At 42.0% G+C, this 57,671-nt stretch carries 54 protein-coding genes and 1 other annotated feature (2 of these 55 running past the window's edge); of the genes, 3 read left to right on the top strand and 51 right to left on the bottom strand.

All coding sequences use genetic code 11. The annotated features are described in order from the left end of the window. The 39 genes from NIE32_RS00805 to NIE32_RS00615 all read right to left on the bottom strand — a co-directional run. On the bottom strand, nucleotides 1-647 hold the beginning of the coding sequence (locus tag NIE32_RS00805; protein WP_253052026.1) for an Rqc2 family fibronectin-binding protein. Its footprint begins 1,078 nt before the window's first position; the window shows 647 of its 1,725 coding nt (coding positions 1-647); the start codon lies at nucleotides 645-647; its stop codon lies beyond the left edge, outside the window. A gap of 365 nt (nucleotides 648-1,012) precedes the next feature. Further along, entirely contained in the window at nucleotides 1,013-1,654 is a 642-nt protein-coding gene (gene pyrE / locus NIE32_RS00800; RefSeq protein WP_253052024.1) for an orotate phosphoribosyltransferase, read from the bottom strand. Further along, the gene (pyrF, locus tag NIE32_RS00795) at nucleotides 1,636-2,364 is read right to left on the bottom strand and encodes an orotidine-5'-phosphate decarboxylase (RefSeq protein ID WP_253052022.1); all 729 of its coding nucleotides are present in this window, start codon (nucleotides 2,362-2,364) and stop codon (nucleotides 1,636-1,638) included. The genes pyrE and pyrF overlap by 19 nt, the downstream gene beginning before the upstream one ends. Continuing rightward, complete coding sequence (locus NIE32_RS00790) at nucleotides 2,357-3,268, bottom strand: dihydroorotate dehydrogenase (protein WP_253052020.1); 912 nt, start codon at nucleotides 3,266-3,268, stop codon at nucleotides 2,357-2,359. Before NIE32_RS00790 ends, pyrF begins: the two co-directional genes overlap by 8 nt. After that, nucleotides 3,262-4,044 carry a dihydroorotate dehydrogenase electron transfer subunit gene (locus tag NIE32_RS00785; protein WP_253052018.1) on the bottom strand — a complete coding sequence of 261 codons (783 nt, stop codon included), beginning with the start codon at nucleotides 4,042-4,044 and terminating at the stop codon, nucleotides 3,262-3,264. Before NIE32_RS00785 ends, NIE32_RS00790 begins: the two co-directional genes overlap by 7 nt. Then, entirely contained in the window at nucleotides 4,041-7,283 is a 3,243-nt protein-coding gene (gene carB, locus NIE32_RS00780; RefSeq protein WP_253052016.1) for a carbamoyl-phosphate synthase large subunit, read from the bottom strand. The genes NIE32_RS00785 and carB overlap by 4 nt, the downstream gene beginning before the upstream one ends. Beyond that, nucleotides 7,276-8,367, bottom strand: a complete 1,092-nt coding sequence (gene carA / locus NIE32_RS00775) for a glutamine-hydrolyzing carbamoyl-phosphate synthase small subunit (protein WP_253052014.1) — start codon at nucleotides 8,365-8,367, stop codon at nucleotides 7,276-7,278. Before carA ends, carB begins: the two co-directional genes overlap by 8 nt. Nucleotides 8,368-8,422: 55 nt before the next feature. Next, complete coding sequence (locus NIE32_RS00770; protein WP_253052012.1) at nucleotides 8,423-9,325, bottom strand: aspartate carbamoyltransferase catalytic subunit; 903 nt, start codon at nucleotides 9,323-9,325, stop codon at nucleotides 8,423-8,425. A 194-nt stretch (nucleotides 9,326-9,519) separates the two neighbouring features. Continuing rightward, the gene (gene pyrR, locus NIE32_RS00765; protein WP_290443381.1) at nucleotides 9,520-10,059 is read right to left on the bottom strand and encodes a bifunctional pyr operon transcriptional regulator/uracil phosphoribosyltransferase PyrR; all 540 of its coding nucleotides are present in this window, start codon (nucleotides 10,057-10,059) and stop codon (nucleotides 9,520-9,522) included. A 430-nt stretch (nucleotides 10,060-10,489) separates the two neighbouring features. Further along, nucleotides 10,490-11,410: an RluA family pseudouridine synthase gene (locus NIE32_RS00760; RefSeq protein WP_290443367.1), complete on the bottom strand. Its 921-nt coding sequence runs from the start codon at nucleotides 11,408-11,410 to the stop codon at nucleotides 10,490-10,492. Beyond that, entirely contained in the window at nucleotides 11,411-11,866 is a 456-nt protein-coding gene (gene lspA / locus NIE32_RS00755) for a signal peptidase II (protein ID WP_253052010.1), read from the bottom strand. It abuts the gene before it with no gap. A 274-nt stretch (nucleotides 11,867-12,140) separates the two neighbouring features. Next, the gene (locus NIE32_RS00750) at nucleotides 12,141-12,827 is read right to left on the bottom strand and encodes a TraR/DksA C4-type zinc finger protein (protein WP_253052008.1); all 687 of its coding nucleotides are present in this window, start codon (nucleotides 12,825-12,827) and stop codon (nucleotides 12,141-12,143) included. Between the two features lie 118 nt (nucleotides 12,828-12,945). After that, on the bottom strand, nucleotides 12,946-15,717 hold the full coding sequence (gene ileS, locus NIE32_RS00745; RefSeq protein ID WP_253052006.1) for an isoleucine--tRNA ligase: 2,772 nt from the start codon (nucleotides 15,715-15,717) through the stop codon (nucleotides 12,946-12,948). A 155-nt stretch (nucleotides 15,718-15,872) separates the two neighbouring features. Further along, nucleotides 15,873-16,100, bottom strand: a binding site (T-box leader). A gap of 119 nt (nucleotides 16,101-16,219) precedes the next feature. Continuing rightward, nucleotides 16,220-16,735: a DivIVA domain-containing protein gene (locus tag NIE32_RS00740; RefSeq protein ID WP_253052005.1), complete on the bottom strand. Its 516-nt coding sequence runs from the start codon at nucleotides 16,733-16,735 to the stop codon at nucleotides 16,220-16,222. Between the two features lie 36 nt (nucleotides 16,736-16,771). Beyond that, on the bottom strand, nucleotides 16,772-17,545 hold the full coding sequence (locus tag NIE32_RS00735) for a YlmH family RNA-binding protein (RefSeq protein WP_253052003.1): 774 nt from the start codon (nucleotides 17,543-17,545) through the stop codon (nucleotides 16,772-16,774). A 15-nt stretch (nucleotides 17,546-17,560) separates the two neighbouring features. Next, complete coding sequence (locus NIE32_RS00730; RefSeq protein WP_253052001.1) at nucleotides 17,561-17,824, bottom strand: YggT family protein; 264 nt, start codon at nucleotides 17,822-17,824, stop codon at nucleotides 17,561-17,563. 19 nt (nucleotides 17,825-17,843) lie between these two features. Continuing rightward, complete coding sequence (locus NIE32_RS00725; protein ID WP_253052000.1) at nucleotides 17,844-18,269, bottom strand: cell division protein SepF; 426 nt, start codon at nucleotides 18,267-18,269, stop codon at nucleotides 17,844-17,846. Nucleotides 18,270-18,284: 15 nt separating this feature from the next. Beyond that, nucleotides 18,285-18,965, bottom strand: coding sequence for a YggS family pyridoxal phosphate-dependent enzyme (locus NIE32_RS00720; RefSeq protein ID WP_253051999.1), 681 nt, complete (start codon nucleotides 18,963-18,965; stop codon nucleotides 18,285-18,287). A gap of 16 nt (nucleotides 18,966-18,981) precedes the next feature. Next, on the bottom strand, nucleotides 18,982-19,800 hold the full coding sequence (gene pgeF, locus NIE32_RS00715) for a peptidoglycan editing factor PgeF (protein ID WP_253051997.1): 819 nt from the start codon (nucleotides 19,798-19,800) through the stop codon (nucleotides 18,982-18,984). A gap of 282 nt (nucleotides 19,801-20,082) precedes the next feature. Next, on the bottom strand, nucleotides 20,083-20,349 hold the full coding sequence (locus NIE32_RS00710; protein WP_253051995.1) for a YlmC/YmxH family sporulation protein: 267 nt from the start codon (nucleotides 20,347-20,349) through the stop codon (nucleotides 20,083-20,085). 373 nt (nucleotides 20,350-20,722) lie between these two features. After that, the gene (sigG, locus tag NIE32_RS00705) at nucleotides 20,723-21,502 is read right to left on the bottom strand and encodes an RNA polymerase sporulation sigma factor SigG (RefSeq protein WP_253051993.1); all 780 of its coding nucleotides are present in this window, start codon (nucleotides 21,500-21,502) and stop codon (nucleotides 20,723-20,725) included. A 164-nt stretch (nucleotides 21,503-21,666) separates the two neighbouring features. Next, nucleotides 21,667-22,377: an RNA polymerase sporulation sigma factor SigE gene (gene sigE / locus NIE32_RS00700; RefSeq protein WP_253051991.1), complete on the bottom strand. Its 711-nt coding sequence runs from the start codon at nucleotides 22,375-22,377 to the stop codon at nucleotides 21,667-21,669. 28 nt (nucleotides 22,378-22,405) lie between these two features. Continuing rightward, the gene (gene spoIIGA, locus NIE32_RS00695) at nucleotides 22,406-23,329 is read right to left on the bottom strand and encodes a sigma-E processing peptidase SpoIIGA (protein ID WP_253051989.1); all 924 of its coding nucleotides are present in this window, start codon (nucleotides 23,327-23,329) and stop codon (nucleotides 22,406-22,408) included. Between the two features lie 766 nt (nucleotides 23,330-24,095). Beyond that, nucleotides 24,096-25,265, bottom strand: coding sequence for a cell division protein FtsZ (gene ftsZ, locus NIE32_RS00690; RefSeq protein ID WP_253051987.1), 1,170 nt, complete (start codon nucleotides 25,263-25,265; stop codon nucleotides 24,096-24,098). A 37-nt stretch (nucleotides 25,266-25,302) separates the two neighbouring features. Further along, nucleotides 25,303-26,589: a cell division protein FtsA gene (gene ftsA, locus NIE32_RS00685; RefSeq protein WP_253051985.1), complete on the bottom strand. Its 1,287-nt coding sequence runs from the start codon at nucleotides 26,587-26,589 to the stop codon at nucleotides 25,303-25,305. Between the two features lie 406 nt (nucleotides 26,590-26,995). After that, on the bottom strand, nucleotides 26,996-27,775 hold the full coding sequence (locus NIE32_RS00680; protein ID WP_253051983.1) for a cell division protein FtsQ/DivIB: 780 nt from the start codon (nucleotides 27,773-27,775) through the stop codon (nucleotides 26,996-26,998). 225 nt (nucleotides 27,776-28,000) lie between these two features. Continuing rightward, the gene (gene spoVE / locus NIE32_RS00675; RefSeq protein ID WP_253051981.1) at nucleotides 28,001-29,098 is read right to left on the bottom strand and encodes a stage V sporulation protein E; all 1,098 of its coding nucleotides are present in this window, start codon (nucleotides 29,096-29,098) and stop codon (nucleotides 28,001-28,003) included. A gap of 63 nt (nucleotides 29,099-29,161) precedes the next feature. Beyond that, nucleotides 29,162-30,526: a UDP-N-acetylmuramoyl-L-alanine--D-glutamate ligase gene (gene murD / locus NIE32_RS00670; protein WP_253051979.1), complete on the bottom strand. Its 1,365-nt coding sequence runs from the start codon at nucleotides 30,524-30,526 to the stop codon at nucleotides 29,162-29,164. Further along, nucleotides 30,523-31,500, bottom strand: a complete 978-nt coding sequence (gene mraY, locus NIE32_RS00665; protein WP_253051977.1) for a phospho-N-acetylmuramoyl-pentapeptide-transferase — start codon at nucleotides 31,498-31,500, stop codon at nucleotides 30,523-30,525. Before mraY ends, murD begins: the two co-directional genes overlap by 4 nt. Nucleotides 31,501-31,581: 81 nt before the next feature. Beyond that, complete coding sequence (locus tag NIE32_RS00660) at nucleotides 31,582-32,955, bottom strand: UDP-N-acetylmuramoyl-tripeptide--D-alanyl-D-alanine ligase (protein WP_253051975.1); 1,374 nt, start codon at nucleotides 32,953-32,955, stop codon at nucleotides 31,582-31,584. A gap of 40 nt (nucleotides 32,956-32,995) precedes the next feature. Then, the gene (locus NIE32_RS00655; RefSeq protein ID WP_253051973.1) at nucleotides 32,996-34,465 is read right to left on the bottom strand and encodes a UDP-N-acetylmuramoyl-L-alanyl-D-glutamate--2,6-diaminopimelate ligase; all 1,470 of its coding nucleotides are present in this window, start codon (nucleotides 34,463-34,465) and stop codon (nucleotides 32,996-32,998) included. 257 nt (nucleotides 34,466-34,722) lie between these two features. Continuing rightward, the gene (locus NIE32_RS00650) at nucleotides 34,723-36,663 is read right to left on the bottom strand and encodes a stage V sporulation protein D (RefSeq protein ID WP_253051972.1); all 1,941 of its coding nucleotides are present in this window, start codon (nucleotides 36,661-36,663) and stop codon (nucleotides 34,723-34,725) included. 96 nt (nucleotides 36,664-36,759) lie between these two features. Continuing rightward, nucleotides 36,760-38,949, bottom strand: coding sequence for a penicillin-binding protein (locus NIE32_RS00645; protein ID WP_253051970.1), 2,190 nt, complete (start codon nucleotides 38,947-38,949; stop codon nucleotides 36,760-36,762). Nucleotides 38,950-38,963: 14 nt separating this feature from the next. Further along, on the bottom strand, nucleotides 38,964-39,320 hold the full coding sequence (gene ftsL, locus NIE32_RS00640; RefSeq protein WP_253051968.1) for a cell division protein FtsL: 357 nt from the start codon (nucleotides 39,318-39,320) through the stop codon (nucleotides 38,964-38,966). Next, a complete protein-coding gene (gene rsmH, locus NIE32_RS00635) occupies nucleotides 39,317-40,273 on the bottom strand; it encodes a 16S rRNA (cytosine(1402)-N(4))-methyltransferase RsmH (RefSeq protein ID WP_253052299.1) in 957 nt (318 codons plus the stop codon). The genes ftsL and rsmH overlap by 4 nt, the downstream gene beginning before the upstream one ends. A gap of 44 nt (nucleotides 40,274-40,317) precedes the next feature. Continuing rightward, nucleotides 40,318-40,749: a division/cell wall cluster transcriptional repressor MraZ gene (gene mraZ, locus NIE32_RS00630; protein ID WP_253051967.1), complete on the bottom strand. Its 432-nt coding sequence runs from the start codon at nucleotides 40,747-40,749 to the stop codon at nucleotides 40,318-40,320. Nucleotides 40,750-41,092: 343 nt separating this feature from the next. Beyond that, nucleotides 41,093-41,653 (bottom strand): hypothetical protein, encoded by a 561-nt coding sequence (locus NIE32_RS00625; RefSeq protein ID WP_253051965.1) that lies wholly within the window; start codon nucleotides 41,651-41,653, stop codon nucleotides 41,093-41,095. 361 nt (nucleotides 41,654-42,014) lie between these two features. Continuing rightward, nucleotides 42,015-42,188 carry a 50S ribosomal protein L32 gene (rpmF, locus tag NIE32_RS00620; RefSeq protein ID WP_010026240.1) on the bottom strand — a complete coding sequence of 58 codons (174 nt, stop codon included), beginning with the start codon at nucleotides 42,186-42,188 and terminating at the stop codon, nucleotides 42,015-42,017. A 24-nt stretch (nucleotides 42,189-42,212) separates the two neighbouring features. Next, nucleotides 42,213-42,728, bottom strand: coding sequence for a YceD family protein (locus NIE32_RS00615; protein ID WP_253051964.1), 516 nt, complete (start codon nucleotides 42,726-42,728; stop codon nucleotides 42,213-42,215). A gap of 182 nt (nucleotides 42,729-42,910) precedes the next feature. Between NIE32_RS00615 and NIE32_RS00610 the strand changes: the two genes are divergently transcribed. Next, nucleotides 42,911-44,164: a nucleotidyltransferase gene (locus NIE32_RS00610; protein WP_253051962.1), complete on the top strand. Its 1,254-nt coding sequence runs from the start codon at nucleotides 42,911-42,913 to the stop codon at nucleotides 44,162-44,164. A 30-nt stretch (nucleotides 44,165-44,194) separates the two neighbouring features. Here the strand turns inward: NIE32_RS00610 and NIE32_RS00605 are convergent, their stop codons facing one another. Next, nucleotides 44,195-45,217, bottom strand: coding sequence for a SepM family pheromone-processing serine protease (locus NIE32_RS00605; protein ID WP_253051961.1), 1,023 nt, complete (start codon nucleotides 45,215-45,217; stop codon nucleotides 44,195-44,197). 255 nt (nucleotides 45,218-45,472) lie between these two features. Here NIE32_RS00605 and ylbJ point away from each other — a divergent pair, with 255 nt between their 5' ends. Then, the gene (ylbJ, locus tag NIE32_RS00600) at nucleotides 45,473-46,675 is read left to right on the top strand and encodes a sporulation integral membrane protein YlbJ (protein WP_253051959.1); all 1,203 of its coding nucleotides are present in this window, start codon (nucleotides 45,473-45,475) and stop codon (nucleotides 46,673-46,675) included. A 7-nt stretch (nucleotides 46,676-46,682) separates the two neighbouring features. Here ylbJ and coaD read toward each other — a convergent pair whose 3' ends face one another. The 10 genes from coaD to cyoE form a co-directional block, all read right to left on the bottom strand. Further along, on the bottom strand, nucleotides 46,683-47,168 hold the full coding sequence (coaD, locus tag NIE32_RS00595) for a pantetheine-phosphate adenylyltransferase (RefSeq protein WP_253051957.1): 486 nt from the start codon (nucleotides 47,166-47,168) through the stop codon (nucleotides 46,683-46,685). Then, nucleotides 47,158-47,766: a 16S rRNA (guanine(966)-N(2))-methyltransferase RsmD gene (gene rsmD / locus NIE32_RS00590; protein ID WP_354326807.1), complete on the bottom strand. Its 609-nt coding sequence runs from the start codon at nucleotides 47,764-47,766 to the stop codon at nucleotides 47,158-47,160. The genes coaD and rsmD overlap by 11 nt, the downstream gene beginning before the upstream one ends. A gap of 391 nt (nucleotides 47,767-48,157) precedes the next feature. Then, the gene (locus tag NIE32_RS00585) at nucleotides 48,158-48,430 is read right to left on the bottom strand and encodes a YlbG family protein (RefSeq protein ID WP_253051953.1); all 273 of its coding nucleotides are present in this window, start codon (nucleotides 48,428-48,430) and stop codon (nucleotides 48,158-48,160) included. 67 nt (nucleotides 48,431-48,497) lie between these two features. Next, entirely contained in the window at nucleotides 48,498-48,941 is a 444-nt protein-coding gene (locus NIE32_RS00580; protein WP_253051951.1) for a YlbF/YmcA family competence regulator, read from the bottom strand. A 120-nt stretch (nucleotides 48,942-49,061) separates the two neighbouring features. Beyond that, on the bottom strand, nucleotides 49,062-49,313 hold the full coding sequence (locus NIE32_RS00575; protein WP_253051949.1) for a YlbE-like family protein: 252 nt from the start codon (nucleotides 49,311-49,313) through the stop codon (nucleotides 49,062-49,064). Nucleotides 49,314-49,318: 5 nt separating this feature from the next. Further along, nucleotides 49,319-49,783 carry a YlbD family protein gene (gene ylbD / locus NIE32_RS00570; RefSeq protein WP_253051947.1) on the bottom strand — a complete coding sequence of 155 codons (465 nt, stop codon included), beginning with the start codon at nucleotides 49,781-49,783 and terminating at the stop codon, nucleotides 49,319-49,321. Between the two features lie 99 nt (nucleotides 49,784-49,882). Beyond that, entirely contained in the window at nucleotides 49,883-50,926 is a 1,044-nt protein-coding gene (locus NIE32_RS00565) for a CAP domain-containing protein (protein WP_253051945.1), read from the bottom strand. 105 nt (nucleotides 50,927-51,031) lie between these two features. Beyond that, nucleotides 51,032-51,580: a hypothetical protein gene (locus NIE32_RS00560; RefSeq protein WP_253051943.1), complete on the bottom strand. Its 549-nt coding sequence runs from the start codon at nucleotides 51,578-51,580 to the stop codon at nucleotides 51,032-51,034. Nucleotides 51,581-51,637: 57 nt separating this feature from the next. Then, complete coding sequence (locus NIE32_RS00555) at nucleotides 51,638-52,177, bottom strand: GNAT family N-acetyltransferase (protein WP_253051941.1); 540 nt, start codon at nucleotides 52,175-52,177, stop codon at nucleotides 51,638-51,640. A 208-nt stretch (nucleotides 52,178-52,385) separates the two neighbouring features. Then, the gene (cyoE, locus tag NIE32_RS00550; protein WP_253051939.1) at nucleotides 52,386-53,312 is read right to left on the bottom strand and encodes a heme o synthase; all 927 of its coding nucleotides are present in this window, start codon (nucleotides 53,310-53,312) and stop codon (nucleotides 52,386-52,388) included. Between the two features lie 326 nt (nucleotides 53,313-53,638). Here cyoE and NIE32_RS00545 point away from each other — a divergent pair, with 326 nt between their 5' ends. Beyond that, a complete protein-coding gene (locus NIE32_RS00545; RefSeq protein ID WP_253051937.1) occupies nucleotides 53,639-54,556 on the top strand; it encodes a COX15/CtaA family protein in 918 nt (305 codons plus the stop codon). A gap of 250 nt (nucleotides 54,557-54,806) precedes the next feature. On the opposite strand, the gene pyc is transcribed toward NIE32_RS00545, so the two are convergent. Continuing rightward, nucleotides 54,807-57,671: the 3' portion of a pyruvate carboxylase gene (gene pyc, locus NIE32_RS00540; RefSeq protein WP_253051935.1), read on the bottom strand. Its footprint extends 579 nt past the window's final position; only the last 2,865 of its 3,444 coding nucleotides appear in the window; the start codon falls outside the window, past its right edge; it ends in the stop codon at nucleotides 54,807-54,809.

Raw genomic sequence — 57,671 nt, 5'->3', positions numbered from 1 at the left:
AGTCCGGCACGATGCAGAATTTCAGCACCGATTTGTGGTGAAAAACCACTAACCACACCAACAATCTGTCGATCAATTCGACCTGAATTCCATTCAATGCGCCGAATTAAGTCTTGAGCAGTCATTTCCAAGACATTCAGTTTTCCCTGATCAGGTGGTGAAACATACGTTTCACCCGGGAGCACTGTCCGGTACCTGTTAACTGCAGGCGTCAGATGCTTCATGCTATCGATGATTCGTCCACTTGCTTTATCCGTCAAAATCACATTACTATGTCGTCCCATCAGCTCAATGATCAACTGTTTCTCAGTCAGATCTCCAAGTTCATTTCGTGAACGAAAGTCAATGTGGACAATGCGTTCAAATCCAACTTGTTCAATTCTATCGATAACGCTTCCTTCAAGATGTTTGCGCAACAGCATGCAAAACATAGGCGGTTCTTGAGGGTTACCTTCTGATTGCTCCGTTAGATGAAGCCGAGCAAATGCAGCATTTATTGAAACCAACAATTTTCCTCGTGCACTGCGCGAACGAAGATGAAAAACAAGATCCGTTGGTGTTGGCTGATATATTTTTGCAACCCGTCCGCCGACAAAGTCTTGCAAACTTTGAACAGCGGCATGGGTGACAATGCCGTCATAAGACATTGCACATCCCTCACTTCCAAAAAAAGCGGGCATATGCTGCTCGCTTTTTCAACTTCCGATTAAATACCGAGTTCTATTGTCTCACTCGTTGAAGCCCTGCGTCAAGAAGAAGCCGACTCAGATTAGCAGAATACACTGTATAGGCGAAGCAGCATTCATTTCCATAGATGAATTGACCACTAATTCATCCATTTAATCATCGTCTCATTATTGAATGGGTAATACGTACGCCATTGGTTATAAATACTTAACGGTTGCTGATCCGCAAGAACACGTAAATTTCGTTGATCTATTTTTTTATTAATGAAAAAGAATCCCTATAAGGGATCCTCATCAATTGGTTATTCTATTCTTCCATTTCCTGTTTACTGTTGAATCTGCCATGCATCAGACGTTGGATCAGCATACCATTTTTTTAGCTGTTGGCGTTGTGCATGATTAATGGTGCCCTTCTCCACTGCCAAATGGATGAGCGTTTCGAAATTTGTTAGTGTATGAAGCGACACTTTCGCTTCAGCAAAATTTGTATCCGCCTTAGGGAGTTGATATGTAAATATAGCTGCGACACCAAGAATTTCTGCTCCTACCGCCTCAACAGCATGTACAGCAGTCAATACGCTGCCACCGGTTGAAATCAGATCATCAATCACAACAACTTTCTGGCCTGGTTTAATAATCCCTTCTATTTGCTTCTTCCGTCCGTGAGACTTAGCTGATGAGCGAATATAAGCCATGGGTAGGCCCATTGCTTCAGCGATTAAGGCTGCATGAGGTATACCTGCCGTTGCCGTACCCGCGATAACCTCAGCCTCCGGATAATTCTTTTGAATTAATGTAACAAATGCATTAACCACATCTTTACGTACTTCAGGATAAGCGAGAATTAAACGATTGTCGCAATATACTGGGGATTTAATTCCTGATGCCCAAGTAAAAGGATCTTCAGGACTAAGGACAACCGCATTGATTTGTAATAAATGGTTTGCAATTAATTTTTCGTTTTCCATGATTCATTCCTCCAATCCTCAAGTACACGCTGAAAAGCATTCTCCGGATCTGCTGCCGCTGTGATGCTGCGTCCAACGACAATATAGTCACTGCCTAAGTTGCGTGCCTTTGCTGGTGTAGCTACCCTCTTTTGATCTCCGACTGCATCATTGTTTAAACGAATTCCCGGTGTTACAGCCAGAAAGTCTGGCGATGTACGCGCTTTTATGCTTGCAGCCTCCCAAGCCGAACAAACAACACCATCAAGGCCAGAAGAATAGGCAAGAGAAGCATAGCTACTGATTACATTATTAATGGGTTGTTTGATAAGCAACTCATTTTCAAGCATCTTCTGGTCCGTGCTCGTGAGCTGTGTGACCGCGAGACAAATAGGTTTTGCGGCAATTGCACCTTCACCTAAACCTTCAACAGCGGCACGCATCATCTCTGAGCCGCCTGCAGCATGGACATTAATCATATCAGCCCCAAGCTTTGCTAAACCTTTCATTGCACGGTTTACTGTATGAGGGATGTCATGAAGCTTCAGGTCTAGGAAAACGGAAAAGCCATTTGCTTTCAAGTAGCGGACAATGTCTGCACCTTCCTGCATATACAGTTCCATACCTACCTTGACATATGAGCCAGGTACATTCACATTCTTTAATAAACGGATCATCTCCTCTTTCGAAGAGACATCCAGTGCAATAATGATCTTTTGTTCATCAGACATGCTTCCAGCTCCTTCCGATCAGTTCATTAATATCGGAAATACCCATTGCTTTAAGCTTTTTCGGTAATTCCTTTATAATTTTCGGACAAATAAACGGATCAACGAAATTCGCTGTACCCACCGCAACAGCACTCGCACCTGCCAAGAAATATTCGATCACATCATCCGCATTTTGAATTCCGCCCATGCCAATGATCGGAATCGAAACTTTTTGACTTACTTCATAAATCATCCGAATTGCAACCGGTTTGATAGCTGGACCGCTCAGTCCACCGGTAAGATTTGAAAGTACAGGTCTTTGTGTTTTCAAATCAATACGCATGCCAAGCAGCGTATTAATCATTGAAAGGCCATCAGCACCTGCTTCTTCAACCGCCTTTGCCATAGCTACAATATCCGTAACATTTGGTGAAAGTTTGACGTACACCGGTTTCTTAGAAACAGATTTAACCTTGCGCGTGAGTTCGGCAGCGACTTCCGGAACTGTACCGAAGGCAATTCCACCATGCTTCACATTTGGGCAGGAAATATTCAATTCGAGTGCGTGGACAACCGTTTGTTCAGAAATTTTTTCTGCAGTCTTGATATAGTCTTCCATCTCACTCCCAGCGATATTGGCAATCACAGGAACATCAAGTTTCTCAAATCTTGGGAGTTCTTGACGAATAATTTTATCTACGCCAGGGTTCTGCAAACCAATTGCATTGAGCATACCTGCCGCTGTTTCTGCAACGCGCGGAGTTGGATTACCAAAACGTGGCTCAAGTGTTGCTGCTTTAATGATCACTGCTCCTAGTTCGTTCAAATCATACAGATCACCGTATTCAGCACCAAATGCGAAGCATCCGGAAGCCGGCATTACGGGATTCTTCAGATTTAAGCCAGGAAGATGAACGTCTAGCATAATTCAACCTCCCTCGCCTTGAACACCGGACCATCCGAACATACGCGTCTGTAGCCCTTACTGTCGTTAGGATCCGTAGTATGTGCGACACAAGCCATACACGCACCGATGCCGCATCCCATCCGCTGCTCTAATGATAGATAAAGTGGTTTTTCCGTAATCTGATTCTCTAAAGCCCTTAGCATGGGTAGAGGTCCGCAAGCATAAGCGATATCAAAATCCAACTGGCCGAGAACATCGGTGACTCTCCCCTTCAATCCGCAGGTACCATCCTCAGTCATGATAAATGTCTGCCCTAATTCTTCGAAGGCTTGCTGATAGAAGACGTCTTTTGCGGATCGGAAACCAAGAATATGCGTGACCTTGATCTCTCGTTCTTTCAATGCTTGAGAAAGACCATAAAGTGGGGGAACACCGACCCCACCACCAATAATCAGTGCATGACCTCCTCTTGCAGCTTCCATTACCGGAAACCCATGACCGAGGGGACCGAGAACGTCAACGGATTGACCAACTGCTGTTTTCGATAATAGACCAGTGCCGAGACCACCGCCTCGATAAATCAGCGTCATTGTTTTCTCGGATGTATTTGCCGAACTGATACTGATCGGCCGCCTTAATAAAGGTGCAATGGAATGAGATGCTCCATCGACAAGTATATGAACAAATTGACCGGGTTCTGTAATTTCACAAACCAGTTCACCTTGAAGCTTCATTTCAAAAATTTGATCGGCAATTTCTCCGTGTTTAATGACTTGCATTGACTCTTGTCTCATCGGCTTACACCCGCTTCAAGATTTGCAACCTTCCGATCAATCGAGCGATCATCCATCTGAGGCATGCACTCCGTTTGAAATGCAAGAGATTCAAGAACTGTGAGCAACGCTTCCGTTGTATCTAATGATGTGAGGCAGACTACACCATTCTCTACGGACTCACGCCGGATTCTGAATCCATCACGTGCGGGACGCTGTCCCTTTGTTAGCGTGTTGACAACAAATTGTGCACCACCGTGTCGGATGACATCAAGTAGATTTGGTGTGCTTCCTCCAATTTTATTTACGACTGTAACTGGTATGTTGCGCTCCGCGATCATCGCAGCTGTTCCTTCCGTAGCCAGAATGTTATAGCCGATATCATAGAATCTTTTCACGAGTGCAAGTGCTTCTTCTTTATCCTTGTCTGCAATAGTGAAGAGTACTGATCCATGTGCAGGAATTGTCATTCCGCTAGCAAGTAGGCCTTTATATAAAGCCTTTTCCAAAGTCACATCTTGTCCCATAACTTCACCGGTTGACTTCATCTCCGGTCCGAGTGTGACATCGACTCGACGCAGCTTCGCAAAGGAGAATACTGGAACTTTGACATACACACCGCGATTCGGTTCCGGATGGATACCGGTCTCATAACCAAGCTTCTCCAACTTCTCACCAAGAATCAGCTGTGTTGCAACTTTAGCCATCGGTACTCCCGTGATTTTGCTGAGGAACGGAACGGTTCTGCTGGCACGAGGATTCACTTCAATGACATAGACATGCTGTTGATGGATGACGAACTGAATGTTCAGCATGCCGACGACGTGAAGACCGCGAGCAATTTTTATCGCTGTATCGACAACTTCCTGCTTTACTTGATCACTAAGTGTTTGTGTCGGATAGACAGCAATGGAATCACCAGAGTGGACTCCTGAGCGTTCAATATGTTCCATAATACCTGGGATGTACACATTTTCCCCATCTGAAAGTGCATCCAGTTCAATTTCAGTGCCGACGAGATATCGGTCCACCAATACGGGGTGGTCCGGATTGATCAAAACGGCGTGATCCATATAATGTTTGAGTGATGCTTCATTATAGACAATCTCCATTGCGCGTCCTCCGAGTACATACGAAGGGCGAACGAGAACAGGATAATCCAATTTATTTGCGATTTTTACCGCTTCCTCAGTTGAGAATGCTGTGTCACCCGCCGGATGATCAACATGAAGTTTGAGCAAGAGTTGTTCGAAGCGATCACGATCCTCTGCTTGATCCATCGCATCCAAAGTTGTACCGAGAATGTTCACTCCATGAGCTGCAAGACCTGAAGCAAGATTAATGGCTGTCTGTCCACCAAACTGTACGACAACACCTTTCGGTTTCTCAAGATCGATAACATGCATCACATCTTCGAGCGTTAGCGGCTCAACATACAATTTATCAGAGACACTAAAGTCCGTCGATACTGTTTCCGGATTGTTATTAATCATAATTGCTTCGTAGCCCTGATTCTTAATTGCCCAGACTGCATGAACTGTGGCATAGTCAAATTCGACGCCTTGACCAATTCGAATCGGTCCTGAGCCGAGAACAATGACACTTTCTCGTTTGGAAACAACCGATTCATTTTCATCTTCATAACTGCTGTAATAATAAGGTGTTTCCGATTCAAATTCTCCTGCACACGTATCAACCATCTTATAAACCGGATGAATCCCGCGTTCTTTACGCCATGCTGTAACTTCTGTTTCCGTACTGTTCCAGCATTGGGCAATCTTCCAATCGGAAAAGCCATGTTTTTTCGCATTCATCAGCACCTGTTCATCTTTCGGTGCTGCTTCAAGTGCTTTTTCGATCGCAACAATATTCGCGATTTTAGTAAGGAAGAAACGATCAATTTGTGTGCACGACCAGATGTCTTCAATGCTTGCGCCTCTTCTAAGCGTTTCTGCAATCAGAAATAGTCTTCGGTCGTCTTTCTTCTTAATAATATTGAAGAGGTCTTCCATACTCATCTCTGCTGTTTCTTTCAGTTCGAGGTGTAAGGTTCCATTTTCAAGAGATCGGACAGCTTTTAGAATCGACTCTTCAAAGTTGCGTCCGATTGCCAATACTTCACCGGTTGCTTTCATCTGAGTGCCGAGTGTTCGCTTCGCATCATCGAATTTATCAAATGGCCAACGCGGGATTTTCGTAACCACATAGTCCAACGTTGGTTCAAAGCTTGCGTAGGTCGTTCCGGTTACGGCATTCTTTATTTCGTCCAAATGGTAGCCGACTGCAATCTTCGCAGCAACCTTTGCGATTGGGTAACCTGTTGCTTTTGACGCAAGTGCCGAGGACCGGCTGACACGTGGATTTACCTCGATAATGTAATAACGATCACTATGAGGATCTTGAGCAAGCTGAACGTTACAGCCGCCTTCAATTTTTAGCGCACGAACAATTTTTAACGAGACGCTGCGTAGATGCTGCAAATCACGATCACTCAATGTTTGGCAAGGTGCCGTAACAATTGAATCACCCGTGTGGATACCAACCGGATCGATATTTTCCATGTGACAAACCGCAATCGCACCATCATTCGCATCACGCATGACTTCAAATTCAATTTCCTTGAAACCAGCGATACTTTTTTCAATAAGAACTTGGTGTACTGGGCTTAATTTCAAGCCATTCTCAGCAATCGTATCCAATTCTTCTGCTGTTGAGGCAATGCCTCCCCCTGTCCCACCTAATGTAAAAGCAGGGCGGATGATTACGGGCAAATGAACGTTGTCTACAAAGTTACGTGCCGCTTCTAGCGTGGTTACGATCTCACTCGGCGGAACTGGTTCACCCAATTCAATCATCAAATCACGAAATTTTTCGCGGTCTTCTGCTTTTTCAATGCTATCAAGGTTGGTTCCTAGAAATTGCACATTTAGTTCATCAAGAATTCCTGTATGATGCAACTGAACAGCAAGGTTCAATCCTGTTTGTCCACCCAGTGTTGCGAGAAGTCCATCCGGATGTTCTTTACGAATAATCTTGCTGACAAATTCGACAGTCAGTGGCTCGATGTAGACACGATCAGCAATATCCGTATCCGTCATAATCGTTGCAGGGTTTGAATTCACAAGGACAACTTCATAGCCTTCTTCTCTTAGTGATTGGCAAGCTTGTGTGCCGGAATAATCAAATTCTGCAGCCTGTCCAATAATAATTGGTCCAGATCCGATGACCAAAATCTTATTAATATCTGTTCTCTTAGGCAAGCTGTGCACCTTCCTTTTTGTTTGTTTCAATCATGCTGAGGAATTCATCAAACAAATCCTGGCTGTCATCCGGTCCTGGTGATGCTTCCGGGTGATACTGAACACTGAATGCCGGATATTTCGTATGACGGAGACCTTCAATCGTTCCATCGTTTATCGCTATATGAGTGACTTCGAGGTCTGTCCCTTTAAGTGACTCTTTTTCAACCGTAAATCCATGGTTTTGGGAAGTAATCACAAATTTACCGGAGCGCAGATTTTTTACTGGATGATTCACGCCGCGGTGACCAAAGCGCATTTTCACTGTATTCGCCCCTGCAGCAAGCGCGAACAATTGATGACCGAGACAAATGCCGAAAACCGGGATTTTTCCGAGTATATCTCGTACCATCTCTACAGCCTCAGGAACTTCTTTTGGATCACCAGGTCCATTGCTGAGCAACACACCATCTGGATGAAGTTTGGCGATATCTTCTGCTGTTGTCTGATAAGGGACAATAACGACATCTAAATTTCGCTTAATGCACTCGCGAAGAATCCCTTGTTTTGCACCAAAATCGACCAGAACGACCCGAGGACCAGAACCAGGAGTCACATAAACAGATTTCGTCGAAACACGACTGATCTGATCGGTTGGTAACGGCCATTTTTTTAGTTCTTCTGCAACTTCATTTGGATCCGCATCTGCTGAGACAATTTTTCCTCTGAGCGTGCCATATTCTCGAATAATTTTTGTTAGTTTGCGCGTGTCGATCCCTTCAATGCCAGGAACATCATACTCTTCCAGCCATTCACTGATTGTCTTATCTTTCTGCCAGTGAGAAGGCTTTTTTGCGATTTCTTTTACGATTAATCCGGAAATACTTGGCTGTCCGGATTCATTATCTGAACGGTTGATTCCATAGTTTCCAATGAGTGGGTACGTCATCGTCACAATTTGCCCACAATATGATGGATCGGTAATCAATTCCTGATAACCGGTCATCCCTGTGTTAAAAACAACTTCACCTTTCATATCCGAGTTGCTACCAAAGCCTTCACCAATGAAGGATGCGCCATTTTCTAAAACAAGCTGTCTTTTCAATCGATTGCCACTCCTTTTTTTAATGCGGTTTATTTTCTCTTTATGATCAAATGTATTATCCGATCGCGTGCACGGGTAGTGAATCAAGTGCCCACTCCAATGCAGCCATTCTTGCGATAACACCATTCTTAATTTGTTTGAAATAGCGAGAACGCGGACACTCAACGAGTGCATTATCCAGCTCAACACCACGATTAATTGGTCCGGGGTGCATAATAATGCTATCCGGTTTCATTCGATAGGCACGTTCAATAGTCAAACCGTAGCGTTCGTGGTAAGCTTGCTTAGTCATTTTCATCGATTGTTCATGACGTTCATGTTGAATGCGAAGCATGATCACAGCATCAGCGGTTTCAATGGCTTCCTCAACAGGTACATAGGTTCCAGGTAAATCTCTATTTTGCCACTCTTCTGGACCAGAAAGTAAGACGCGGCAACCTAAGCGTGTGAACACTTCAGCATCAGATTTTGCAACCCTGCTATATCTTAGGTCACCGATAATGGCAACCGTTAATCCTGAAAACTTCTCGAACTCTTGGCGGATGGTCAGTAGATCCAGCAAAGCCTGTGTCGGATGATCCCCGCACCCGTCCCCTGCATTAAGTACCGAAATACCAACATTACCGAGTTCTCTATAGTAGCCGGTATCCTGATGGCGAACCACAACAGCTTTTGTACCAAGTGCTTCCATCGTTTTCACCGTATCGTAAAGTGTTTCGCCTTTTTGTGCACTCGATGTTTTGCTGCTAAAGTTCAATATTTGATAACCCAATCTCTTTTCTGCTGTTTCAAAACTGAAGCGAGTACGTGTACTTGGTTCGTAAAAAAGATTGGCAACCAGTGTATGATTGGGTTGGAACCAGCCTTCATCACTTAACTCATGGAGTTGATCTGCACGATCTAAAATATGATTGATTTCCGTTATCGAAAGTTTATTTAAGCTAAGCAGATTCGCCATCACATAATCCCCCTCTTGTTTTAATGTGTGCTTTCTTTCACCTGAGCTTGCATTTTTACACCATCGACCATTAAAAAAACCTCTTCGTCAGAATCTGACAAAGAGGTTGTGTAAAAAACCGTTTTGCGCTCAATCACTCTTTATCAGTCTCACAGGACTGCCTTTAAAAGGTGTTCTACGTTTCGCTTCTATTATTAACTTTTCGATTGGATCATCACTGTATCGGTTCCATCTACTTCACTTAGTTGGACTGCGATCTCTTCTTCTCTTGATGTTGGCACGTTTTTCCCAATGTAATCAGGGCGAATCGGCAATTCTCGATGTCCTCGGTCAATCAGCACTGCTAACTGGATTCTTTGCGGCCTGCCTCGGTCCATCAGGGCATCCATTGCTGCTCGGATCGTTCTCCCAGTATAGAGCACATCATCAACAAGAATCACCGTTTTCGATTCAATCGATATAGGCAGGATGCTATCAATTTGATCCGCATCATTTTTCTTCTGTTTCAAGTCGTCTCTGTACAAAGTAATATCGAGCTCACCAACAGCGACTTCCTTATTTTCAATCGCCTTGATTCGCATCGCCAACCGATTTGCTAAATAAATACCTCGAGTCTTGATCCCGACGAGAACAACTTCATCAACACCTTCGTTACGCTCAATAACTTCATGCGCAAGTCGCGTCAATGCTCGCCCGATCGCTTTTTCATCCATAATTTCTTTGACATCCAACAATCGTTCACCCGCCCATTGGCTACGGTCATTATTAAGTAAACTCTTGCTGCGGGCATAAAAAAAATCCTGCCGTTTAGAGCAAGAGACCGTAGTGCTGTCAATAACCATTGACAATCATCACCCTTCTTAGTCTCTCTGGACTAAATTTAAAGGAAGCATTTAGTTTTAACTACAGATAGTATGCCAAACATGGACAGAATTGTCAATGGTTAGATGGTATTAAGGAAAACCGCCCAGTCCTTGACTTTGCATCAATTTTCTCCGATTGTTCGCTTACCGCGGGCGCAACGCGAACCTCCTCGAAAGACAAATGCTTGTGGGGTATCCGCTGGCACCTAATCACTCAAGCGTCGCGCGCATTCGGTCACATAACACTGCTTCGTCAAAAATCATATTCTTTCTTTACCTGTAAAAAATTTTTTTGCACGGTTCAATCCCATTCATGGTTTCTCAATCGTATGAGCAACTGGTTCATATCCTCTGGAAGTGGTGCGTGAAAAAGCATGAATTGATTGGTTTCAGGATGTACAAACCCCAGTTCAGCAGCATGTAATGCCTGACCATGAATTGGGAGCGTTTTACGCGGCCCATATTTCGGATCACCCGCCAACGGATGACCAATATACGCCATATGCACCCTGATCTGATGTGTCCGGCCTGTCTCTAATCGGCATGAGACATAAGTATACTTTGAGAAACGTTCAATAACTTTGAAATGCGTCACCGCATGTTTACTGTTTTTATCCGTCACCATCATTTTTTTCCGATCTTTATCCGACCGGCCGATCGGTGCATCAATGGTCCCCTCATCATGAGGCAAACATCCGTGAACAAGAGCAAGATATTCCCGTTTCGTTGTTTTGTCTTTTAACTGGGCAGCCAAAGATCGGTGTGCTGTATCCGTTTTTGCGACCATTAACAACCCTGAAGTTTCTTTATCGATCCGATGAACAATTCCAGGTCGCATTACCCCGTTAATTCCCGATAAATCATGACAATGCCCAAGCAGCGCATTGACTAAGGTGCCGCTCATGTTTCCAGGTGCCGGATGAACGACCATCCCTCTTGGCTTGTTCACAACAATTACTGAGTGATCCTCATAGACAATATCAAGTGGAATATCTTCCGGTTCGACATTAAGAGGTTCTGGTTCCGGCAAGTGTATCGTGACTTCATCATCAGTCTTCATGCGATAACTTGTCTTTACTGCTGAACCATTCACTAAGATGCATTTATCCTTAATTAGTTGCTGCAATCGAGATCTTGACTCTCCGGGAATTTCACGGCTCATCCAAGCGTCAACCCTCGTTCCTTCGTCCCTAACATCGACATATTTTACGTGATCTGACATTTACTGCTCCTTCTTTCCATCAAGGAACAGATACATGATCAGCAAGATTACGCCAATACATAGCGAAGAATCCGCGATATTAAACACCGGGAAACTATAATGAATGATATAAACATGGATAAAGTCGACAACTTCACCACGTAACATTCGATCCAAAAAATTTCCGAGTGTTCCGCCGATAATCAGTCCCAGCGAAGTCCCTAGAAGTGGCTGCTTTCGACCGATCTTCTGCATGTAATAAACAACGGCCACCAAAACAATAATGGTTATTATAAAGAAGAAAATAAATTGACCTTCCAATATACTCCAAGCCGCTCCATTATTACGAATTGACGTCAAATAAAATAATCCGGGAATAATCGCTATACTCTGTCCAAGAGCCATATTTTGTACGATCATCCACTTGGAAATTTGATCAATAAGAAGAACAAGGCCTGCAAGTGCATAATAAATCATCTACAAATTCCTCCAAAAATTCATAAGGAACGATGCATACTGGTGACATAAACCAGCTCGGTCATCCCCATTTATTCTTAAATTTTAGCATAATTCTTCCAAAAGAGATATGTGTAAAGCGATCCCGGTAGCTCATAAAAGGCTGCAGAGTCTTCCCTGACTCGCTGATCCCGCAACAGTCGCTCACCTACGCGCCTTAATTCATTACGCACCTTATAAAAAAATGTCCCAAAGTCCATGACTTTTGAGACAACATCCAAACACTATCTACAGATTAATTTTCATTAGGATCGGTGTATTCATCCTCATATCTAGAAGACCAATGATCGTAATGATGATTTTTTAGCACTTGAATTTCATCGTCACCTGAGAAGCCCCCAATTCCCGTTGCTGCAAAAGCTTCAAGTTCTTCAACAAACCCCATGCCCTCTTCATCATCGCTATAAGGAGCATCTTCATAGATGCCTTCTTGATCGTTATATTGTGATACCAAATCATATGCATTTTGTTCATCGAACCCATTACTTTCAAAATTAGTAAATCCACTTTCTTCCATATCAAGTATGACTGATTCCTCCACCGGACGCACCTTATGATGATGATCTATTTCAGAATGAGCAACCGTTGTTCTTGCTGTTGGTAGAGCCTTGAGTCGCGCACGAGGTATTTTCTCACCGGTTTTCTCATCATACCCATAGGTTCCCTCATGAATCTTTTTTAACGCATGATTAATTTCTTTTAATTCTTTTTGCTCCATTTTATGAAAAGCGAGGTCTTTTTCACGTTCATAGAGCTGTGTTGCCGATTCAGCCGGATGGTTATCATACGTTGAAAGTTCTCCTGAAGCAAAATCTGTAATCGATCCTAACTCACTCGCTGTTTCCATATCACTTATTAATTTATGTTCGAGTTCCAGCTTGCGTTTCATGAGCTGCTTTTTTATTTTGTTGTAACCAAACATGAATAATAAAACCCCCTTTCTCTCGCACACATTCTTAGTGTGAGGAAAAGGAGGTTTTTTAGACCACGTAATTTTTGCTCAGAATGGGAAACATTCACTTGCTCTTAAATCGTTTCCTTTAATCGAGTTGCATATCCGCATAATCATGACGGACGGTGTCTGCACAATGAGCACAGAGTGTCGGATGTTCAGCATCTGTACCAACCGTTGGAAGGATTGCCCAACAACGTTCACATTTTTCACCTTCTGCTTTGTTCACCTTAACAGCAAGTTGCCCATAACGATCCGCATCTGCTGGTGCAAGACTGTTGTCTTCGAGAGTCACATGCGAAACAATGAACAGTTTATCCAAATCCGATGTGTTCTTTAGGAATGCTGTTTCGTCAGTCACGTAAAGCGTAACCGAAGCTTCAAGTGAACCACCAATCAACTTATCAACACGCGCTTTTTCCAACGATTTCAAGACATCATCACGAACAGCCAGCAATGCTTTCCAATTTTCTTCGATTTGATCGGCATTGGCAATCGATTCGCGTTCAGGCATCTCTGTTAATTGCACGTAAGCCGAAACCTGATCTGATTCAGGAATGAATTGCCAGATTTCTTCAGCTGTGTGGGGGATGATTGGTGAGAGAATCTTCGTCATTGCACATACGGTCTTATAAAGAACTGTTTGTGCTGATCGACGTACCAATGAATCCTTTGGCTGAACATATAAGGCATCTTTGGCAATATCCATATAGAATGCGCTCAGATCTAGCGAGCAATAATTTTGCAGTGCTTTGTACACATTCAAAAATTGATAGCCTTCAAAACCTTCCATGCAGGTATCAATAAAATGGTTTAATTTTACGAGCATATATTTTTCGAGTCCAGGCATATCCTCAGTTGGAACAACATTTTCTCCAGTGAAGTCCTGAAGGTTGCCAAGCATAAAGCGGACAGTATTCCGAATCTTGCGGTACACCTCTGCGACCTGACCAAGAATTTCGTTGGATACTCTTGCATCAGCCTGATAATCAACAGATGCTACCCATAGGCGGATAATATCTGCACCATATTGTTGCATCACTTTCATTGGATCAATGACGTTGCCGACTGATTTACTCATCTTTAAGCCTTTGCCATCAAGGGTAAAACCATGGCTTAGTACTTGTTTGTATGGGGCATGGCCGGTCACAGCAACAGCGGTAGCAAGTGAAGAATTAAACCAGCCACGATATTGGTCTGATCCTTCGAGATACAGATCTGCCGGGCGGCGTAATCCATCACGTGTCGTCAATACCCCTTGATGTGATGAGCCTGAATCAAACCAAACATCCATGATATCTGTTTCCTTCTTAAAGATGCCATTTGGACTATGCTCCGAAGTAAATCCTTCTGGAAGTAAATCTTTTGCATCCCATTGAAACCAGATATTTGACCCGTGTTCACGGAACAAATCGGAAACACGTTTGATCGTTTCATCTGTGATGATTGGTTCGCCGTCTTCACCATAGAATACTGGAATCGGCACGCCCCAGGCACGCTGACGAGAGATACACCAATCTTCACGATCTTTAATCATATTTGTCATACGCACGTCACCCCATGTCGGAATCCAGCGTACTTCATGAATCGCGTTCAGGATGTCCTCACGATACGCCTTGATCGAGGCGAACCATTGTTTCGTTGCTCTCCAAATCACGGGTTTCTTCGTACGCCAGTCATGCGGATACGAGTGTGTAAACGTTCCGACCTTAAGCAGTGCATGAACTTCTTTTAATTTTTCGAGAACCGGTTCATTAGCCTTTTCGTAGAACAGCCCTTCAAATCCTGGTGCTTCTTCAGTCATGCAGCCACGGTCATCAACCGGACATAGGATATCTAGTCCGTATTTTTTACCTACATAGAAGTCATCAGCACCAAAACCTGGAGCTGTATGCACGCACCCTGTACCAGCATCCAATGTTACGTGATCACCAAGAATCATTACTGAAGGACGATCATAGAAAGGATGACGGCAAACGACATATTCCAAGGATTTTCCGGCAACAGTACGGAGTACCTGCGGGTTTTCCCATTCGAATTTTTTAGTTAAAGATTCAACCAAATCTGTAGCAACGACAAACTTGCGATCGTTCACCTGAACAACACTGTAGTCAAATTTTGGATTGACAGCAATCGCTAGGTTTGATGGCATTGTCCATGGTGTGGTCGTCCAGATCACCACTTCTTCATCATTATTTAATACACCTTTCCCGTCTGTTACATGAAAAGCGACAAAAATTGAATAAGACTTAACATCTTTATATTCGATTTCTGCCTCAGCCAATGCTGATTCCGAGGATGGAGACCAGTAGACCGTCTTTTTATCCTTATAGATGTACCCTTTCTTTGCCATTTCACCAAAAACTTTGATTTGCTCTGCTTCGAACTCTTTATGAAGAGTCAGATACGGATGATCCCAATCGCCTCGAACGCCAAGTCGTTTAAATTGTTCTTTCTGCCTTTCTACTTGACCCAATGCATATTCTTTACATTTTTCGCGAAGATCAGCAACCGACATTTTCTTTCGGTCTATACCCTGTTTGGCAAGCTGTTGTTCAATTGGGAGACCATGTGTATCCCAACCCGGAACGTAAGGTGCTTGATATCCACTCATCGATTTATAGCGCACAATCATATCTTTTAACACTTTATTTTCCGCATGACCGATATGAATATTTCCATTCGCATAAGGAGGACCATCGTGAAGAATGAAGGTTGGTTTTCCCTCATTTACTTTCAATGACTGTTCATAAACATGATCATCCGCCCACTGTTTTTGCATCAATGGTTCTTTTGTCGGAAGACCGCCACGCATTTTGAATTTTGTTTTGGGCATCAATAATGTCTTCTTGTAATCCATTGCCAAACGCCTCCATTTTTCTCTGTTCACAAAAAATATTAGAAAACTCGGTTTCGCCAAACTTATGAGCACAGCCAAAACCTTCGTTGTTCTGACACACCATCCGTATTGGTGAACTTTACTCATTTCTCACCAATAAAAAAGTCCTTCCATCCCAAAGGGACGGAAGGACCGCGGTACCACCCTAATAGCAGAAAACTCTGCCACTCATTATCTTCTTAACGCGAATAAACGTTGGAAATTAATTGGCCAACGGGTTTTCATGGCCTTTCATATCCAAACTCAAGGGTGATGTTCATCGTTACTGTCCGCGCTAGGCTTTCACCAATCCCCAGCTCGCTGAGTGACCTTGCAACGACTACTCTCCCTGTCACAGTGTTTCAATTATATAAAAATGTGTGCTTCTTGATAAAAATGAAAAAATTGCTGTACACATCTTACGAAAAGACGCATATCGGTGTACATTGATGTATGCACAGTATATGCAAATAATAACTCTGCGTCAAGCTTGTGTGTTCGCCAGACTGTCATCAGACCCATTTTCTACTGTTTCCGTATCAGGCGTCATACTCTTCCAATCATCGCTCTTCAACAATTCAAGCTGTGCTTCAATAAGCATTTGGAAACGTGTCCGATAAACGTTAGCTTCTTTTTTCAATTCTTCGATATTTAATGTTACTTTCCGTGATTTTTCGAGTGCTTCATTAATGATTCGATCTGCATTTTTCTTTGCTTCCATAACGATTAATTTTGCTTCTTTATTTGCATTCTGTTTCACATCTTCAGCCGTTTCCTGTGCGACAAGAATACTCTTATTTAATGTCGTTTCAATGTTTGAAAAATGACTAAGTTTTTCATTTGAATTCTTAATCTGCTGTTCAAGATCTTTTTTTTCACGGATCAGAGTCTCATAATCCTTGATAATTTGATCTAAAAAATCGTTGACCTCATCTTCATCATACCCGCGAAAACCTCGGGAGAAAGCTTTATTATGAATATCCAAGGGTGTAAGTGACAACCCGTTCACCTCCAAGTCATTATACAAACAATTCGTTTATTTTAGTGTACCATATTGAACACGTATTTTGTTCTTTTTTGTCAACCCACCTGCAGATATTATTCTGCTCCGACCAAAGCCACGCAACGAGATGCAGTCACCTTCACCGATAGCATAATCTCTTTTTTCGATCATTTCCCAGTTAACTTTTGCAAGGCCCTTAGAAATAGCTTCAGATGCTTTTGCACGGGGCAATCGATAAATTTCTGATAATACAGTATCCAGTCTGAGTGAGGAAACCGTACCTTCATGCATTTGCCATTCATCATCACTATGTAGTAATGCCTCATGATCAATCGGTACACAGTTGACCTTCATTCTGCCGACTGATGTCAAATGAAGCATAAAATAAGACTCAAGTTCCTTTGAACAAATAAATTGTGCACGAGAACCATCGATCAACAAATCACCGATCTTATTGCGTGAAATCCCGGTTCCAATTAATGCACCAAGTAATTGAGGGTGAGAAACGGATCCGAATTTCGCCGGATAGCGTACTTCCATATAAGCAAGGTCAAAAGGATTCTCTCCCGATTCACTGTAAGGGGGAAGTAATTGGGCACGTGTTCGTTCTGCCTGATTATAACCACCAAACACCGAAAGTTGGATGGCGTCTTCACTGCCAATCACTGACTTCAAGATTGTTTGCTGACGGGGGTCAAGAAAATCAGTGAGTTTTGGTACATAATGATCAAGCACCTGATCTTTTAGATCAAGAAAATGATCGATAAGTGGACGTTCATCCGGACGAAAATGTTCATAGATTGACATGTTTAGTCCTTATTCTCACGCAAACAAATAAGCGATATAATAGATTCCCCGCGTCGCCAGCTGCAGTACAAAGAAGGCAACAATTGGTGAAAGATCAATCACGCCGCCAATCGGTGGAATAATTCGTCGAAATGGCGATAAAAAGGGCTCACATACCCTTGCGAATAATTGTCCAATCGATGATGCCTGCAAACTCGGGAGCCAAGACATCAAGATGTAGATAATTAATATCCATGAGTACACTTGAATTATTTGTGCTAAATAATAGGCAATAACCAACAGATTCACCTCATTGAAATTATTCTTCTGGCCAGTTACTAATCATCCCTGAAATATCAACCTGCTCAGGGGCAAAAAGAAATGTATTTTTTCCTATTTTGCGTATTTGTGCATTTAGCGCAAAGGCAGTACCGCCGATGAAATCAAGGATTCTTTGTCCCTGTTCTTTACTCGTCCCTTGAAGACTGCAAATAATTGTTTGTTTATTCTTGAGATAGCCGACAATTTCCTCAACTTCTTCAAAGCGTTTTGGCTCGACAAGGACCATCTTATTTTGCTGGTGAATATTTTGAATGGCAACAATTCTGCCGTTCTTCTCCAGTTTCCGTGTCTCCTGAACCGGTTTCCGTTCTGCAACTTCTTGATCTGTTGAACGAAGTTCGTCTGGGCTGTCCACTGTTTCCTCAAGATCAAAGAATCTTTTAAATGTGCCTTTCAGACCCATGATTCCTTTCTCCTTTCATTCATTGCCAACAAGAGACGTACCTATTCTTACAAACGTTGCGCCTTCTTCAACAGCAATCTCATAATCGTGTGACATCCCCATTGATAATTCTGTACAAGGAGCATAAGGGATATGACGCTCACGAATGCGATCACGCAATATTCTTAGTCGATGAAAAACCTGGCGAATAACATCGGTGTCTTCGGTATTAGGCGCCATAGTCATCAGGCCGACCACACGAAGATGTTCAAATCCAGCAAGTGCATCAATAAATTTATCCAAGTCGGCTTCGGTAATGCCATGTTTTGATTCTTCACCTGAGATATTCATTTCGACAAAACAATTTAATTGTCCTTCAGGTATTCGCTTATTCAGCTCTGTTGCTAATTTTATTCTGTCAAGCGCATGAAAAAAATCAACTTTTCCTACAATATCTTTCACTTTTCGTGTTTGGAGTGTCCCGATTAAATGCCAAGTTACTTTTGGGTCCTGTATCAGGCTCTGTTTTTCAAGCAAACCTTCTTTTCGATTCTCCGCCAGATGAAGAATACCGCAGTCAACTGCCTCTTGTGCACGCGCATTGCTTACATATTTCGTGACGGCTATGATTGTTACCTCATCTGGGCGTCGCCCTGAACGTGCACATGCACGTTCAATCTTTGTCTGAATGTGTTGAAGATTCTCCTTAACTTCCATGATTCATTTAACTCCTTTACTTCATACCAATATAGCCCATCATTCGACCAGTCTTACCTTGATCCTGTCTGAAAGAAAAAAATAGATCCGGATGATCAAACGTACGGTATCGGGTTACTTGAATTTGCTTTTCGGGTACGCCACCTGCAATAAGAATATTCTTATTCAACATTTGCAAATTTAACAAATAGTGACCATCGCCTACATCTTTAACTGATTGTTTCCACAAGGATTGATCCAACTTGCTGACTTCATTAATGACTTTTTGATCCACTTCGTAATCACTCGCTCCAATGGACGGACCAATCACGACATGTAGGGACTCAGGCGAAAGAGCCAGTTCTTGTTTGACTTTCTCAACCATTCGAACCGCACCGCCAGCTACTGTTCCTCGCCAGCCTGCGTGCATAATCGCAATCACGTCGGGGTTCGATGCCCAATAATAGATGGGCACGCAGTCAGCAAAACATAGAGCGAGAAATAATCCGGGCTCAGTAGTGAACAATCCATCAACGCCTTTTATTGTGGTTTCAAGGCTCTGACTGCCTGCACCTGCGTGTTCTTTTGTTACACGGGCAATGTTCGTCCCATGCACTTGTTCCGCACAAATCCAGTGGTCTAACGGAAAACTTGTTTGATCCGCGATTCTCTGACGATTTTCCAGAACATGCTCCGGATCATCCCCAACATGAAGACCCAGATTCATTGATGAGAATGGAGCCGTGCTCGTACCTCCATTTCTCATCGTAAAACCTGAGCAGATCTCATGAGCAGACGTTTTCAGGGCGTTCATCATTAACAATGAACCGTTACGAAATGAAAAAGGCTCATCCATTTTTTTCACCTCTCATGAAAAAAGGACCGTATCATTTTCTTTTTATTTTACCATATTCATCAAACGATCGCTTAACTCTTTATTCTTCGTATGTTAGCTTTTTCTCTGTTAGTGCGCGTTTGCCGCGGGTGATCCATGAGCCTTCTCAAACATATGAGTAATCTGCGGGGCTTCACTTGGCCCTGCGATCATCAGGGACGATCCTGCAGGTGTCTCGCTCCAAGCTCTTCTCAAACCGTTAGATCTTTTCGCACATGAACCTCCGAGAAACTTTTACTCCTACTATTCTTCACTTTTTATCGTCGAATGATGATCAGAATAAAAACGAACGAGAATCACATCTGCGCCAATACGTACAATATTATTCCAAGGAACAACAATATCGTTCTCCTTTCCAAATAAACCCATAATCTTTCCTGATCCAGGAATAATTAAATTGTCAATTTTCCCTGAGGATAGATTCACGTCCAAATCACCTATATGACCTAATCGTTTACCATTTTCAACATTGACGACTTCCTTTGTTTGAAAATCAGATATTCTTGGCATAGATAACCCTCCTCTGCATTGTCCCTAATATATATGGGGATTGAACAGTATTGAGAAGTAGAAAATCCAATTGTTCATTGCCTAGGAAATAGTTCAATCGTACCTAGGGTTATACTTTCTTATTCGTTAAGAAAAACCGGGCAAAAAAACACCCGGTCCTTATTTGTATTCATTTCCTTCAATTACTCGCTTGCCGCGGGCGATCCTTGAGTCTCCTCGGTGAACCCATTTGTCTGGGGGGCTCACTTGGCTCGCAATCAACAGGAACGCTCCTTAGACATCTTGCATCTTTGCTCCATTTTTACGCAAAAATTTATCTTTCTTTTCTTTCAAAAAAAAAAAAAAAAACGCTTGCTAAGCAAGCGTTAAACTTTTAAGGGCCAATTTCTTGATTCATTTCTTTGATTGCCATCTTCTCCAACCTTGAGACTTGAGCTTGTGAAATACCAATTTCCTGCGCAACTTCCATTTGTGTTTTCCCATAGAAAAAACGCATGGCGACGATACGTTTCTCGCGCTCATGAAGTTTGCTCATCGCTTCTTTTAATGCAATGTTATCCACCCATTCTCTGTCCTTGTGCTTGTCATCGCTGATCTGATCCATAATAAAAATAGGATCACCCCCATCACTGTATATGGGTTCAAATAGGGAAACCGGATCCTGAATGGCATCCATTGCGAAGACAACATCTTCAACAGGTAAATCAAGGATCTTTGCAAGCTCTGCTGTTGTTGGTTCAGTTGAATGCTTCGCTATGTAGCGCTCTTTTGCCTGAAGTGCTTTGTAAGCCATATCTCTCAGTGATCGGGAAACGCGGATCGGATTATTGTCCCTTAAATAGCGACGTATTTCACCAATAATCATAGGAACCGCATAAGTTGAAAAACGAACATTCTGACTGAGATCAAAATTATCGATGGATTTCATTAAACCAATACAACCAACTTGAAATAAATCATCGACAGACTCGCCTCGATGATTAAAGCGCTGGATAACACTTAAAACCAATCGCAGGTTTCCGTTCACCAACTTTTCTCTGGCTTCGATCTTGCCTGACTGTAGTTCAGTAAATAGCCGTCGCATTTCTACGTTAGTCAGGACCGGTAGTTTTGATGTGTCCACTCCGCAGATTTCCACTTTGTGCCGTGCCATACGGATGACCTCCCATTGTCGAAAACTTGCGTTAGCGGGCTTATGAAAAAGATGCATTTCCTTCAAAACAGCATCTCTTTTTAACCACTGCTATATGGTCAAGTATCTCCGTAGGAAACCATTTTATGCACACCAAAATGATGGCCGAAATGGAAAACATTCAATTACGCCATTTTACTGAATTCTTTCTTTAATCGTTTGATAATCCTTTTCTCCAACCGTGATATATAAGATTGAGAAATGCCCAATTCATCAGCAACATCTTTTTGCGTTTTCTCTTTTCCACCTGCTAATCCGAATCGAAGCGTCATAATTTCCTTCTCACGATCATTCAACATCAACATCGCCTTTTTCAATAAAGTTCGTTCGACTTTGCGTTCCATATTCTTAGTCGTCACATCATTTTCTGTACCCAAAACATCAGACAAGAGTAATTCATTTCCATCCCAGTCCACGTTCAGCGGTTCATCTAACGAAACCTCAGATCGTGTCCTACTGTTTCTCCTCAAGTACATCAAGATCTCGTTTTCAATACAACGTGAAGCATATGTTGCGAGCTTAATATTCTTCTCAGGGTTAAACGTATTTACCGCTTTTATCAGACCAATTGTTCCAATGCTTATCAAATCTTCAATATTAATTCGTGTATTATCAAACTTACGAGCAATGTATACAACCAGTCTTAAATTGCGCTCAATGAGTGTTGCACGGACGTGTTGATCACCTGTCGGAAGCTTTTTCATTAATTCGGCTTCTTCCTCCTTCGACAATGGCGAAGGTAATCCGTCACTTCCACCGATATAGTAAATTTCTTCTGGTTTCACGCCAAGTTTAATCAGAATCCAATGCCAAACGTTTAAAAAAATCTTCTTCATTCTTGGATAACCTCCTTTATTTAGATGATCACGAAGCGGTCTCAATTTTTTTCCCATGGAGCAGCATGTCCGGGTGCAAGATGCAATTGAAGTCTCCTGATGAACTAAGTTCATGGTCAACAAACACAACATAGGCTTTCTTACATTCAATTTGCGATCCTTCAACAAAAATCAGGATTCGATCCGGACGAATTGCAAGCGTCATACAATGTGTTCCATCCACGGCTCTGTACGGGATCCATGCCACACGTTTCTGCCAAGTGCTTGGAAGTTCATCGATGATCAGCGAACTGGGCACACCGTTCTCAACGTGAACCAAAGCTTCCGGGATCTTGTCTTGACAAAGTTCAGCATTGAGAAACATTACCGGCGCTCCGGTGAGAGGCTCTGATAATTTGTTTCCGCTATCAATAATTGCTTTTGCATCAATGGTGACATCAAAAAGTTGAACAGTTACCCCTGCTAATGTAGATTGTTGCCATTTTCGTGTTGCCGTTTGATCCAATCGTTTTTTTGAGAAATACCACAAAATTGGAAATCCAGCGAGTACTGTCAACCAACTGATTGGATCACCAAAATTCATTGTGTTTAAAAAGTGGCTGTCTGCATAAAATGAAGCGTCCTGGAAGAAATAGTGAACTGCGAATAATCCTCCGCCAATTGCAAAAGCAGTGAAATAGAAAGCAGCTAGGTTTTGTAAGAAAACCGAAAGCTTTCGAAAACCGAATGTGACGAAAATGATCACGGCGGAATAGATCAACTTTCCAAGTGGGTGATCGACAAGGAATGCTGCAGGTGTGAAGAGCAGGAGAACAACGGCGGAAGCTACCAATGCTCCCAACCAAAGTCGAATTCGACTGGTGTGACGTTTTAGCATGATTGCAGTTAATTTTAACAAACAGGCATCAATCAACAGATTCAGTACCCAAACAGCATCCAAATAGACGACCACCGTCTCACCTTCCTTGCATGTTTAGGATAAGTATACGGGCCATGGAAGTGAAAGTCTGTCGCACTGTGGGAGGATTTTCAGTGTTATTTTGGCTGCTTTTGTCACATTACCTGAGAGGGTTTTGTTGCAAACTATTGATTCTTCGCACGAACTCAATGTTTTTCAAAATATTAGAAAACTTGGCGAAGCCGAGCTTTTGCGACGGATGAGCCTTAGTTGCACTTATACTTGTTTCCTCTAATCTTTGTTCTTTTATTTAATATTTAACGAGTATTAGAAAACTTGGCGAAACCGAGCTTTTGCGATGGATGAGCTTTAGTTGCACTTATAAGTATTGCGCTTTGATTGTTCGCTTGCCGCGGGCGCACCGCGAGCCTCCTCGAACAAACAAGTATCTGCGGGGTCTCTCTGGCACGCTCATCCCGCTGGCGTCTCACATCTTCGCTCCATTTTTCACCAAAAGCTTGGACTCACTTTTTGAAAAAAAAACTGCCCTGTCCTTATCTTGTATTAAGCGCTTTGATTGTTCGCTTGCCGCGGGCGCACCGCGAGCCTCCTCGAAAAGCAAGTATCTGTGGGGTCTCTCTGGCACGCTCATCCCGCTGGCGTCTCACATTTTCGCTCCATTTTCACGAAAATACTAGTTGATTTTTTTTCAATAAAAAAAGTCCGGAAACAGGACAAAACTCCTGATTCCGGAACATTTTTTTAAGGTTATGATAGGGAGAAAAATTTATGCACGTAGTTTCATTAAAGAAAGAATGGATTAATCATTTTTTCTTCTTCGATTACGCAGAAAAGTTGGTATATCCAGTGTATCCTCGTCATCAACAATACTGTGTGATCTGCGTGATGTCTGAGGAATCGGTGTCACTGTTTCCTCACGATGGTGTTCACGTGATTTCACAGAATTTATCGATTCAGTAGATTGTCTGCGACGCATAATAAGATCCTGATCCGGCGCAGCATTTTCCGCTTTACCTTTTTCTTCAAACCCAGTAGCAATCACGGTCACGACAATTTCATCTTCCAACTCTTCTCTTATAACGGATCCGAAGATCATATTTACCTCTTCATCCGCTGCGGTTGCGACAATATCTGCAGCTTCATTTACTTCATATAGGCTCAGATTTGTCCCTCCGGTAATGTTCATCAGGACACCTTTTGCACCATCAATTGATTTTTCAAGCAACGGGCTTGAGATTGCTTTTTTTGCTGCCTCTGCAGCACGATTTTCTCCAGAAGCAACACCAATTGCCATCAGTGCTGAACCGCCTTCTGTCATTATCGTTTTCACATCTGCAAAATCAAGGTTAATTAACCCTGGGACAGAAATTAGGTCGGAGATGCCTTGAACACCTTGGCGAAGAACATTGTCTGCTTCACGGAATGCATCAAGCATCGGTGTGTTTTTATCAACAATTTCAAGCAAGCGATCATTTGGAATGACAATAAGCGTATCCACTTTTTCTTTCAAATTTGCGATTCCACTTTGTGCTTGTTTCGCACGTTTTCTACCTTCAAAAGTGAATGGACGCGTCACTACCCCTACGGTTAGTGCACCAACCTCTTTTGCGATCTCAGCAATAACAGGGGCTGCGCCTGTGCCCGTTCCGCCACCCATTCCAGCAGTAACGAAGACCATATCTGCGCCTTTAAGAATTTCTTCGACTTGATCGTGACTTTCTTCAGCAGCTTTCTTCCCAACTTCCGGATTTGCCCCTGCTCCCAATCCACGAGTCAACTTTTCACCAAGCTGGAGCTTTACATCAGCTTTTGAAAGTTTCAGTGCCTGTGCATCAGTATTGGCACAAACAAATTCTACACCTTGGATTCCACTCTCAATCATTCGGTTGACTGCATTATTACCTCCGCCGCCGACGCCAATAACTTTGATCTTGGCTAGAGGTTCCATGTCCATATCGTGATCATACATTGTTCATTTCCTCCCATTTAATCATTCCGCCACCCGATTAATCGAAGAACAGATTAAACCAATTCTTAACCTTTGCAGAAACACCTTCGTGAGTTTTCGGGCTCTGTTTTGATTTTTTCTGTTTATGCTGTTTCTGTACAGCTTCATAATGTTCTTGTTCAGGAGCGATGGAAACTGCGACTTCTTTTCCTTGTACCTTCACATTGTAGTATGCAAACTGAATCAACCCAATGCAAGCAGTATACTTTGGCTCACGAACACCGATATAATCCGGAGCTGCGATGCGAACATTAGAATCTAAATGATGTGCTGCAAGTTCTACGACACCTGGCATTGCAGTGACTCCACCTGTAAGCACGTATCCTCCCGGCAAATCATATATGCCAATGCGTTGTAATTCTCCGTGAATAATCTCAAACATTTCTTCCATGCGTGCCTGAATGATTTCGGCAAGATCTTCCTGATTCATTGTCTGCTTCTGAGCACTGCCAATCTGCGATACAGAGAATGTATCTTCATCTGATGCCACATTGAGATAAGCAACGCCATGCTTTACTTTCAGCTGTTCAGCTTCATCAAGTGGTATTCGTTGAATAATTGAAATATCTTTCGTAATATGATTTCCACCAATTGGCAATTCAAATGTCGACACGAGTGAACCCTGATCAAATACTGCCACACTTGTTGATCCACCGCCAATATCAACTAATGCTACGCCTAAATTTTTCTCATCTTCGGACAAAGCAACTGATCCTAAAGCAAGGGGTTGGAGGCAAACGTCCGAAATCGACAGACCAGCACGTTCAACACATCGCAGCAGATTGTGAAGCAATGTTTTCGAGCCCGTGATCAACGTTCCTTCCATTTCTAGCCGTACGCCAATCATTCCTCTCGGATCATGAATTTCATCGACACCATCAACAATGAATTGTTCTGGTATTACATCAATAATTTCTCGCTCAGGAGGGATCGACATCACTTGTGCTGCATCAATGACTCTGGCAATATCTTCATTACCAATTTCATGAGTTTCACTAGAGACTGCCACAACACCATGACAACGTCTAAGTTGGATGTGGTTGCCAGAAATACCAACAATCACACTTTTAATCGCAATACCGACCATACGCTCAGCCTGTTGTACTGCCTCGCTGATTGAGCGTACCGTTGCATCGATATCAACGATTGAACCTTTTTTAATTCCACGGGAAACGGCTTCGCCAACACCAACAACGTTAAGTCGATCTCCCGTCATTTCGCCAATGACAGTTTTTATACTGGACGTGCCTATGTCCAAGCTGACAAATACATCCTCACTATTCATTTTGTGGCACCCCCTTTATCTTGATAATCTTTGATGACTTCTCTATTGAGGGATGTTAGGATCGAACGATTGCTTATTAAATATCTAAGATACTTTTTAAGTTTCATTATTTTCAACCCAACTCTTTCTCTGTTCCAATTGATAGAAACACACCTAATGATTGTATTCTACAAAATGGAGCATTTCCCTTTTAAAAATTTCAATCCTATAAGAACTGATCTTACTTCATTATTACATCGGCAAAATTTCCAATAAATGAATAGACAAATTGACCTATTCAAAAAAAATGTCGAGAGTAACCGTGTTGTAAGCTATGTATCTAAATAATAGTCTACACCAAGTTGAATCACTAGAAAAGATTAAAATTACTAGATCTTAAAGAAGTGAGGCGAAAACAGAGCAACGATTAATTACCCTTTACTTGATCTGAAGTTTGTCCGGACTTGTCTGGAATAAAATAAATGCCGACACTCAGATGGATCGTACCATGTTTTCCTTTAGGAAGGTTTGCCGCAACTTCAGGATAGAGGTTGATGTTTTGCGCAAACGTACGTGTACTGGCGACTACCTTATTTCCATCATTCATATATAGTACAAGATCATCACCACTCCCTGAGTGCCCTATGTAGTGAATATCTGAGATATTATGCTTCATTTGTTTGGAAATTGTCCCGAGTCCTTCTGCTACTTTCTTCAAGGCAGCAGACTTCGAGAAACCAAAGAGTACAGGCGCATCAACAGGCATTTTCCCATCCCGAAGCTTTTTCATCATGGTGCCATTCTGCAGGATTGGATAGTAATTTCCATTTTTCCAAAGATATGCTTTGCGCGAATATTCTTTTATTCTGATCGTTACTTCGTTCGGGAAGCTTTTCTCAATCAAAACAGATTGCACCGTTGGCAAACGTTCGATTTTTTGCTGTACAGCATTCTTTCTAATGTCCCATATATGAGTGTTATTCGTAATGCCGCTTGCTTTTATGACTTTCTCACTGCTCACAATCTGTTCACCCGAAACCGTAATGGTGTGTACCTTGCTTAGTGGTGACTGGAAATAAACAACCACAAAAATCAGAAGAAAAAAGATACACGCATAAAAAACAAAACGTCGATTTGCTTTTTGTTTTCGTTCCTGCTTCAATTGAGGCAGGCGATCTTCAAGAGCAATGACTTTCTTCCTGTCCATGCCGTAATCCTCCTCTTGCAGTATTTTTCACCCAAATAATATATGTACGTTTATGAAGTCAGGCATTTCAAAAACTGTAACGGATACCTGTACAAAAGCTCTTCAAAAGCCTTTCAAAAAGGGTTTCACTTCACCAATCTACTCTATTGTATTATTTTTCTAAAAAACAGCAAACCCTGTTTAACAAACAGGGTTTGCAAAAGAGACTAATTAAGCCTTTAACAATTAATGAACGGATTTGCTGACATTTAAGAGGATACCGATCGACACAAGCATTAAGGTCAAGGAAGATCCTCCATAGCTCAGAAATGGTAATGTGATACCAGTCACCGGGATTAAACCGGTCACAACAGCGATATTAATCATTATTTGAATGGCGATCATACCTGTGATCCCAACAGCAAGCAACGTACCGAAAAGATCGGGTGCTTTTATCGCGACTAATATGCCACGCCAGAGTAACAGGCAGAAAAGGATCAACACAAACGATGCACCAATGAATCCTAATTCTTCTGAAACAATTGAGAAAATAAAATCCGTTTGTGGTTCCGGAAGATATTGATATTTTTGTCTGCTCTGTCCTAAACCAAAACCGAGTAATCCGCCTGGTCCGATGGCAAGTAGAGATTGGATTATTTGAAATCCACTTCCTCTAGGATCCTGCCAAGGGTCAACAAAAGAAGTTAGACGCTTCAATCGATATGGCGCAGACAAAATTAATCCAACGACACCAATAACCCCAATAGATCCCATCACTGCAAAGTGCTTAATACGTGCGCCTGCGATAAAAATCATAATTACGCATGTCAGTACAAGCACCATCCCTGTTCCAAGATCCGGCTGAAGCATGATTAATCCAAAGGCAAGAAGAACAGGGAGAAACGATGGAATCAATCCTTTTCTAAATGAAGGCAACAGGGATTGATGTTCAGACAAATAACTTGCCAAAAAGAGTATAAGTGCCACCTTCATAAATTCGGAAGGCTGGATGGAAAAGGCACCGACTCCTAACCAGCTACTTGCACCGCCACGTGTTAAACCAACGCCAGGTATGAGCACGAGCACGAGCAACAGATAACACCCGACCAAAGCAATTTTCGCCCAAGCCTTCCAGAAATGATAATCAATACGCATCACTGCAAACATGAGACCAATACCTACAACTGCGAAGAGAAGTTGCCGCTTCAGAAAGTATAGGGAATCACCAAACCGATTGGCAGCTAAAACCGCACTCGCACTATATACCATCATGAGCCCGATTGAAAGTAATAGAAAAGTAACAACGAGCAAAAAAAGATCAGGTGAGCGACGATCCGTATACATAACCAACACTCCGTTCAGATTGAGACCTGTTTCGCCGGAGAATTGGTTTAGCCGGCCTGTCCCTTATCTAAACTTATTCACTTCTTCAATAAAAATGTCACCGCGTTGTTCAAAAGATTTATATTGATCCCAACTTGCACACGCCGGGGAAAGTAAAATTACATCCCCTGGTTTGGATAGAGCAAAGGCTTCTGGTACGGCCTCTTCCACATTCGCTACTTCTTTAATCACCGGAATAGCCGCTTTCTGACACGCATCCAACAATTTCTTTTGTGTTTGTCCAAAAAGAAGCACCGCTTTTATTGGAGCCTTTTTCAAATCCGGGATCAAAGCATCAAAGGTATTTCCACGGTCAAGTCCACCTGCGAGGAGAACAATCGATTTTCCTGGAAAAGCATGCAAAGCTTTTGAAGTGGCAATAATGTTCGTTGCTTTTGAATCGTTATACACCGTTCGCCCTTGAATGATATCCACATATTCTAGACGATGACGAACTCCTTTGAAGGAACGCAACACATCCGCAATGTACTTCGCTGGAACGCCGTACACCCCGGCAGCAGCCACGGCTGCTAATGCATTCATTAAATTATGTTCTCCGGGTAGACCCATTTCCTCACATTTCAGGATCGGTTCATCTCTGTAATAAATCGTCCCATCTGCGACATACGCTCCGTTCTCAACCCGGCCTTTCAATGAAAAAGGCACTTTTGTTGCATTCGATTGGTCCGCAATAAATCGAAGGACACGTTCACTGTCCGCATTAAATACAAGCGCATCTTCGGATGTCTGATTTTTTGTAATGCGTGCTTTGGCTGCTGCGTATTTTTCAACCGTGCCATGGTAGTCCAAATGATGGTCGAAAATATTCAAGACAACTGCTACATGCGGATGGAACTGTCTTGTACCTAGCAATTGGAAGCTCGATAGTTCTGCAACAATTACATTTTGATTTGTTGCTTTTTGAACTACAGATGTTAGTGCCGTACCAATGTTACCGGCAACAATTGGCTTGAAATTCGAGCCTTTCATCATTTCGCCAATTAACATTGTCGTTGTCGTTTTCCCATTAGAACCGGTTATACCGATAAATGGAGCTTCCGATAAACGACCGGCGATTTCAACTTCCGTAACAACCGGTACGCCAATTTCCTCAGCTTTAACAATGAGCGGATTTGTATACGGAATGCCTGGATTCTTGATCATTAACGCAACGCTTTGATCGATTAAGTCTAGTGGATGCCCACCGTCAACCACATGCACACCACTCGCTTTGAGATCCTTAGCATGTTCATTGGTACTTAAATCTCCACGGTCATTTACTGTTACGATTGCGCCCATACTCTGTAGTAGTTTTGCAGCAGCATAACCGCTCTTTCCCAATCCAAGTACAAGTACCTTCTTATTTTTATAATCATTAAGTAATTTCAACCTACGATCCCTACCTTTAGATATATTCCAAGAACAGCAAGAATCAGACCGACGATCCAGAATACAGTAACAACTTTCCACTCTGACCAGCCGGACAATTCAAAATGATGATGAATCGGACTCATTTTAAAGACGCGTCGACCTGTCGTCTTAAAAGAGATTACTTGGATAATCACGGATAGAGTTTCTAGTGCAAAGACACCGCCGATAATCGCAAGTAGGATCTCAGAATTTGTAAGAATCGCCATGCCTGCAAGACCGCCACCAATCGCCAGCGACCCAGTATCCCCCATAAATACTCGAGCAGGATGTGCATTAAAAATAAGAAAACCGAGTAACCCGCCAAGCATTACGGTCGCAAACACCGCAACGCCAAGATTCATAGAGACCCAAGCAATAACTGCATAAGCAGCAAATGCAATGGCCGCGAGTCCGGACAGCAGTCCATCCATCCCATCCGTAAGATTTGTGGCATTTGGAACGCCAATAAGAAGAAAAATAACAAACAACGGATAGAACCAATGCATGTTTACCATAAAATCCGTTCCGGGAAAAGAAAGATAGGTTGAATAATCATAGCGTGTCATGATGAATAAGAAAACAATTGAAATGATGAGCTGAGCCGCCATTTTTTGTTTCGAGGTCAAACCCATATTTCGTTTCATCGATATTTTGATGAAATCATCAAGTAAACCGATAAGTCCAAAGCCTAACGTGACAAAGAGAAGCATGTAGGTGTCCTGGGTGGTCATATGGTATTTCAACGCCATAACAAGAATACCGACAATTAGACCAAAGAGGAAAATGACGCCTCCCATTGTCGGAGTTCCCGCTTTTTTTTGATGACTTTTCGGACCTTCTTCCCGAATGTATTGTCCAAAGTGTAATCGACGCAAAAGTGGTATGAAAAAAGGTGCAACTACAAGTGTAACTAAAAAAGAAATGGCTAAACCAAATAATAATGTCAATGTCATAAATCCTTTCGCTCCTTTAATTGCGAGGCCAAAATAACTAATCTTAATGACTTTCCACGTACGGTATGACTTAATTTACGATTACTTTACAACAAATTTACTCGATAATTTTTCCAATTCAAGTAACCTTGATGCTTTGAACAACATTACCGTTTGATCATTAAGTAATGAAGCAAGGTAGGGCTCCGCTTCATTTTTTGTAGCGAATGAACGCACTTCTATTTTTTGATCGTCGCCTTTTTCTCGTATCCCATCAGCAATCCAAGCTCCTTTGCTGCCAATGGTGACGAGATGGGTAAGCGGTGCGTTCAGAACATCCGCTACACTTTTGTGCAAGTCTTCTTCGTTGCTTCCGAGTTCATACATGTCCCCAAGTACCGCAACACGTCTGTTAAATCCTGGTAAAGTCTTTAATGTTTCCAATGAAGCTTTCATGGATGTTGGACTGGCATTATAGCAATCATTGATTAATACGGATCCGTGAATCCCGCTAACCTTTTCAAAACGTAATTTGGTCAATTTCAATTGTTCCAAGCCTTCTCGAATTCTTTCCATATCCATGCCCAAGATTCGAGCGGCCGTTACACTAAGCACCGCGTTTTTCACATTATGCCTGCCGAGCACAGGAACGTGATAGTGTTCCTCTTGCTTATTTAATGAGAATTGGCTTCCTGATACGGACTCAACGACGTCAGTAATACGCCAATTGTTCTGATTACCAAAACCACAGCGCACAATCTGAAAAGCGTATGTTTGAATATTTGAAAGAAGCGGTTCATCGCCATCTAAAATCAATGTTCCTCTTTTCTTCAGTCCATTGACAATTTCGAGTTTCGCTTTTGCAATTCCTTCTCGACTGCCCAGATACTCAATATGAGATTCACCAATATTCGTGATTATTGCAATATCCGGTTTAACCATTTGACTAAGAGAAGTCAGTTCACCGAAATGATTCATTCCCATTTCCACAACAAGCACTTCAGTGTCCTGTGGCATAGACAGTACCGTAATTGGAACACCAAGATGATTGTTGTAGTTTCCTTGAGTCTTATACGTTTTGAATGATTGATGAAGAATGCCGTATAACATATCTTTCGTTGTTGTTTTTCCATTTGATCCAGTTACAGCGATAATTTTAGGACAAATTTGATTCAGATAACTTTTTGCCATGCTTTGCAGAGCAGAGAGCGAGTCTCGCACAAAAAATAATGGAAAATCTTCTGGGAGATCCTCCGGAACGGGTTCTCTCTCCATCCAGATTGCCGCAACGGCGCCGTGCTCAATTGCTTGATTCAAGAATTGGTGCCCATTAAAATGATCACCAACTAGAGGTACAAAAAGACCTTTCTCTACGGGCTTGCGACTGTCCGTCATAATGTTCAGCCGGTTGATGTGTGCAGAATTGCCGATCATTTGAATAGCCTGGCCTCTGACTATATCTACTCCGATACTCATTTATTGTTCTCCCTCAATTGGTACAGCGAAAGCTGTCCGTTTATTTGTTTATTCGCGCGACAATCGCTGTACGTGCCTCTTCACGGTCATCAAAGTGATGCTTCGTCGAACCGATAATCTGATAATCTTCATGTCCCTTACCGGCAATCAGCACGATATCGCCACGCTCAGCGTGTTCCATTGCATAACGGATCGCTTCACGGCGGTCTGTAATTTTCACATAAGAGCGTCCTGTTACTCCGGCTTCCATTTCCGCGAGAATTTCTTCAGGGTCCTCCGTACGTGGATTATCAGAAGTCAAAATTGCCAAATCACTCTCATCAACCGCTATCTTGGCCATAATCGGTCGCTTTCCTCGTTCACGATCGCCACCGCATCCGACAAGAGCAATAATGCGTTTCTTTGCAAATTCCTTTATCGTGCTCAATGCATTCTCCAGGCTGTCCGGAGTGTGCGAATAGTCAACGATTACCGTAAAATCTTGACCGGCCACGACGGGTTCAAAACGTCCCGCAACACCATTGATTTGTTCAACCGTGTGAATCATATCTTCTACTTTGATTCCGCTAAGTGAACATGCAGCCAATGCTGCCAATACATTGTAGACACTGAATTTACCGATTAATTTCATAGCGACCGGGTAGCTTTTGCCTTTGATTTCCAAACGGAATGTTGTTCCTGTTGGTGTAATTTTAATCGCTGTCGCACGATAATCTGCGAGGGAATTAATTCCATAAGTGATCACATGTGCCGCAGTCATATGTTTATATACCTCAGATGCGGGATCATCATTATTCAAAACTGCCGCTTTAATTTGCCCGCTCCTATAACTATTTCCAAGCTGCGAAAAAAGAAGGCTTTTCGCATACATATAGTCTTTCATCGTTCCATGTAAGTCAAGATGATCTTCTGTCAAATTGGTAAAAATACCGACATTAATATCACAGCCATGAACCCTTCCGTCATACAGTGCATTCGATGAAGTTTCCATGACCACAGAAGTTGCACCTTGTGCTTTCATCTCAGCCAAATTTTTATGGATGAGATGCACTTCAGGGGTTGTATTTTGTACGGGAATCCGTTCATCTTTATAACGCATACCCATAGTTCCGATTAATCCGGTATTAATGCCTGCGGCTTCCTGAATCGATTGTACGAGATAAGTGATGGTTGTTTTTCCGTTTGTACCGGTCACGCCTATCAAATGAAGCGCCTGGCTCGGATGACCGTAAAAGTGATCGGAGATCATCGCCAATGCGCGATGCGTATCACCAACATAGATGACAGGAATCGACACATCAACTTTATCCTGTGCGACTAAAGCAGCTGCACCACAAGCCTCCGCTTGAGCAGCAAAGCGATGACCGTCCACATGATGCCCTTTAATACAGAAAAACAAAGATCCCGGCTTTACCTTCCGCGAATCAATAATAATTTCGCTGATATCCGGATTTCCCTCTCCTACTTGTTGAAAATCAACGAGAGCCTCTAGGCAATCCGCAAGTTTCATTTCTTGACACGTCCTTCATCTTCGTAATAGTGAACCCCATGCATCGCCAATGATCATCGCAAGTTATCTATTTAATCGTCAAATAAATAATCTACGTACATTTTGCTCATTAGGTGACGCAGAGTTGACATTCTTGAACACAAGAGCAAAGAAAAAAGATACCAGATGGGAAAATACATCTGGAAAATTTTCTAATTCTTTATGTATACCCAGGGGTCTACTTAGAGACACCTGACCCCTTGCGTCCATTGCTTATTTTAATCGTCTGCTTTCTTTTTGTCACCTAAGTATATCATTATTGTTGAACCTTGTTTGACCTTAATTCCCGGCTTTGGCGATTGCATCGTTACAATATCCCCTTTACCTTCAGACTTGAGTTTTAGGTCAAAGAGCGCATTTCTCAAATCATTCTTATCCATGCCTCTTAAATCCGGTATCTTTATCAATGGTTGATCAGGCCAACGGAGCTCTTTTTCCAATCCGCCGGTTTGTTTTTTAATCCCCATCGCACTAAGACTATCCCCAATAATCCGTCCGGCGATCGGAGCGGATACGGTACCACCGAATTGTAAAACACCTTTTGGATTATCAACTGCAACGTAGACAACAATTTTCGGATTGTTTGCGGGAGCAAAACCCATAAACGATACAATATAATTATTGCTCATGTATCGACCCGTTTTGGGATCTACCTTTTGAGCCGTTCCAGTCTTGCCTCCGATCCTATACCCTTGTACATAGGCATTTCGACCGGTTCCTTGTGCAACCACACTTTCAAGCGCACTTCGGACCTCTTTTGAAGTTTGTTCCGATATGACGCGTCTCTTCATGACCGGCTCAACACGATTTATCGTCTTTCCAGTATCTGTATCGATCCAAGCTTTTGCTAATTGAGGCTGGTAGAGATAGCCCCCATTAACTGCTGCTGAAACAGCTGCAATCTGTTGAATTGGGGTAACTGAAACGCCTTGCCCGAACGCAGTTGTTGCAGCTTCAAGCGGACCAATCTTATCTGCGTTAAAAAGGATGCCCTTAGCCTCTCCTTGAAGATCAATTCCGGTCTTCTCGCCAAATCCAAATTTATGAATGTAAGAAAAAAGTTTATCTTTTCCTACCCTTTCACCAAGCGCGACAAAACCGGGATTACATGAATTCTGAACCACTTGAAGAAATGTTTCCTCCCCATGTCCTCCTCTTTTCCAGCAATGTAAATTCGCTCCGGATACTTCAACAGATCCTGAATCAAAGAAGTGATCCTTATTTAAGTTCACAGCCTTTTCCTGAAGTGCCGCTGCTAAGGTGATAACCTTAAATGTTGAACCCGGCTCATAAGTTTTCCAAATCGGCAGATTATGATTATAGACATCTGGAGATACTTTTTTATAGTTTTCGGGATTAAAGTCCGGTTTCGAGGACATCCCTAGTATTGCCCCTGTATTGGGATCCATAGCAATCGCCATTGCGCTGTCCGGATGATACTGAGCAACCGTATTATTCAACTCACGTTCGATAATCGATTGAACGCGCGAGTCAATGGTAAGTTGTAGACTAGAACCACTAGTCGGAGGGATATACTGATCTTTTAGGCTTGACATTCGATTGCCATGAACATCAGAGAAAAAGGCGACATGACCATTCTTACCTTTTAGCCCATCATTATAATAGGATTCCAAACCGGTGAGTCCCTGATTGTCAATTCCAGCAAAACCTAAAACATGTGCTAAGTAGTTTCCTTTAGGGTAATCACGTTTGAAGTCTTCTGCAACAAAGACACCCGGTAGACCAAGTGCTTTAACTTGAGAGGCTTTTTCATTCGAAATTTTTCTACCCTCAGGTGTAATACGAACGATTGATTCACTCTTTGTTACTTTTTCATAAGCTCTTTTTGGACTCATATTGAGCACCGATGCGAGTTTCTCCGCTGTTTCTTTTTTATCTTTTACCTGCCGAGGAACAACTAGAATTGAAGGACTGCTCACATTTGTGGCAAGAATCTTCCCACGGCTATCCAGGATTTTTCCACGTTCGGCCTCATAAGGTATTCTACGGCTCCACAAATCAAGTGCGATCTTGGTTAATTGATTATTCTCAAAGAGTTGCACATAAGCGAGTCTAACGATAAAGACTGCGAAAACAAATAATCCTACAGATAAGAAGAACAGCAGCCGCCTCTTTACCGTAACTTTTGATACACGCACAATAAGCCCCCTCTCATCTTTCCTTGTCCTACCCATATGAACAGTCAAGGAAAAATAGAACGAGCTCTCGTGTAGTTCTCAATTAAGAATTGTACATTATGGATTACTTGGTTGTTTTACAACGGATGATCCATCTGTACTAGAATTAGTCTTCTCAGATTGCAATTGAACAGTGAGCACACTCCCCGATTTAATCGGGGTTCCGCGCGCTGGTTTTTGGGTAACGACAAATCCGTCTCCCTTAGTCACTAACTTCAAATCTTCCATATCTGCCAGTTTCATGAGATCTGCAAGAGACCATCCTGTAAGGTCGGGTATTTTTTTTGTCCCATCCCCGGATAAGATAACTTTACTACCCGAATACAAAATTTCCCCTGGATAAGGCATCTGTTTTCTGATCGTTCCCGAACCAAGAGTAATTGGAACAACACCTTGACTTGTTAGGGTCTGTGCCGCCTCCGCCATATCATCGCCAATATATGAGTTAAATTTGATAGATGGGAGCTGTTTCTTCTCGCCAGATTCACTCGTTTTCTTATCGACTTGCAAATATTGCAAGGCACTCGTCATGACAGGGCGAACAATATCAACAACAGGTTCAGATCCTAGATCAGTAGGTTTCAAGTGCGGCTGTTTGACGGCAACATAAACAATTAGTTTCGGATCCTTCTCAGGTGCCATCCCGAGAAATGAGTACACATAATTGTTCTTTCCGAGCAGATATTGACCGTTCTGAGAGATTTGAGCTGTACCTGTTTTGCCGATTACATCATAACCCGGCAGGTCATAGTCAAGACCCGTTGCACCTGCTCCGTTAACTACGTTTTTATTCGTTACGACTTTGCGCATAAGTGCTCGTGTCTGTTCTGCTGCAGCTGCAGAAACCGGATGACCCGCGACTTTGGGATGGTGTTGCATAATAATCTTTTTTGTTTCAGGGTTAATGATTTTATCGACGACATAGGGCTGCATCATTTTGCCGTTATTTCCTATGGCTGTCGCTGCTTGGACAATCTGTATCGCTGTAAACGCTGAACCCTGTCCAAATGAAGCTTCAAGTTTATCAAGTTTCCATTGCCAGTTCACAAGACTTGAACGTTCCCCAGGAAGGTCTATCCCTGTCTTCTGCATAAAACCGAATTTCCGGTAATAATCGTATAATTTATTTACCCCTAAATATTTGTCTGTTAGAACAGACATACCAACATTTGACGAAAGTTCAAAGCCTTGATTGAAACTAATTGTCCCCCAACCTTGACGGTTCCAATCATGAATCGTTCCCCCGGCCGTTTTGTACTCACCGGAGGCATAGGTGTTGGATCCCTTATAAACGCCTGCATCCATTGCTGAGGCAACTGTAAAAGTCTTCATTACGGAACCCGGTTCGTATGGTTCAGATATTGCGGCATTACTAAAGTTCTTAATATCGCGTTTATTGGGGTTAAAACCGGGTAACGTTGACATCGCAAGAATTTTACCCGTCTTTGGGTCTGCTGCGATCCCGATCATACTCTCCGGTTTATATTCATTATCTACTCTTGTCATCGCTTGTTCCAGTACCGTCTGGATGCGCGAATTCAGTGTCAAATAGACGTCTTTTCCAGGTGACGATTTTTTTATCTTCTCTCGTTCATCAGGAATAGGCACCCCAGACAGGCTACGGTAATAGCGGATCGAACCATCTTTCTCCGTAAGATAATTATCCAAAGATTGTTCAATACCAAAAACACCTTTTTGCTGATTATTCACCGGATTTATTTGAGTAAACCCTAAGGTATACGCAGCACTTGATTGATCTGGGTAATAACGTTTCGATTCGGTCAAATAGCCAATACCAGGCAATTTTAGACGATCAATTTCTTTTTTCTTGGCGGAGCTTAACATTTTGCCTTTGGTGCCAAATTCGACCTGATAGGCTTTTCGATTGAGAATCGATAAAACATCCGATACCTTCATCCCAAGAATCGGTGCCAATTCTTCAGCCGTTTTTTGCTTATCTTTCACATAGTTGTCGCTGCTCTTATTTAGAATTGCATACAGTGTGTATGCGGGAACATCTTCTGCAAGGATTCGCCCATTATCCGAGTATATGGTGCCCCGTTTCTCGTCAACGATTTTATATTGAGACCATTGGCTTTTTCCAATACGTATTAAATGATGTCCGTCAATTTCTTTACCCTGCGCAATATAGACGAAACGTCCGATAATGACAAAAAAAGCCAGCATAAAAATACCGCCGACTAGACCTGCCCAAAAACTTATTAATCTTCTTTTTCTTTGAAACATGGGGGAAAACCACCTTAAGGAAGTACCTTGATATTTTCAATATCCAGCTTCAGACCAAGTTCTTTCTCTGCAAATTGAACAATCCGTTCAGGAGAGCTTAGGCTGTCAGAATCAGCTTTTAATTGTTGCGTTATCTTCGATTGATCTTCAATCTTAGATTGCAGAGAAGCAATCTCTTGTGAAGCCATGTATAGTCTTGCTTGATTGGCAACGATACAAAAGGATAGAATAAATAAGACCGTAGCTGCCATTGCCCATAAACTTTTTTCACCTTTTGTAATGCGCCGGGTGATGACAATCTGTTCTTCCTGGCGTCTTGGTTCTACATACTCCTGTCTTTGCACCTTGATTGCTTGCTGACTCTGATTCACTGCTCCTCATCCTCCTTAATTTCCCTTACTTTCTCAGCAATTCTAAGTTTGGCCGATCGAGAACGGTTATTTGTCGCCAATTCTTCCGTTGACGGAACAATTGGTTTACGACTGATTTTTTTCAATACCGGTTGGTATGCTTCAGGAATAACCGGAAGGCCCGGTGGTAATTCAGGTGGCTCACTATATTTTTTAAAAAATTGTTTGCATAACTTGTCTTCAAGGGATTGAAATGTGATGACGGCAACGCGTCCACCAATAGTCAGCATTCGGAGTGATTGACTGAGCGCTTCATCGAAACTTCCCAGTTCGTCATTAACGGCAATACGCAATGCTTGAAAAACACGTTTTGCAGGATGTCCACCTGTTCTACGCGCAGGTGCTGGTATTGCGTCTTTTATTAGTTCTGAAAGTTCCTCGGTCGTCTCGATCATGTGATCTTCTCGAAGCAATTCAATTTTTCTTGCGATTGCTTTTGAGAACTTTTCCTCACCATACATGAAAAATATACGTGCGAGACGTTCAAAGGGCCACTGATTGACGATGGTAGCTGCTGTCAATTCTTGACGGCGATCCATACGCATATCAAGCGGGCCGTTATGCTGATAACTGAATCCTCGATCCGCGTGATCAAATTGTGGTGATGACACGCCAAGGTCGAAGAGAATACCGTCAACCTTATTCACGCCCCGTGTATGGAGTTCATGTTCCAAATGACGAAAATTTGACTTGATAAAGGTTATCTTGTCAGAGAAGTGATGTAAACGATGTGATGCAGCCTCAAGTGCTTCATCATCTTGATCGAAAGCATACAAATGTCCATGATTAAGTTGTTCAGCAATCCGTTCACTATGCCCGCCGCCACCAAGTGTACAGTCTACATAGATTCCGTCAGGGTTAAGATTAAGTCCCATAATTGCTTCATTCTTCAATACTGTAATATGCTCAAACATCATACCGACTCCCGTCTCGAAGAACGATTTGCATCATCCGTTAATTAGAGGTCAAGATCAAGCAAGCTCTCCGAGATGTCATTAAATGATTCTTCAGATTGTGCAAAATATTGACTCCAGGCCTCTTGATCCCATATTTCGAGGCGTGTGGAAACTCCGATAACCACACAATCTTTCAGCAGTTTCGCATACTCACGAAGGCCATTACTAATCGACACACGTCCTTGCTTGTCCAACACACATTCACTGGCTCCAGAGAAGAAGAAACGAGTAAAAGCACGTGCGTCCTTTTTGGTAAAAGGAAGTGACTTAAGCTTTTCTTCTATTCTGTGCCATTCATCCATTGGATAAACAAAAAGGCATTGATCAAGACCACGGGTAACCACAAAGCTGTCACCGAGTTCGTCGCGAAACTTCGATGGAATGATGAGACGGCCCTTTGTGTCTATGCTGTGATTAAATTCGCCCATAAACATAAAGGTCGCCTCCTCTTTTGTTTTACTTTACCACAATCCCCCACTTTCCACCACTTTATTTTTAAGATTCGTCCAAACGTATGAACAATCCTTCAAAATCCAAAAAAGATATAGGCCATAGTGATTATTTTATCTATAATTCCCAGTTAAACTTGTCTTTTGATTTTTACCCACACGTGCGTTACGTGGTCGATCCACAATTCACATCGCTCAAATAGCGCACCTCGTTAGCCGCTTCAGCAAGAATCTCCCATCATCTGCTCCAATTAAAAGAATAAAAAAAAGATCACCAATGTGATTCTAGCCATAAAAAAAAGTGCCCGCTCGGACACGTCTATCATCTTTACACATGAGGAATGTCTTTTCGTGCTTGGTCAACCACTTTAAGTACTTCTAAAAGAGACTCATAGTTGCTTTTAATTCCTATATATTCATTCTGCAATTTTTGATAAGCTTCATCCAAAAGCTTTTTCTCACTTTGTAAGCTTTTAACTTGTTCATCCGCTTGCTTCGTTCCGGAAGAAGCCGTCTCTTGCTTTAACCGATTTAAAAAAAGGATCATCTGATCAATCATAGATTCAGAAATGACCGGTTGAGCCTCGGAATTGGAAGTATAAAGTTTGGGGCTAAGTAATAATTTAGGTTCGTCTAGCGTAATTCCCTTCTTTTTCCCCATCTTATTTTCTTTACGGATTGCCTTAGCTTCCATAAGCTCATTCTCAAACATTTTTCGCACTGCTGAATTCCATCGAAACCCACATGCCGCCGGAGTTCGAGACAATAGACCACCTGCCTCTGTAAACCCAGCAAGTTGAGTACTTCCCCTGCGGATATGGCGAAGTATTGTATCTGCAAGAGTTAAGTCTTCCGCTTTCGTCCATGCATCTTGTCTTTTTGATGGCATTCTCTTCCCTCTTTTCTCTCAAATTTAATTTTGAACATTGCTCTTGTTTTATACCTTATGCTGCTAATAGGATCGGTAGAAGAGAATGTGCTTATTTCTTTGCCCAAAAAAGAGGGAAGAAAACCAGGCAAAAATCGCCTGGTCCTTACTTTGCATTGATTATGCTTCGATTGCTCGCTTGCTGCAGGCGATCCGTATGCCTTCTTGGTAACCCCAATCTGCGGGAACTCACCTGGCCTGCTCTAAACAGTAACGTTCCGAAGGCGCCTCGCCTTTTCGCTACATCTTTACGCAAAAAGTTTTATACTTCCATAGCTAAAAAAAGAGAAGCCATTACGGCTTCTCAAAAACATTCGTTAAATTATTTTTCAACAACTTCTTCACCTTTGTATGAGCCACATGATGGGCACACCCGGTGAGCTAATTTATATTCTCCACAGTTATCACATTTAACCATGCCTGGAACGGCCAGCTTAAAGTGTGTACGGCGTTTGTTTTTGCGAGTAGTTGATGTTCTTCTTTTTGGTACTGCCACGTTTGACACCTCCTCGGACAATCATTAATTGTCAAAAAACTTCTTCAGTTTTTCTAACCTTGGATCAATCTGCTGCTTCGACGTTTCCTCATTAACAAGCGTCCAGCCCTTCCCAGATAGATCAGACTGAGCGCGAGCTTTTTCACTGACAACACGCATTGGTTTCTCAACCAATATAGCTTCAACGAGATAAGGGATCAGATCGATTTGCTCACCTTCAACAGGATGAACGAATTCTCCCTCTGTCTCGTCTTCAGTTCCCGCCGACAGCAAAAATGTCTCTGCGGTATTGATCTGAAAGGGATAATCGACATCTTCCAAAGTTACAGCACAAGGTAAAATCAACTGACCTTGTAACTGTAAATGAAAAGTTAGCGACCGTTTTGAAAATTCTACGACACCCTTAACGTCAACAGGTGTTATGCTTCGTATTTCAGGATCCGCTCGAAACAATTCCAGAGGTAATACAACTTCTTTGTGAAAACTCAGACCTTCATTCCTGAATTGCATCAATTCAGGAATAGACCATGCTAAAGACATACTGAACCACCTCTAGACAACAAATGTTATTATAAGCCTCGTCAATCGGAATGTCAATCCGAGACGTTGCTTCTCTTTAAAGATTATCACAGCTGCTTAACCATTGGCAATTTCTCTTTTTAAGGGAGACTATGATAAAATGGTTGCATTCATGATCTTGGTTTCAAAAGGATGATTATTTAATGATTATTGCCGGAATTATTGCGGAATATAACCCTTTTCATAATGGACATTTATATCAACTAAACCGGCTTCGCGAAACACTTCATCCAGATCTCGTTGTTGTTGTGATGAGTGGTGATTTTCTTCAACGTGGGGAACCCGCACTCGTCTCTAAGTGGACGCGAACGAAAATGGCCCTACAATCAGGGATCGATCTGATTGTCGAACTCCCATTTGTCTATGCCGTTGGCAAGGCAGATACCTTCGCACGCGGAGCCGTTGCACTGCTTGATCAGCTCGGAGTCACACATCTTTTTTTCAGCAGTGAATGTGGCCAGATCGAACCTTTCCAGAATACGCTGTCACTCATCCAAGGGCACCAAGACATCTATTCAATGCAATTAGCCCATGCCATGAGTCAAGGATTGAGTTATCCAAATGCGCACGCAGCTGCCTATCGCTTCATCGCGAAAAATGATCCGAGGGAATTGGTGGATCTCGCACAACCAAATAATAGTCTTGGGTTTCACTACTTAAAAGCGATTGAGCAGCGAAACAGTGCCATGATTCCTCTGACGATGAAACGGTACGAGACTGAGCATAACGATCGAACATTTGAAAAAGATGCTTCCGTTGCGAGTGCATCAAGTATACGTCGTCACTTATTGGAAGGTGCTGCACTGCAGGCCATCAAAAATAAAATTCCACACGCTACATGTACTGCCCTTAAAAATGCCCAAGAAACATATGGCTATGCAAGTTGGGAACGTTTCTTCCCATTCTTAAAATACAAGCTTCTCTCAATGAATACAGACCGTCTCTCAGAGATTTATGAAATCGAAGAAGGAATTGAATTCCGTCTGCTCGCTTGTATCCGCTCAGCACACTCCTTCCATGATTTTATTACTTCGGTAAAGACGAAGCGTTACACTTGGGCACGTCTCCAAAGACTTGCCGTCCATATTCTGACCGATACGTTAAAGTCCGAAGCGAAACCGTTAGCACTGAATCAGGAACCGGATTCTATTCGATTACTCGGGATGAACCGAGATGGACAGGCATACTTAGCATTAATTCGAAAAAAAATGGAAATTCCAATCCTATCAAAAATAAGAAATCATCGTTCTAAAATGCTTGAACAAGATATAAAAGCTGCTCAAATCTATGACTATTTAGTTGCTCTGGGACATACTTCTCACCCCTTTACCGAAACGGGGCATCCACCCGTGCGCTATGATGCGCATCAAAAAAGCTTTCTTGGCGATTCAGATTGACTCGTCAAGAAAGCTTTTTTCCGTACGAAATTACTCACGCATTAAATAATTTACAGCGTCACTAAATCGTTTAACCGGAACAATTTTCATTTTCGTACCTATTTCGTTCGCTGTTTTTTTCGCTAACTGATATTCATGATCTGCATATGGAGCGAAAAAAATATCTGCCCCAGACTTACTTGCCCCGACAACTTTATCAGAGATTCCACCAATGGGCCCGACATCCCCATTCAATTCAATGGTTCCTGTTCCAGCTATATCTCTGCCCTTTGAAAGATTCTCTTTTGTTAGTTGGTCATAAATATCGAGCGTCATCATTAGTCCTGCTGATGGACCACCTATATTATGAATCGTAAATTTTACTGATGGCTTAACCTCAGCTTTTACATGATTATCTTGATAAATGCCAATACCCCTGCTCCTACCTGAGCCTGCATAAGCTTTCGGAAAAGGTGCCACCTTTACAGTAACTGTCTTTACCTGATTCTTTCGAACGATGGTCAGAGGAAAGGTATCCCCAACGTTTTTCTTTTTTATTAAACGATCCATATCTGTTGTTGTTGCGATTCGATGATTGTCCATACCAATCACTAAATCACCGACTTTTAGAGCATGCGCATTCGGCATTGACTTCATCAACCCGATAATCAACACGCCTTTTTCAAGTAACTTTGGCTTCTTTCCGGCTGCTTGATAAGCAACATACGCGGCTGTTTGCTGAGCGCTGTTCATATAATTTTCTTGTCGGAGATTATAATCCTGCTCATCCTCATTCGGCATTTTCACTTGATTTTCTTTAACAAGTGTCGTGTACTTGTCCCCATCAAACTTTGCCCACAGATATTGATAGATGTTTGCCTGACCGAGATATATGTAAACTAATCGATATGCGCCATCAATCGGATAGGCATTCTTTACTTTTATCATTCCATGCATGGATTCTGCCTTGCCCGGACGCTGAACAAAATACGGTGTTTGGTAAAAGTTTAAAGCAATGAGCACAATTCCGAGAATAATCAGTACCCACTGAATGATTTTTTTTCGTTTTTGCAAAACCTTACGCCCCTTTGCGCTCATTACTTATAACTATGTCATCTGATGTAATTTCATTATAAAGGAATTAATCTAGGGATGAAAAAAATGTTCAAACCTTTGATATAGACGGAATATATGCTTTTTGTTTTCATAACCATCAATGGGTGACCCAATTTTTTACATGGTAGATGGTCTAACTTATGATTCCATTCCGTATATTGAATGAAGTGGACAGGTCTTTTGATTTGACCGAAAATGCAGGTGAACCTATTTATGAATCGCTCAAAAAGTTTCACTTATCTGTTAGCCGCCGGTTCAGTGACTACAGCATTCCTGATGATTCGTTATCCGGATGTTGCCATTCACGGTTCGGTTCAAGGCTTGACCATTTGGTGGGATAAGGTTTTCCCAGCCTTATTTCCATTTTTTGTGTTGGCTGAACTGATGATCGCTTTTGGCGTTGTCAGTTTTGCAGGTGTCCTTATGGAACCGATCATGCGACCAATCTTTCGACTCCCCGGAATTGGAGGATTCGTTTTTATGATGGGATTAGTCTCAGGTTTTCCTGCCGGTGCGAGAATCACCGCACAGCTCTACAAGGAGAATAGGCTCAGTAAATCTGAAGCGGAGCGACTTGCCAGTTTTACTAACTTTAGCAACCCGCTTTTTCTTTTTAGTGTAACCGCCGTTTCGTTTTTTCATCAAGCATCTCTAGGTATTGTGTTCGCACTCGCACACTACATCGGAAACATCGGTGTTGGACTTATGATGCGATTTAACGGACCGAAAATTACTTTTGAGAAAAAAGGTTCACGCCGACACCTAATATCGGGTGCTTTGATGAGTATGCATCAGGAGCGCATCGCCCATGACCAGCCATTCGGAAAAAAATTAGGTGATGCTGTGATCGCTTCAGTGAACACACTACTCGCCATTGGAGGCTTTATCGCATTATTTTCGATGCTCTACCAACTCCTGCTCCAAATTGGCATAATCAACCTATTAAATCACCTATTTAGCTCCTTTTTAAAGCTATGCGGATTTTCAGCATCACTAGGACCTGCTGCCATTCCCGGACTCTTTGAATTAACGATCGGTGATCACGCAGTTGCCGAAACTTCGGCACCACTCATTGAGCGGGTCGTGCTTGTCAGCGGACTCCTTGGTTTTTGTGGCTTTTCTATTCAAGCTCAAGCAATGAGCATCCTTTCACAAGCAGGATTAAGTCCCAAGCTTTTCTTTGTCGGCCGTTTTTTTCAAATGATTTTCTCGTCGATAGCCGCTTATTTTCTTTTTCATCTTTTCAAGATTGAATCAGGACTAACATCAATTTCAACTTTTGCAGCCGGGCCTGCTCTTGAACATTTTTCCCAGCAGACGTTGACGTACGGTCCATGGATAACCTTCACATCACTAATCATATTCATCCTTCTTATGTTAAGAAGAATCCGAAAGGTGAATAAATTGATGAAGTAATCCAGCCTTATTTAAACTTTTGATTAAGAGCTTTCTCAACCGGTTCAGGTACTAATTCATGAACCGAACCGCCATACATGGCTGCCTCTTTCACCATACTTGAACTAAGGAATGAATAATGATTACTCGTCATCATAAAACAGGTTTCGATTTCAGGATTCAAGTGCTTATTAATTGCTGAGATCTGTAATTCATACTCAAAATCAGAGATCGCCCTCAATCCTCTAAGCACAATATTCGCTTTCTTCTTTTGGACATAGTCAACAAGTAATCCATCAAACGAGTCAACAGTGACAGACTCTAAGTGGGCCGTTGCTTGCCTCAAAAAATCAACACGTTCTTCCACGCTAAAGAGCGGATCTTTTCGGGAATTATTTAGCACTGCGATAATAATATGATCAAAAACGGAGAGCCCTCGTTGCAGAATATCCAAATGGCCAAACGTAACCGGATCAAAGCTTCCCGGGTAAACAGCGATACGATTACTCAACATGCTCACTTCCTTGATCAGGATGAAAGTTATAGATTGAAACAGCTGTTTGTCCTTGATAGGTCCGGTATTTCACCCGAACAAGCCGGTCATCAATGACGTCGGGCAGAGGGACTGTTTCCTCGTGTTCAACTACTACAGTTGCATCCTGTGCCAGCATATTTTTCATAATTAAAGTGTCAAGATCCTGACGCAGATGTTGCTTCGCGTAAGGTGGGTCAAGAAAAACAAGATCAAAAGACCTTTGATCATTCGATAACTTCTCGAGTGCTCGACTGGAGTCCATTTGTAAAACTGTCGAACGTGCTTCATAACCGCAGAGTTTCAAATTTTCGTGAATGACTTGACATGCACCGCCTGCCCGGTCTACAAAAACCGTATGATGAACACCTCGGCTAAGTGCTTCGATACCTAGTCCTCCACTTCCTCCATAAAGATCCAAGGCCATTCCAGCTTCAAAGAAAGGACCAATCATATTAAAAATTGTTTCTTTAACTTTATCTGTGGTTGGTCTGGTCATTCTCCCGCTAACGGCCTTTAATTTCCGACCTTTGTTTTCTCCGGAGATTACCCTCACGATGTTTCCTCCTACATGAACTATCCTTCACTATAATCTTCATAGGTTTCCCTATTTTTTTATACTTCTGGTCAATCTGAAATAGGCACCTAATTCTTAATCAAAGATTATGATGAACACATAGCTTTTAATGTATAGATTTCCATAAACTTGTAAATAATAATCTTTGGCAACATCCTTCGCGATGTTGGCCCAACCGCGGATGCTTACGTTTCCCCATAAGTATCCGCCGGTTTCTCCTCTCCCATTGTCTTGCATCTGTGATGTGATGCGTAAAGACAGCCCGCAGTTTGACTGCGGGTTTTTTTTATATGAAAATATTTTGTCACTACTTAAGTGCTTGTCCAAAATGAGCAATAAAAAGTTTGAATTTGGAGATAAAGATGTAATATATTACCTGTCTGCCACTTTTGGCTTAATTATAGATTTCATCTTTAATTTCGAATTTCGATTTTCCCTTTTCATAAACCGTCGGAATTTCTTGTAGATGTGACGGATCAACTTGCTTTACAAATTTCAGCTTTGCGAGCTGATTCAGTGTTTCTTCAGTTTGATCATGATCGCAATAAAGTAACGCATATTTCATCCGTTTCGATACATAATGCACATATCCATAACGTCTGAGGACACGTAAATACTTCGTATTATACAACCAGACGACTAATCCATCTCTTTGTTGTATATCCACCGGCAGACCACCCCTTATATCTGTAAAAGCCATTCTATCTCTTTGTGACGCATAATAACCGGCTTCATTATTTTGTGTGGCAACCGCATTTTCCTCCGGAACCACATCCTGTACCACAGGAGCGATCGTAGAATGGGTCACCGGTTGGTACTTTTATCGACTCGGATACTGAGTGTGCAAGCACCATACTCAACTCACCAAGTAAATCACTCAGTCTCTTTTCACTTTTTTTGTAATCAGCAATTAATGGGTAAGTATCCAGTTCGCGTTTGCTCTCCATCATTTCCTTGATGACTGGTTTATAATCAGGATGATACCTTCCAAAGCGTTGCACTTCATCATACTTTTCTCTAACTTTAAGAAAAATTCCCACTAAGCGCTGGGCCTCTTTATCTTGTTCAAACCTTTGTTTGCTAAGCATGTATTCGGCATAGATCTCAGACTGAATCACCATTGAAGCGAGTTCATCTGCCTCATCCAATAATGAGGCATTCTCAAGTGTTGCAATCATTTGGCCACCTCCAGTTCTATTAAAATATACAACAAATGATCGAAAAGTGCCATGATTCTTGTTTCTCAGTATGTGTCAAGCTTTTCTTGGAATGAGGCGTTCAGTGCTCGCTTGCCCTTATTAATGCTCTTCTTGCTTTTGCTCAGTCATTGCCTGCGCCATTGAGACAAGCATTGACATCATCGCTGCCCTTTGGTTAAACCGATCCAATTTTTGACTGAATGTTCGACCATAGAAGTAATCCGCTGCCGGTTTCAGATCTCTCAGCGCCCACGGAGATCTGCTTAGTCTCCTGTACCACTCGGGATTCATTCTTATAAATAACTTTTCATCCGGATGTTCGTCAAGATAGGCTTGTATCGATGGTCTCAATTCAATCAATCCCTTCGAAAGTAGAATGGGCGCTGATTTCGTTGTTGCTCCGGCATGGATGATGTCGATCGCTCTGATGCTTCATTAGGCGTTATTGTGCTCTTTTGACCAGGATCAGCATCGCTTTGTCGGAATTGTCCAATAAATGTTTGGATCCCCGATAGTGCTCCACTGATCGTATCCAATCTCTCCTGCCACTGTTTTGTATCGATGTTATCCACAACTTTTAGCACTTTATTAATTGAGAAAGAAGACTTTTTTTGACTCTCACTCTTGGACGGGTCATCCTGTTCATTCTTGACCCCATATTTTTCCCAAACCTCATGGGATTCACCAAAAATAACCCAGTCATCAAAGACATCATTCCACTTTACATCATGCTCATGAACATAAGTGACAATTTGTGGATGGTTGCGCAAAAATACTTTAAATCGTTTGATGGCAGCATTGGTCCTCTCCTCTCCCATCATAAGCACTCCTTTCCAAATCTATTCACCTATATTTATCATAAGCATATGCGTCAAAGATGTGCGCCCAAATAGTTACCTAAGAACGACTTCTCAAGGAATTCATGGTTTCACGAAATCCTGAGTATAATAATTTTGATAAGAACCAACACCTAACTCACTGAACGCTTCATTCAATAAATTCTCCCGATGATCAACACTGTTCAGCCAACCCAAGCTGACTGCAATTGCATCCGGATATTTTGCAGCTATATTCTCACCAGCAACCTGAAAAGTAATATTCTCTTTCTCTAATCGTGTTCTCAAGTCACCGGACCATTTTGAGTCGTGCGAGAAATAATCCTTTATTTTCATTTCTTTGCTGTGTTGGTACGCAGCCTTATATGCTTGTTCATTCCAGTCTAACGTCTTCTTACCATATCTCATTCGCAGCACATTACTAATATCAAAAATTTCCTGATTCTCCGCTTTATCGATCGCATTCCACGCACTATTTGAAAGTACAGGAGACTCAGGTAGCTGTCCCTGATAGGTCATTGAATAGGGATGCTGTTTTACAAGAACACTTGTTGTTAAATAGCGAATACCAATCAGCCGATCCGAAAGATGGTCAAAATTTAATTGTACCCAGTAATTACCGAATTTCATTAATGGTCGCACCATCATATCTTCTTCATTGAGTTCAAAATCAATTTTTGTTCCTTTGTAAGATAATGATAATTCATCAGCAATGGGTACCTTTGCGTAAACGTTCTGAGCGTCTGCTCCTATAACGAATGGATTTGTTTTAAGTTTATTCCCCAAAGCATACACCGTCGTCACTCGATCCGTTGAATTATCGATTCCCACTTGAAGGTACGACTCGCTTTGTCTTCCATAAATAAACCAGCGATAGCCAAATTTTGTAGGATCAATACGCTCGGGTGTTCCTAATAATTTTACGATCTGTTTTTTGCTTTTACCCATTAATTTATGCACGCCTGTATTCGGCACTTTAAACGTAGTCTGGAAGTTCGCTGACAGTTGATGATTTTTTCCAGATTGCATTTTTTCATTGTTTGAGGGAAGACTGATAAGACTAACAATAAATGTACCTGCAAAAACGATGACCGCAATAACAAAGATGATTATATTAGTTTTTCTCATCGTCGTTCCCCCTTCTTATGCTTTCATACACTCATTTATTATATCAACACTCCCAGAATGTGGATAGATAGATGGGATGAATAAAATCTTCTTTAAAAGCGCAATTTATTGACCTCTTTTAGGGTGAAGTTCCTTCAAGAGAATAACCCAAATGCGCCCTTGATCGCCTGCAGCATAACCAATGCCAATTTGCAGTTTGGTCGTGCGGTCAATGAATACATGTCTTTGTTTCAATTGTCTCCAAAGTTCTTGAACCGGAATCTTCTTTTTTGACTCGCGTAAAATGATATGATGTACCGTTTGTTGATTATTCTTCTCCTCTGTATTGATGATGTTATCGGCCTCTTGCATTGCAATACGCTCATCCTGACCTTTCTCGAGCTTCTGAGCTGCTATTCGCGCTGAACGGAACAAATTCCATTCCGGATCAAAAGGATGCATGTGTAAGCGTTCGCGTTCTGAATTCATCATGTTCATGAGCGCTCTCTCAGGCTGAAACACTGGTGATAGCTGCCGTTCAGGACGGAATTGGTGATTACTTTGCGCCGACACATGATGCAAAACTTCCGCACTGCCTGCCGTTCCGATTAAGAGAACACATGTTAACGTGACCAGTAAAAGATGATGTCTAATAAACGAGACTGGTAGTTTCATCGAAGGCCTCCTTGAATACCCAGTCCCAGTTTTAACAAGATGCCTGTGTAATAAACCTCAGTCACTAATGTGAATGCTTTTGGAATGATGTTTGCTCCGTGGCAACTCATTCTTTAACAATTTCGCCATGTAGAACGCATTTTGCAGCTTGCTCTGAAAAAGAAATGCTGATTGACGAATACCTTCAACATGATAACCGCAAGAACCGAACAGGAGTAAAGCTGGACGATTATCATCAGCAACTGACGCTTCAAGTCGATGATAATGGTTTTCTAATGCCCAACCCTCTACGCTTTTTAATAGTTCATACCCAAAGCCCTTTTCTCTCCATTCACTAAGAATTGCGATGTTTACATGTGCGACATGGTTCATCGTCTGATTTAGATGCCCCACAATCAATGCTGCTCCGATGTTTTCATCATTTTGTGTTGCCATGAAATAAGCAATATGTTGCTTAGTGAGCGTGATCTGTTTCATTAATCCCTTAATGTCTTGCTCTGCCTCAAGAATGAACGCACATTTGTCTCGCTTAAGTCTCTCAATAAGCTTAAGAAATCGTGGTACATCACTTTCATGAACCATTCTTACTTCAAACATTCCGAAGCACTCCCTCCATGAGACCTGTCACACTCAGTTTATGGTTCGTGATGAACGTTCATGTTATAAATGTCCGTATTCAAATGAAAGGTGCAGCTATTCATCTTCTTGAGGTATGATGCCATCAAATTCACGGATCAATATTTCTTAGTATAAAAAATAAAAGCCGGAGAAAAATAAATTCTCCGACTTTTACAATTCGACAAGATTAGTTAAAAAAGGTTGAAACAATCATCAATAGAAACAATAACGTTAAGTAATTCAATGAATAAACAAACATTATTCTTGCCCACTTAATCGTATCCTTTGCTACTAATCCATAAACTGCAAGTACAAGCCACGTTAAGTCAAGCAGAGACGCACTCACAATGTAGACCAATCCTAATGGATAAAGGAGCAATGATATCGGAACGAGTACAGATACATAGAATATCATTTGTCGTTTCGTCACTTCAAAGCCGGCGACAACCGGAAGCATTGGAACACCCGCCCGTCTGTACTCTTCTACACGTTTCATTGCGAGAGCGAGAAAATGCGGTGGCTGCCACATAAACAGAATCAAAAACAGTACCCAAGGAATTGGGGATTGTAGCAATGGATCAATCGCAGCCCAACCGATAATTGGCGGTACCGCTCCTGCTACGCTCCCAACAACTGTATTCATGGTGTAACTACGTTTCAGCCACATTGTATACACTAATACATAAACCAGTAATCCTAGAAGACCAAACGCTGCAGCAGTCGTTGATGCCGCCAGCAAAGCGAGCAAACCAGTGATTGAAAGAGAAAGGCCCATAATCAATACTGTTTTCCCGCCAAGTTTCCCAGTTGCAGAGGGGCGTTCATGGGTGCGTTCCATCAATGGATCAATATCCCGATCAATAAAATTATTTAGCGAACACCCTCCTGCAATCACGAGTGCCGTACCGATTAACACAAAGAGTACAGGGAAAATAACAGATGACCAACTGGATCCAGTCATCCACACGGCAAGCCAGACACCTGTAAATGCTGTCATTAAATTTGAATTGACAATACCAATCTTCACGGTCGTCAATACATCTCTAACTAAACTGCTCAGAGGCGAAACTTCCTCTTTCGCTTGTAATACTTGCTCAGAATCAATGCTTTTCATAAAATGATTTCCTTCTTTCTCTATAGTCGATCATTAAACGAATCTCAAGGTAATAACTTATCCTAAATTTCTTTTCCTAATTGGAAGAGGAACTTTTATTAAATCCGTTCACAAAAATATCACATTATTATTATATATGAACAAAAACCGTTTGTCTTTTGTTTTACTCAATGTTATTTGTCACATTTTGGATCATGCACGTACCAATTGTTTGTCAATTTGCTTCATCTGAAATGAATTTAAGCGAAAAAGTCTTGAATAGGCCGGTTTTCTGATAAAATAAGAGTACATGTCTGATTTTACATCAGAAGATATTTAGAAATCAGGTGATCTATTTGAAAGAACGCGTGTTAAAAATAATCAGCATATCCGGAATGCTTTCCGTGCTCATCGTTGTAATCATGGGTGCACTCGTCACAAATACCGGTTCAGCATATGGTTGCGGAAACAACTGGCCACTGTGCAATGGGCAGGTAATTCCAAATGCCCAAGCACACCAGACATGGATTGAATTTAGCCACCGTGTGGTCTCAGGACTAGCATCCATTCTTGTCGTGATTCAAGCCATTTGGCTCTGGCGTCCATTTAAAAAGGTATGGAGTGGTCGTTTCTTAATTATCGCTTCCGTCTTTTTTATTTTTCTGCAAGCGTTCCTCGGTATGGCGGCAGTGGTCTGGGGACAGTCCTCAGTCGTTCTCGCATTACATTTTGGCATCTCTTTGCTGTCATTCGCCAGTATGCTGCTGTTAACCTGTCTTGTGCTCGAGTTTGGTAAACCGCATTTAAAACTGTTTCAATTTACCGTACACAAGGCCATGAAGTGGAATTTTATCTTAATGGGTATCTTTTCCTATATTCTCATTTACTCGGGGGCTTTTGTTCGCCATACTGAGTCCAGCTTGGGATGTAGAGATTTCCCGCTTTGTAATGGGCATATTTTTCCAGAACCACTCATTAGTAAAGCAGGCGTTCAATACTTGCACCGTGTACTTGCGCTCGTTCTGTTACTTTGGTTAGTCTGGACATTAATCGTAGTGTATAAACGCTATCAAAGCCAGGCACAACTTTTTACAGTTGTATTCTTCGCTTTAATTTTCGTTTTACTTCAAGCTGTTTCGGGAGCATTTATTATTTTGACAAAAATGAACTTACTATTCTTGCTCTTACACGCCTTTTTCGTTACCGGATTTTTTGGACTACTCACTGTGCTTATTCTCTTTTGCAGTCGGCCCCAAGCAAAATGAATGGATGTAAACCACTCAACATATTTATGCTCCATTTCTGTTAATCATTTCAATAACTTCTTTTCACATATTAAGAACTGGGCAAAGTCGCCCAGTTCTTAATTTTTATCATAATGTGCTTCAATGCTCAGTTGCCACAAGTGTCATGAACCTTGAAATTTTTGAGTAACAAACGTTCTATTTTTTGAAAAAAGAACCCAAATGAGTTTTACTCACTTGGGTTCTTCGTTAATCTTCATTCTACTTCGGATTAATTCAATTCAATCATTAAGTCTCCGGTTTCAATCACATCATTTTCATCGACATAAATCTTCTTGATGGTTCCATCGATTGGAGCTTGAACCGTTGTTTCCATTTTCATTGCTTCAGTAACAAGCAGATGGTCACCTTTTTTCACACGTTCGCCGGCAGAAACCAAAATTTTCACGACTGTACCTGGCATTGAGGCACCAATCTGGTGTGCATTATCTTTTTCGGCTTTCGCATGCGCGACTTCAGATGCTTGAACATTCATATCTTTAATCGATACTTCACGCGGCTGACCGTTTAATTCATAGTACAACGTCCGTGTACCATCTTTTTGCGGATGTCCAATCGAAATCAATTTCACAACGAGCATTTTTCCTTCTTCAATTGTGACTGATACTTCTTCACCTAATCTCAGTCCGTAGAAGAAAGTCGGTGTACCGAGCACTGTTGTTTGCCCGTACGTCTCGCAGAAACGGAGATAGTCCGTATACACCTTAGGATAGAGTGCTGCGGAAATGACTTCATGAAATTTAAACTTCCGCTCGAACTTCTCTTCCAATCGTGCTTGAATATCAGAAAAATTAATAGGATCTAAATGCTTTCCCGGACGATCCAATAATGGCTGTTTACCCTTAAGTACAATACTTTGCAATTCTTTAGGGAAACCTTGATATGGCTGACCCAATTCGCCCATAAAGAAATTGATGACCGAATCAGGGAAATCAAGTGTTGCACCCTTTTCGTAAATTGTATCTTCCGTCAAGTTATTCTGTACCATATACAGTGTCATGTCACCAACAACTTTAGACGATGGTGTTACCTTTACAATATCTCCAAATAGTTGATTCACTCGGCGATACATATCCTTAACTTCTTCAAAGCGATCGCCTAGCCCAACCGCAATTGCCTGTTGACGAAGGTTACTATATTGTCCTCCTGGCATTTCAAGTTTATAAATCTCCGCGTTTGCCGTCTTCATACCACTTTCAAATGGATAATAATATTGGCGAACTTTCTCCCAATAATGACTCAGCGATTCAAGTGCATCGATATCAACATCCGGACGACGCACATCGCTGCCGAGTGCATAATATAAAGAATTTATACTTGGTTGTGAGGTCATGCCTGACATTGCTTCAATGGCAACGTCAATAATGTCTACCCCAGCTTCAATCGCCTTAATATAGGTATAAATACCATTCCCACTTGTATCATGGGTATGAAGATGAATCGGCAGAGAAACGGTTTCCTTTAATTCGGAGACTAAACGATAGGCAGCTTCAGGTTTTAATAGGCCTGCCATATCCTTAATACCGAGAATATGTGCCCCTGCTGCTTCCATATCTTTTGCCAATTTTTTGTAGTATTCGAGATTATATTTTGTACGTGACCCATCTAAAATATCGCCTGTATAGCACATCGTCGCTTCAGCAATTTTTCCACTCTCAATAACAGCATCAAGTGAAACACGCATTCCGTCAAGCCAGTTCAAACTGTCGAAGACACGGAAAACATCAACGCCTTGCTTTGCAGCTTCTTTAACAAATGCATGGATTAAATTATCAGGGTAATTTTTATAACCTACCGCATTTGAACCACGCAATAACATTTGAAGCAATACATTTGGCATTTTCGCACGAATCTTACGTAATCTTTCCCATGGATCTTCTCTCAAAAAGCGGTACGTTGTATCGAATGTCGCACCGCCCCACGCTTCTTCAGAGAAAAGATTTGGAAGTAAATGAGCTGTTTGACCCGCTATTTTCTCAATATCCTTTGTGCGCATGCGTGTTGCAAGCAAACTCTGATGTGCATCACGAAATGTAGTATCTGTTAAGAGCACTCGTTTCTGTGCCTTGATCCATTGAGAAACGCCTTCTGCACCATGCTGCTCCAATATCTGTTTGGTGCCACCTGGGAATGGTTCAGAAAGTTTGACATCCGGAATCGGTGGGACGTCAAAAATAGGTTTCTTACTCTTCATAATCCCCGGATAGCCATTAATCGTAATATCACCGATATAATTCAACATTTTCGTGCCGCGGTCTAATATCTTGTTAAAGACAAACAATTCCGGTGTTGTATCAATGAATGTTGTTGATACATTACCTTCTAGAAAATCAGGGTGTTGAACAACATTGATCAAAAATGGAATGTTTGTTTTAATACCTCTAATTCGGAATTCTTTTAGATTGCGCAACATCTTTACTGCAGCACTCTTGAACGTACGCGCTGAAGTCGAAAGTTTCACCAATAGCGAATCATAATACGGAGTGATTACCGATCCTGTGAATGCATTACCGGCATCCAATCGAACGCCAAATCCTCCGCCACTTCGATAGGCAACAATTTTCCCAGTATCCGGCATAAATGAGTTACTTGGATCCTCAGTAGTCACACGGCATTGGATCGCATACCCATAAGTACGAATGTCCTTCTGTTCTGGAATAAGCACCGGATCCTCATGTAATCCATAACCCTGAGCGATAAGAATCTGAGAGGATACGATGTCGATACCTGTAATCAATTCAGTAATTGTATGTTCAACCTGTACACGCGGATTGACTTCGATAAAATAAAATTCCCCATTCGGCGTAACCAAAAATTCAACGGTTCCGGCATTTAGGTAATGCACGCTTTTCATCAATCGAACAGCAGCATCACAAATCTCATGGCGAAGTTTCTCACCAAGTCCTCGGCTCGGTGCTACCTCAACAACCTTCTGATGACGACGCTGTACAGAGCAGTCCCGTTCATAGAGATGAACGATATCCCCTGACTCATCGGCCATAATCTGTACTTCAATATGGCGCGGATGGTCCAAATACTTTTCAACATACACATCTTCTTTACCAAAAGTCTGTTT

It is taken from the genome of Sporolactobacillus kofuensis (assembly GCF_024125425.1).
GTDB classification, from domain to species: Bacteria; Bacillota; Bacilli; order Bacillales; family Sporolactobacillaceae; genus Sporolactobacillus; species Sporolactobacillus kofuensis.
This window is presented reverse-complemented; position numbering and strand designations above follow the sequence as displayed.

Coding starts and splice junctions, on each gene's coding strand:
- pyrE (WP_253052024.1), bottom strand. CDS start 1,654: ATGGAAAACGAAAAATTAATTGCAAACCATTTATTACAAATCAATGCG.
- pyrF (WP_253052022.1), bottom strand. CDS start 2,364: ATGTCTGATGAACAAAAGATCATTATTGCACTGGATGTCTCTTCGAAA.
- NIE32_RS00790 (WP_253052020.1), bottom strand. CDS start 3,268: ATGCTAGACGTTCATCTTCCTGGCTTAAATCTGAAGAATCCCGTAATG.
- NIE32_RS00785 (WP_253052018.1), bottom strand. CDS start 4,044: ATGAGACAAGAGTCAATGCAAGTCATTAAACACGGAGAAATTGCCGAT.
- NIE32_RS00770 (WP_253052012.1), bottom strand. CDS start 9,325: ATGGCGAATCTGCTTAGCTTAAATAAACTTTCGATAACGGAAATCAAT.
- NIE32_RS00760 (WP_290443367.1), bottom strand. CDS start 11,410: ATGTCAGATCACGTAAAATATGTCGATGTTAGGGACGAAGGAACGAGG.
- lspA (WP_253052010.1), bottom strand. CDS start 11,866: ATGATTTATTATGCACTTGCAGGCCTTGTTCTTCTTATTGATCAAATT.
- NIE32_RS00750 (WP_253052008.1), bottom strand. CDS start 12,827: ATGTTTGGTTACAACAAAATAAAAAAGCAGCTCATGAAACGCAAGCTG.
- ileS (WP_253052006.1), bottom strand. CDS start 15,717: ATGGATTACAAGAAGACATTATTGATGCCCAAAACAAAATTCAAAATG.
- NIE32_RS00735 (WP_253052003.1), bottom strand. CDS start 17,545: ATGTCAATCTATGAACATTTTCGTCCGGATGAACGTCCACTTATCGAT.
- NIE32_RS00725 (WP_253052000.1), bottom strand. CDS start 18,269: ATGGGTCTGAAAGGCACATTTAAAAGATTCTTTGATCTTGAGGAAACA.
- NIE32_RS00720 (WP_253051999.1), bottom strand. CDS start 18,965: ATGGAAGTTAAGGAGAATCTTCAACACATTCAGACAAAGATTGAACGT.
- pgeF (WP_253051997.1), bottom strand. CDS start 19,800: ATGGATGAGCCTTTTTCATTTCGTAACGGTTCATTGTTAATGATGAAC.
- NIE32_RS00710 (WP_253051995.1), bottom strand. CDS start 20,349: ATGCCAAGAATATCTGATTTTCAAACAAAGGAAGTCGTCAATGTTGAA.
- sigG (WP_253051993.1), bottom strand. CDS start 21,502: ATGGCACGGCACAAAGTGGAAATCTGCGGAGTGGACACATCAAAACTA.
- sigE (WP_253051991.1), bottom strand. CDS start 22,377: ATGAAGAAGATTTTTTTAAACGTTTGGCATTGGATTCTGATTAAACTT.
- ftsZ (WP_253051987.1), bottom strand. CDS start 25,265: ATGTATGATCACGATATGGACATGGAACCTCTAGCCAAGATCAAAGTT.
- ftsA (WP_253051985.1), bottom strand. CDS start 26,589: ATGAATAGTGAGGATGTATTTGTCAGCTTGGACATAGGCACGTCCAGT.
- NIE32_RS00680 (WP_253051983.1), bottom strand. CDS start 27,775: ATGGACAGGAAGAAAGTCATTGCTCTTGAAGATCGCCTGCCTCAATTG.
- spoVE (WP_253051981.1), bottom strand. CDS start 29,098: ATGTATACGGATCGTCGCTCACCTGATCTTTTTTTGCTCGTTGTTACT.
- mraY (WP_253051977.1), bottom strand. CDS start 31,500: ATGACATTGACATTATTATTTGGTTTAGCCATTTCTTTTTTAGTTACA.
- NIE32_RS00660 (WP_253051975.1), bottom strand. CDS start 32,955: ATGAGTATCGGAGTAGATATAGTCAGAGGCCAGGCTATTCAAATGATC.
- NIE32_RS00655 (WP_253051973.1), bottom strand. CDS start 34,465: ATGAAACTTGCGGATTGCCTAGAGGCTCTCGTTGATTTTCAACAAGTA.
- NIE32_RS00645 (WP_253051970.1), bottom strand. CDS start 38,949: ATGTTTCAAAGAAAAAGAAGATTAATAAGTTTTTGGGCAGGTCTAGTC.
- rsmH (WP_253052299.1), bottom strand. CDS start 40,273: ATGTTTGAGCATATTACAGTATTGAAGAATGAAGCAATTATGGGACTT.
- mraZ (WP_253051967.1), bottom strand. CDS start 40,749: ATGTTTATGGGCGAATTTAATCACAGCATAGACACAAAGGGCCGTCTC.
- NIE32_RS00625 (WP_253051965.1), bottom strand. CDS start 41,653: ATGCCATCAAAAAGACAAGATGCATGGACGAAAGCGGAAGACTTAACT.
- NIE32_RS00615 (WP_253051964.1), bottom strand. CDS start 42,728: ATGTCTTTAGCATGGTCTATTCCTGAATTGATGCAATTCAGGAATGAA.
- NIE32_RS00610 (WP_253051962.1), top strand. CDS start 42,911: ATGATTATTGCCGGAATTATTGCGGAATATAACCCTTTTCATAATGGA.
- ylbJ (WP_253051959.1), top strand. CDS start 45,473: ATGAATCGCTCAAAAAGTTTCACTTATCTGTTAGCCGCCGGTTCAGTG.
- coaD (WP_253051957.1), bottom strand. CDS start 47,168: ATGTTGAGTAATCGTATCGCTGTTTACCCGGGAAGCTTTGATCCGGTT.
- NIE32_RS00580 (WP_253051951.1), bottom strand. CDS start 48,941: ATGATTGCAACACTTGAGAATGCCTCATTATTGGATGAGGCAGATGAA.
- ylbD (WP_253051947.1), bottom strand. CDS start 49,783: ATGATGGGAGAGGAGAGGACCAATGCTGCCATCAAACGATTTAAAGTA.
- NIE32_RS00565 (WP_253051945.1), bottom strand. CDS start 50,926: ATGAGAAAAACTAATATAATCATCTTTGTTATTGCGGTCATCGTTTTT.
- NIE32_RS00560 (WP_253051943.1), bottom strand. CDS start 51,580: ATGAAACTACCAGTCTCGTTTATTAGACATCATCTTTTACTGGTCACG.
- NIE32_RS00555 (WP_253051941.1), bottom strand. CDS start 52,177: ATGTTTGAAGTAAGAATGGTTCATGAAAGTGATGTACCACGATTTCTT.
- cyoE (WP_253051939.1), bottom strand. CDS start 53,312: ATGAAAAGCATTGATTCTGAGCAAGTATTACAAGCGAAAGAGGAAGTT.